This is a genomic window from Methylobacter sp. BBA5.1 (genome assembly GCF_000746145.1).
Classification (GTDB): domain Bacteria; phylum Pseudomonadota; class Gammaproteobacteria; order Methylococcales; family Methylomonadaceae; genus Methylobacter; species Methylobacter marinus.
The window spans coordinates 1-56885 of sequence record NZ_JQKS01000033.1; the positions used below are offsets into that span (position 1 = coordinate 1).

Here is a 56885-nt window from a genome sequence, read left to right on the forward strand (position 1 = left end):
CCATCGTGGCACGCAATATTCAGCGTTTGGGCGCCATGCTCCGCGAGCAAGAACAACAAGAAGCCGCTCGACGACGAGGCCCTTACAAAAAAGCGGCCTAAAGGCACGACTGGTGGCGGAAAAAAGGACGAAACACGGGAAAGGTGCGGCCAAAATTCGCCCGGAATAGCGGATTTGCACCATTGAGCACCACCAAAAGAGGAAATTGACTGACCTGCGCCGAAAAATGGCTGGAGTTAGGCTCAGTGAGTTGGCAGAATCATGAAAAAAAGCGAGTTTTCTTTCAGGCACTAAATAGGATAAATACAGAATGTTTGAAATAGATCATCTTATGATTGAGGTCGGTGACCCTTTGAAAGCTGCTAATAATGTAGCGGAACGGCTAGGTTTGCCTTTTGCATGGCCTTTAATGAAAAAAGATGAGTACACCAGCATTGGTGTGAATTTTGGTGATATAAATATCGAATTCATAAACTTTAGAGTCAGATTTGGAATTGAAGGTACGGCATTCAGAGGTTTCACTGGTATTGCATTTAAGGCCACGGATTCTCTAGAAGAGTCCATGAAGAGACTGAGCGCTTCTGAGATAAATTATCGGACCGGAGAGGAATGTCAGGCCCATACAACCCTTCCTATCGAAGAAAACCAGGTGTTTCCCACATTTTTTCTTGTTAAGTATCACTTTGATACTAGCGGCTGGATTGAACGACTTAAAAATGAATTTGCCGAGTGTTCTGGAGGGAAATTTCATATCGGACGTTTTAAATCCCTCTCCATTAACCAAAGAGCTCCAGCCAATTTGACAGATGAGTTTCAGATTAACGTCGGTGATAAGAACCAAATTTTCTTTGAATCACGCATTGGTGAAAATGCTGTTATTTCTGATTTGATTGAAAATTTGGAGATAGTAATCAATGGTAATCAATGAGGCCAGTGTCGTTGATTTAACCGCAAAGTTGTTGTTTTTGGCCAATGAAGACGAAGACTTGGCTTTATTGGGTATTGCTTTATTTAACAAGTCGATAGAAGGGACGCGCCGCCCATTGATGATTTTGGCGCTTGTTTTTTACCAAGGTTCAGCGGCTTCGTTTAAGCTCACAGAGCGGCGGCGCCCTTACCGTAAACGTTAGCTCAACCGGTCCGCCTGAAGACCGTTACAGGAGAAGTCATGACGCAGTATTTGATTGCTATTCACCACCCCGACGACTACGACCCGTTTGTCGCAGAGGACGAAGCGATGTCCCGCGACATTGACGCACTCAACGACGAAATGAAGGCTGCTGGTGTCAGAATTTTCGTTGGCGGCCTGCGCCCGGCAAGCAGCGCGAGGTCGCTGAGGGCGCAGCCCGATGGTGAGGTGCTCATCACCGACGGACCGTATCTGGAGACCAAGGAGCACGTGGGCGGTTTTTGGGTGCTGGAAGCCGCTGACCTGGACGAGGCGCTGGCATGGGGGCGTAAGGCTGCCGTCGCCTGTCGGGCGCCGGTCGAGGTGCGCCCGTTTCACTGACGGAAGCAACTCGTAAGGCGGATTCGCTTCAGCAATCCGCCATCACCAGTTCGGCAATGGCAGTTTGCTAGCGCGAAACTGCCCTACGTCCTCGGCGATTTTTTAAGCCGCACCACGGGCGCTGGAATCTTTAAGTCTGCGCGACCTCTGCACTATGATGGACAGAGTGTTTACCCCACCCAAACCCTGGCATTCCTGAACATGCGCATCCACGCGCCGTACTCCTGCCAGTCATCCGGATGCCATGAGTTTTGCAGCGTTCTGAAACAACGCTCCGGATGCGGCATCATGATGGTAAACCGGCCGTCGGCTGTGGTCAGGCCGGTAATGCCGAACGGCGAACCGTTGGGGTTGGCCGGGAACTGGGTCGTCACTTCGCCATAGTTGTCGACATAGCACAAAGCCACCGCTTCGGCATCCAGGGCCACGGTGGGGTCCATGGCGAATTCCGCGCGCCCTTCCCCATGGGCAATGGCTACAGGCATTCTGGAGCCTTCCATGCCGGCAAACAGGATGGACGGCGATTTTTTGACTTCCACCATGGCTACCCGCGCCTCGAACTGCTCGGAGGTATTGCGCATGAACCGCGGCCAGTGATCGGCGCCGGGAATGATGTCCTTCAATCCCGACATCATCTGGCAGCCATTGCAGACGCCCAGGCCGAATGTATCCTGGCGCTGGAAAAACGCCGCGAATTCATCGCGCGCGCGCGGATTGAACAGGATCGACTTGGCCCAGCCGCCGCCCGCGCCCAGCACATCGCCGTAGGAAAACCCGCCGCAGGCCACCAGTCCCCTGAATTCAGCCAGGCTGACGCGGCCTTCGATGATATCGCTCATGTGCACGTCGATGCTGGTAAAGCCGGCGCGATCGAACGCTGCCGCCATCTCGACATGGCCGTTGACGCCCTGCTCGCGCAAAATCGCGACCTTGGGCCTTGCAGCGGCAGCAAACGGCGCGCTGACATCGTCGTTAATATCGAAAGTCAACCGGGCATGCAGGCCCGGATCGTTATCGTCGGCAATGCGCTCGAACTGTTGCCTTGCGCAGTCCGGATTATCGCGCAGGGCCTGCATGCGGAAGCTGAGCTCAGACCAGATGGCCTGCAGTTCGGCACGGCCGGCCGAATAAATCAGTTGACCGGCATGACTGATCGTCAATTGCGGCTCTTCAACCACGTTGCCAATGACGTAGGTGCAATCGATCAGGCCGGCATCGCGCAGCAGGCCGATGACTTCCTGGCAATCGTTCTGGCGGATCTGGATCACGGCACCGAGTTCCTCATTGAACAGGGCGGCCAGCGCATCATCGCCCAGGCTGTCCAGCGTCATCGATACGCCCAGCCGTCCGGCGAACATCATTTCAGCGACGGTAGCCAGCAGGCCGCCGTCGGAGCGGTCATGATAAGCCAATATCTTGTCCTGGCTGCTCAACTCCTGAACCGCATCGAAGAAGGCTTTGAACAACGCGGGATCATCGAGATCGGGACAGTCGTTGCCGAGTTGTTTGTATACCTGTGCCAGCACGGAGCCGCCCAGGCGGTTTCTGCCCGCGCCCAGATCGATCAGGATCAACATGCTATGCTCGTCCGGCGCGGCTCTTAACTGCGGCGTCAGGGTTTTGCTGACGTCGGTCACCGGCGCGAATGCGGTGATGATCAACGACAACGGGGAGGTCATGGTTTTCTCGCCAACCTGGTCTTTCCAGACCGTCTTCATCGACAGCGAATCCTTGCCCACCGGTATGGCGATGCCCAATTGCGGGCATAACTCCATGCCGACCGCCTTGACGGTATCGAACAAGGCCGCATCCTCGCCCGGGAAACCCGCCGCCGCCATCCAGTTGGCGGACAGCTTGATTTTCCGCAACGACTCGACGCGCGCCGCCGCCAGATTGGTCAGAGCCTCGCCTATCGCCATGCGCCCGGAGGCCGGCGCGTCAATCACGGCAATCGGCGTGCGCTCGCCCATGGCCATGGCTTCGCCGGTCAAGGCATGGAAACCCGAGGCGGTCACGGCCACATCGGCCACCGGCACCTGCCAGGGGCCGACCATCTGATCGCGCGCTACCAGACCGGTCACGGAACGGTCGCCGATATGGATCAGAAAGCTTTTGTCGGCGACGGCCGGAAACGACAGCACACGCTTGACCGCTTCGTTCAGCTCGATGCCGGTCGTGTCCAGTGCCTTCAATTGAGGCTGCACATGCTCCGCCTGGCGGTGCATTTTCGGCGGCTTGCCGAATAGTACGGACATCGGCAGATCGACCGGCTTGTTGCCGAACCAGGCATCGTTCAGCAGCAAATGTTCTTCGTCCGTGGCTTCGCCTATCACGGCATACAGGCAATGCTCGCGTTCGCAGAAGGATTTGAACAGTTCCAGGGACTCGGGCTTGATGGCAACGACATAGCGTTCCTGCGCTTCGTTGCACCAGATCTGCATCGGCGACATGCCTTTATCGGCATTCTGTACGTCACGCAATTCGAAGCGGCCGCCGCGCTCGCAGTCATGAATGATTTCCGGCACGGCATTGGATAAGCCGCCTGCGCCGATATCGTGGATCGAAACAATCGGCGTGTCGTCGCCCAGAGAGTTGCAGTGGTTGATAACTTCCTGGCAGCGGCGTTCCATTTCCGGATTTTCGCGCTGCACGGAAGCGAAATCGAGCGTTTCGGAGCTCTCGCCGGAGGCCTGCGATGAGGCCGCGCCGCCGCCCAGGCCGATCAGCATGGCCGGGCCGCCCAGAATGATGATCAGCGAACCGGCCGGAATCGGCTGTTTTTTAACCAGCATCGGGCGGATATTGCCCACGCCGCCGGCGATCATGATCGGCTTGTGGTAGCCCCTGAATTCCTTGCCGTTGCCGCCCGGCGCGGGTTGCTCGAAGCTGCGGAAATAACCGGCCAGATTGGGCCGGCCGAATTCATTATTGAAGGCCGCGCCGCCGATCGGGCCTTCCAGCATGATATCGAGCGCCGAGGCGATGCGGTCAGGCTTGCCGTTATCGTCTTCCCAGGGCTGTATATACTCGGGCACTCTCAGATGCGATACGGAAAACCCGGTCAGGCCGGCTTTCGGCGTGGAGCCCCGCCCGGTCGCGCCTTCGTCCCGGATCTCGCCGCCGGAACCGGTTGCCGCGCCCGGATGCGGCGAAATAGCTGTGGGATGATTGTGCGTTTCCACCTTCATCAACACATGCGCCTCTTCTTCGACATAGGCATATTCACGGGTTTTGGCATCGCGAATAAAAACCTGCGCCGTCGAGCCTTCAATCACCGAGGCATTATCGCTGTAGGCCGACAAAATGCCCGCCGGGCTTTTTTCAGCCGTATTGCGTATCATGCGAAACAATGTCTGCGCCTGCGCTACGCCATCGATGGTCCAGTCGGCATTGAAAATCTTGTGGCGGCAATGCTCGGAGTTGGCCTGGGCGAACATCATCAATTCGACATCGGACGGATTGCGACCCAGGGCCTTGAAACTGTCGGTCAGATAGTCGATTTCATCATCCGACAAAGCCAGGCCCAATTCAGCATTGGCCTTGTCCAGCGCCTCACGGCCCTGCTCGATGACCGCCACGTTCACTAGCGGCTGGGGCTCGTGCTGGGCAAACAGATCCGGCTCGGCCTCGCCGTCCACCACGGTCTGCGTCATGCGGTCATGCAGCAGGGCCGCCAGGCGTTCCTTGATGTCGGCCGCCAACGGCGCCCGGGCATCGAGTACATATTCAACGCCTCGCTCAATGCGCTTGATGGTTGATAAACCACAGCGCTGGGCGATCTCGGTCGCTTTGCTGGACCAGGGAGAAATCGTGCCCGACCGCGGAATGACTAACAGGCGCTCAGTCCCGCTGACATTTAACGGTAGAGCAGAACCGTAGGACAGCAAGCGGTCCAATACCGCCGCCTGGCCGTCATCCAGATCATTTTCCAGATCGACGAAGTGCACAAACCGTGCCGAGACCGCATTGATCATTGGGTCTATAGCCTGCAGCTCAGCCAGCAGCTTTTGAACGCGAAAGTCAGAAAGTGCAGAGGTTCCGGGGATTTTTAACATAGAGATAACAATGAAGAATTAGAAAAATAGGTTGTGAAGCGAGTTCGGCCGTTTCGGCTTTGCAAGTGCGCTAAACACTTTAGGCACGGCAATGAAATAAGAACCGCGGAGGCAGGATTTCTGTTCCTGTTCAAGGCGTATAACCAGCTTTGTAACTGGTTGCGCAACGCCGAAGAGGGACGGAAAGACCAGTCAGCTGCGGGAATTATAAAACTCACGTTTCTTAGTAGACACATTGTTTACGCGGCCGCACTCTGCACAACGTTAAACGAAGCTTATTCAGGCTGATCAGTGGACATGGTTTCCTGCAGCAAGGTCAGCAATCTTAAACCGGGACCTTCGGATAACGGTTGCCGATCCGCATCCAGAACAACCACTTCCGAGTGCCGGTTGTTGGCTACCAGCTTGAGGATATATTCCTTCTCCTCGCTCTGAAGGCCTCGAAACAGAAAGACAACCTCATCCCAGATGGAACCGTCCTCCACAGCCTGCTCATCCGGGTCGTAATGAACATGAAACAGCGCGTCTTCCTGATTGCGCTCGGTGACTTCCAGCGAGTTCCGGCTTAGCGCCTTGCCGACCATGCGCCAGGCTCTCGCGACCGGCGCACCGATGCGCAGACGGGTTTCACCCGTTTCGAATTTAACCAGTTCCACCGGAATGACACGCGGCGTTTCGGCCTCTTCTTCCGCTGAAGGTTCAGCAGGCGCCGCAGCCGGCTGGCCGGGCACAGGCTCTGTTGAATCGGCAGCGGGAGCGCTTAATTCGGCATTCTTGTCCAGATCGGGCGGCAGTTTCAGAGGGGGAATTTCAGTGGTGAACTGATAATCTTTTTCCTTGTCCGGAAAATAGCTTTTAATATACGAACAGGCCGTCACGTTACCCAGCACGGCGGCAATAACCACGAGCGATCCTAATCTGGATTTCATCATGTGCCTATATGACTTCAGCCTGGCGCATCGCCTCGCGCACGGCGGGGAAACATTCCTCGGTCAGCCAGGTTAACGGCAGGCGTATGCCTTTGCCCATCAGGCCCATTTCGGCAACAGCCCATTTGACCGGAATCGGATTGGACTGAATAAACAGATTTTTATGCAGGCCAGCCAGTTTGGCGTCAATCGCCGAAGCCGTTTCGCTATCGCCGTTGATCGCCGCCATAATCATTTCATGGACCAGTTTGGGCGCCACATTGCCGGTCACAGTGATTGTGCCGTTACCGCCCAACAGGCAGAATTCCCGGCTGGTCGCATCGTCGCCGGTATAGATCGCGAAATCGTTGCCCGTCAACTCGCGGATTTTTTTAACACGGGACAGGTCGCCGGTCGCTTCCTTAACACCGACGATATTTTTAACACGGGACAGGCGGCCAACCGTTTCCGGCAGCATATCGCAGGCCGTACGGCCGGGCACGTTATATAAAATCTGCGGGATATCGACGGCCTCGGCGATGGCTTTATGATGCAGATACAGGCCTTCCTGGGTCGGCTTGTTGTAATAAGGCGTCACGATCAGGCAGGCATCGGCGCCGACTTCCTTGGCCCGGCGTGTCAGGTTGATCGCTTCAGTGGTCGCGTTTGCGCCGGTTCCGGCAATGACAGGGATTCGGCCATCGACATAATCGACAACCCACTTTATAACTGCACAATGTTCGTCCTCGTCCAGCGTCGCTGACTCGCCTGTCGTGCCTACCGCAACGATCGCGTCCGTGCCCTGCTCAATATGATATTCCACTAATTTTTTCAGACTGTCCCTGTCCACTGCACCGCTTTCATCCATCGGCGTTACTAAAGCTACGATACTACCTTGAATCATGAAATCTCTCGATCAGAATTAATACAGTTACAAAACCGTCGCCATTATAACAAGCAAATAAGCAAAACTCAGCCTGTAAGCACAAATTACGCTATAACCTCAATATTTAGCCAGCAACCTGTCCAGAGCATTGGCAAAATCCTGCTTGTCGCGCGCACCGAGCGGTGCCGGCCCGCCCGATAGCTGCCCGGCGCTGCGCAATTCGTCCATGAGATCGCGCATGGCCAGCCGGTCTTTGATGTTGTCCTTGGTATAAAGCTCGCCCCGCGGATTAAGGGCATGGGCGTTTTTCGCAATCACCTCGGCCGCCAGCGGGATGTCGGCGGTAATCACCAGATCGTTTTCCTGCAGGTGCTGGACGATGTAGTTATCGGCCACATCAAAACCGCCCGACACCTGCACGGCACGAATCAGCCGCGAAGGCGGCGCGGCCAGAAAATGGTTGGCGACGAGGATCAGTTCCAACTGCTTGCGCCCGGCCGCGCGATACAAAATATCCTTGATCACGTTAGGACAAGCGTCCGCATCCACCCAGATTTTCATATTTTCCCTCAAGCTCGATCAATTTATGCAAATGCCAATATAATGCGGTACAATGCCCGGTTATACAAACATTCCTCTGCGCACACGCGCCTTCTATCTTTCTACAGGTAAATTCATGTCCAACGATGTTTCAACATTACCCTCTTTCCGTGACTTAGCACTGAGCGAACCGGTGCTACGCGCATTGGATGATGTCGGTTATGAAACACCCTCGCCGATTCAGGCACAAACAATCCCGCACTTGATGGCAGGCAAAGACGTTCTGGGGCAGGCACAAACAGGCACGGGTAAAACGGCGGCCTTTGCGTTGCCCATCCTTTCACGACTGGACCTCAAACAAAAAGATCCTCAGGTTCTGGTTCTGGCGCCAACGCGCGAACTGGCCATTCAGGTGGCGGAAGCGTTTCAGCGCTATGCCGCTCACTTGAAAGGCTTCCATGTTCTGCCCATATACGGCGGACAGGATTACAGTTCCCAACTACGCCATCTTAAGCGCGGCGCTCATGTCGTGGTCGGCACGCCGGGCCGGGTCATGGACCACATGCGCAAGGGCACATTGAGGCTGGACGGCCTGAATTATCTGGTCCTGGACGAAGCTGACGAAATGCTGCGCATGGGCTTTATCGATGATGTGGAATGGATACTTGAGCAGATTCCGGAACAGCGTCAAATTGCGTTGTTTTCAGCGACCATGCCAACGGCCATCCGTAAAATCGCGCAGAAATATCTGGTTGATCCGGTTCAGGTCACGATCAAAGTCACGACTACCTCGGCCGAAAACATACGGCAACGCTATTGGATGGTCAGCGGCGTGCACAAGCTGGACGCGTTGACACGCATTCTGGAAGTCGAAACCTTCGACGGCATGATTATCTTCGTCAGAACCAAGACCGCCACCGTGGAACTGGCCGAGAAACTGGAAGCGCGCGGTTTTTCCGCCGCCGCGATCAACGGCGATATGTCACAGGCCTTGCGCGAGCGCGCGATTGCCAATCTGAAAAACGGCAAGCTGGACATTCTGATCGCGACCGACGTGGCCGCTCGCGGCCTGGACGTGGACCGTATCACGCATGTCGTCAACTATGACATCCCTTACGATACCGAATCCTATGTTCATCGCATCGGCAGAACCGGCCGCGCGGGACGCACCGGCGACGCCATTCTGTTTATCGCGCCGCGGGAAAAAAAGCTGCTCGCCAATATAGAAAAAGCGACCAAGCAAAAAGTTGAGGAAATGGGCCTGCCTTCGACCGAAATCATCAACAACAAGCGTATCGCCCGCTTCAAACAGAACATTACCGATACCCTGGCGGCCGAGGAACTGAGCTTTTTCAGCCAACTGCTGGACCAATACCAGCAGGAACATAATGTTTCGGCGCTCGAAATAGCCGCCGCCCTGGCTAAGATGGTTCAAGGCGATACACCGCTGCTGATGCAACCGCCCAAAAAGACCAAGGCAAGCCGGGAAGACAGGCCGGACCGGTCGCGAAAGGAAGACAGCGCCCCGAGAGAGCGCAAGTCCAGACGCGGCGGCGCGGGCATCGAAATGGAGCTGTTCCGCATCGAAGTCGGCCATAGCCATGGCGTAAAGCCCGGCAACATTGTCGGCGCCATAGCCAATGAGACAGGACTTGATGGCGAACACATCGCGCGCATTAAAATTGAAGATAATTACAGCATGGTGGAACTGCCTGCCGGCATGCCCAAGACACTGTTTCAGGAGTTGAAGAAAGTCCGGGTCGCCGGCCAACCGCTTAATATATCAAGAATTGAATCGGGTTCCAGAAAAATGGATGACGACAGTAAAAAAGCGGCAAAAAGCAAAAAAAGAATGAGTTCCACGTCCAAGCGAGCAAAGTCAAAATCCGCTGAATGATGAAATTCCGCGGGCGGCCAATCGGTCGCCCGCAACGATTCAAACCAACTGATTCCAGATGCAGGCACCGCTGGCTTTTTCGACAGCTTCCAGACGCTGCTGATGCGCCCGCAGTTCTTCTTCATTACAACGAATGACTTTCAGTGCCGGGCGATCGGCCGGCAAAACGCTGTACACCGTATTCGTGCTGACCGCCTCCTGTTCCGACAACCCTTCGTCAAGCAAGGAGAACTGCCCGCCAGTCATTATCAGGAACACATCGGCCAGAATCTCGGCATCCAGCAACGCGCCGTGCAAATCGCGGTGGCTGTTATCAATACCATAGCGTTTACACAGCGCATCCAGACTGTTTCTCTGCCCGGGATGCTTCTGGCGGGCATACGTCAGCGTATCGAATACCTCGCTGTAATCGACGACACTGCCGGTTCCGTTATTGAGCAAGGCGAATTCATGATTGATAAACCCGACATCGAACGGCGCATTGTGAATGATCAATTCGGCGCCGCGGATAAACGCGATAAAATCTTCGACAATAGCCTCGAAACGCGGCTTATCCTCTAAAAATTCATTGGTAATGCCATGAACCTCGATGGCCCCCTGATCAATAACGCGGTCAGGATTGATATAAACATGAAACCGATTTTGCGTCAGACGGCGGTTCACCAGTTCCACGCAGCCGATTTCAATGATTCTATGCCCTTCCTGAGGATTAAGTCCGGTAGTTTCGGTATCCAAAACCACCTGCCTGACTTTCGGCTTTGTCATATTTTTACTCTAATATTATATAAACGCTTATGGCTCATCATCCCTTAACCTAACTGCCATGACATCACAGCTAGCATTATGCAGGACGCTATTCGCCGTTGAACCCAATAATAATGCCAGGCCATGCCGACCATGCGAACCCAGCACGATCAGATCGACCTGTTCGCGTTCGGCGATCGATACAATCTCCTGATGAGGCACTCCCCAGACCAACCACCGATCGGCAGACTCGATGCCCAGCTTATCCGCTATTTGCACCAACCGGGATTTCTTCTCTTCCAACAGATCATAGCCCGAATCGCGATCCAGCGGAATCACAGTGCCATAAGCCGTATCCGACATGGGGATATCATCCAGCACATGGATAATGCTCAGTCGGGACCGGTATTGTTTCGCCAGCATCCTGGCTTTACGGACCACCGTATCATCATGACCGGAATAATCCACAGCCAGTAAAATATGTTGATAATCACCCATGACCTGATTTTTGATAACTTAAAACGGTTAAGTGTACCGCCATTTGCAGAGGATCATTAATCAGTTTTTTTCGCGATGTGCAAAACAACCTTATTTAATGAGGAAATCGCGCATCATGCCCATATCTTCATGCTCGAGATTATGACAGTGGTACATAAAGATCCCGGTATAATCGTTAAAAGGCTTTAAAATCGTGACCTTCTCTCCCGGCATAACCAGCACCGTATCTTTCCAGCCGCTGTCGACAAAACCCGCCGCTACCGATTCATGCGCCGACCTGAAACCCGGGTTAATTTCGCGCCTCAGCACCTGGAACTGCTCACCGTGAATATGCATGGGATGCGGCATCGCCATCATGCCTCCCATGCCCATGCCCATCCCGCCGCTAAAACCATTATCGAATGTTATAACTTGCAGAGTATTGACCGGAATGATTTCATCGGGCCGAACATCATCCATCGCGTACGAGCGTCCGTTTAGTAAAGCGGACATATGACGCATGGACAAGAGAATGTTTCTGGGATTGTCAGCATTGGCGGCATCCTGCAAGCGCAACGGCTTGATAGTCGTCAGGCGTTCAGGCAATTTATCCTGCGCCTGCGCCTGCCTGGAAACCTTGACCTTCAACACAGCATAATCGCCGCCTAAAGGCAAATCGCCGCCCGACATCATGCCGCGCCCTCCCATCATGCCTCGCCCACCCATCATGCCTCGGCCTCCCATCATGCCGCGCCCACCCATCATGCCACCGCCATGCATGGAGGATTCAAACGGAAGACTGCGCAGGTTCAGCTCAGTCCCTACCGGTTTACCGCTGAAATCCACCCAGATCTCGCGCCGTTCTCCCGGAGCCAGCATCATATAAGCATGTTGCTCCGGATGTTCCAGCAATCCGCCATCCACGCCAATGACCGTCATAGGGGTACCATCATCCCAAGCCAATTTATAAATGCGCGAATTAGAGCCGTTCAGCAACCTTAATCGATAGGCCCGGGTGGCAACCGGCAAGATATAATCGGGCTGGCCATTGATCATAATCTGATCGCCCAGAAACCCCTGCATGCGCTGCATCATATGGTTGTTGTAATGCAGCTGATTCTGATTGTCGAAACTGCGGTCCTGAATTGCAAGCGCGACATCATATTCGCCCTTGGGCAAATCCAGTGCCTGCTCTTCCGCGTCACTGACGATAAAGAGCCCCGCCAGACCTGAATAAACCTGTTTGGCGGTAACACTATGCGTATGGGCATGGTACCAATAGAATCCGGCCCGATTCAGAATGGTAAACTCATAGACGAATGCCTGCCCCTGATCAACGGCATACATGGGATTGCCGTCCATTTTGGAAGGAACATGCAAACCGTGCCAATGCAAAATGGATTGGGCCGGCAAATTGTTTTTCAGAATGATCCTGACCTTCTGCCCTTTTTGCAGGCGTATGGTGGGCGCGATATAGCTCGCCGCATGATTTTCTATCGCGGCTTCAGGCCCTTTCAATACCTTGCCGGAGACTTTCCAGATTCGCGTTTCAGGACCTTTGAAGATAGGAACATGGGCAACTTCCTGCGTTAATTCAATTTCCACATCCGGATCGAAATCTTTTGATGCCTGATTGCCCATCGCCATGCTTTCGGCATAGGACAAAAATGGGTAAGCAGCAGCCATTGCAGCCGTGAGTCCAGCATACTTCAACAGTTTGCGGCGCTGAATGTTAATCGTGTTTGGCATTTGGGTACTCCGGATATTGAGCAAAATTACTTTATAGTGATTTTGTAATACACAAAGTCCGGCATGTAAAGCTGAATTCTTAAATAGATACGGTTACCGCGATATGGTCAATCCGGGCGAATCCCGGCTGGTAACTGAGAAACCCTGACTATCGCGAGCTTAAAAAAGGTCCATTTCCGTATGACATCTCAGTCACTTATTACCGGACAACCATAATGCAACTTGACTGACAATCTGCTGAGCACCTTATGATTGCTTCATAAAAGGAAATAATTTATCTAGTTTTTTCCGCATTGTTAATCCGGAAATATCCGTATAGTCTCAATCGAAGTTACCCAAAGAACTAATTTAAAACTTTAAAGAGGATATTGACATGAATGACTTTCGAAAAGATATTCTGATCGGCCTGATCTTCATCGCCGGTGTTTTTGGTTTTATATCAGGTGAGTTTGTTATTTCGACCATACTGTTTGCATCCGCCGCCATTGCCGGCAACGTGATACATTACCAAGATTAAGACGAGCGTTACCGCCTGAATTACCTTGTTTAAACGCGTAACAAAGAAAAACCGATGCGTTTATCCTATCAGCCTGTTTGGAAACTCCCGACCCTATGGGTCAGGAGTTTTTTTATGATCCTGAAGAATTAATAGCGATTGCCGAGATAAGATCCGGCCGCCGCCCCGAGGCCGGCTGCTATTGGATCGCCATGCCCCATTTCATACCCCAGGGCACTGCCTACGACACCGCCGACAAGCCCTGCCCCCGTGCGCTGATCATAGTAGCCTCTGCCCGGATAGGGCGCCGGATAATAGTTAACCTGGGGCTGCGGGTGATAATGATGCACCACAGGCGGCGCGTAATAATGATGAACCTCTGCGCGCGGATAATAACCTCTGTCATGATGATGGTGATGATGACCGCGGTGGTGATGGTGATGGTGATGACCTCCAGCAGACGCGTAAGATGAATATCCAGCTATTGCCAGGGTCAGTTGCGTTAAGATGAATATTTTTTTCATTTTATCCCTCGCCATTAATGACTCAAGTTAAACCTAACCGGACGATACCGTTAAGTTTCGGTTTTAATTATTTTGGCGAGATTTTATGCCAGATTTCTTAACGCTAACTGAACAGGATTCCTGTTATAAATATATTTTTGAGAATACCGATCTTTACTGAGGTTTTTAGCTGAGGCGAATGCTCCAGCCGGCATATATCCTGCTCCCGGCTGAAACAAAAAAGGCCCCGATAAAAATCGGAGCCTTTGGAATTCATGGTGCCCAGGGGCGGAATCGAACCGTCGACACGAGGATTTTCAGTCCTCTGCTCTACCGACTGAGCTACCTGGGCATTCTTGAGATGTTACCGTTATTCTTGTTGATTTTTTTGTAATGGTGCCCAGGGGCGGAATCGAACCGTCGACACGAGGATTTTCAGTCCTCTGCTCTACCGACTGAGCTACCTGGGCAGTACTACAAAAGAGCGCCATTAAACCCGATTCTCTGATTCCCGTCAATAAAAAATATGATTTTATTCCTGGGACTCCGCGTTCAGCGGTCGCTCGTCCCTTCGAAACAGACTGATAATAAAGCGGAATACCTTTTTTACACCCGCCCAGATCCGCGGCAATAACCAGATCATCAACAGGACAAACAATACCAGGACCGCTAAGAACAGCAGTGGATGATTGATACAAGCCCAAACCCCGCCAATAACGGCAATATCCTCGCCTACGGATGCAACCCAGTTGCTGAAGGGCTCCGGCGAAGTATTGATCAGCACGCGCGTGCCGGCTTTGGTTGCATGCGTGCCTGCCGCCAGACCGCCTCCCAATATTGCCGCCGCCAACTCAACCGCCGGATTTAAATCGCCAACGGCGCCGGCAGCCAGCATCGCGCCGGCAGGGATGCGGATAAACGTATGTATCGTGTCCCAACCGGTATCGACGCCGGGCACCTTATCAGCGAAAAACTCAATAAAATACATAACCCCGGCCGCCCCCATGACCACCGGGTTAGCGACTATCTGCAAATCCGGCGGCAAATTCAAATTGCCGGTATTGGCAAGATAGCCCAGCATAAACAAGGTTGCATAAAGATTGATACCGCTGGCCCAAGCCAGTCCCATTGTCAATGCCAGCGTAGTTGATATTTGATCCAGCGCTTCCATTAAAGAGTCCTTTATTTGAAATTTGTCTCAGCATAGCCTATTTTGCTGAACTTCCAATAAACACAAAAATCTTAATCTCCGTTACACCAAGTAAACGGAGCACTTTATTTTTTACCACATTTGAACCCAGACCATGTAGAATTGGCACCATCATTTTCGTAACTTTGGGATTTTAAAGTGAGTTTTAGAGGTACAACCATACTTTCTGTTCGCCGCGGCGACAAAGTGGTGATTGGCGGTGATGGCCAGGTCACTTTAGGCAATACGGTCATGAAGGGCAACGCCCGCAAAGTACGCCGCCTATACCACGACAAGGTTATTGCCGGTTTTGCCGGCGCTACGGCGGATGCGTTCACCTTGTTCGAGCATTTTGAAGGCAAGCTGGAAAAGCACCGAGGCAACCTGACTCGCGCTGCGGTCGAAATGGCTAAAGACTGGAGGACCGATCGCGCATTGCGCAAACTGGAAGCCCTGCTGACCATTGCCGATGCAAAAACGTCATTGATTCTTTCCGGTACCGGAGATGTCATTGAACCTGAGCATGACTTGATGGCTATCGGTTCCGGCGGCGCTTTCGCGCAGGCAGCCGCGCGCGCTTTACTGGAAAATACCGATTTGAGCGCCCGCGAAATTGTCGAAAGATCGTTAAGAATAGCTGGCGACATCTGTATTTATACCAACCACAACTTGACCATCGAAGAATTGGACGCAGAACCTAACGAGTAAACGAATGACTCAGATGACACCTAAAGAAATTGTAAGCGAGCTGGATAAACATATTATCGGCCAGGCCAGCGCCAAGCGCTCTGTCGCTATCGCGTTGCGCAATCGCTGGCGCCGCCAACAGATTGATGCCGTTTTACGCGAGGAAATCACTCCGAAGAATATTTTAATGATCGGACCTACCGGCGTCGGTAAAACCGAGATCGCTCGTCGTCTGGCGCGTCTGGCCAACGCCCCTTTCATTAAAATTGAAGCCACCAAATTTACCGAAGTTGGTTATGTCGGCCGCGATGTTGAATCGATTATCCGCGACCTGGTCGACACCGCCGTTAAAATGACGCGCATGGCGGAAATGGAAAAAGTTCAGAATCGCGCTTACGATGCGGCCGAGGAAAAGGTGCTGGATATTCTGCTACCAAGAGCCGGCAGCGGCATGCTGTCCGATACCGAGGAAGCGACCCGTCAGAAAATGCGCAAAAAATTGCGCGAGGGCGACCTGGATGACAAGGAAATAGAAGTCGACGTGCATGTAGCCCCGGTAGGCGTCGAAATCATGGCGCCGCCCGGCATGGAGGAAATGACCAGCCAGTTGCAAGGCATGTTCCAAAACCTGAGCACGGGCAAAAGAAAATCCCGCAAGATGAAAGTCAGCAACGCATTAAAGGTGCTTCAGGAAGAAGAAGCCGCCAAGCTGGTTAATGAAGATGACATCAAACTGCGCGCCGTGGAAGCCGTCGAACAGAACGGCATTGTCTTCCTCGATGAAATCGACAAGATCTGCAAACGCTCCGAAATGGGCGGCAGCGGCGGCGAAGTTTCCCGCGAAGGCGTGCAGCGTGACCTGTTGCCGCTGGTTGAAGGCAGCACCGTCAGCACCAAATACGGCACCATCAAAACCGATCACATCCTGTTTATCGCATCCGGTGCCTTCCATTTGACCAAACCCTCGGACCTGATTCCCGAACTGCAAGGCCGGTTTCCCATCCGTGTCGAACTCGATGCGCTGACCGCCGAGGATTTCGTGCGCATCCTGACCGAACCGAATGCTTCATTGACCGAACAGTATCAAGCTTTGCTGGCGACGGAAGGCGTTTCGGTGACGTTTGCTCCCGACGGCATTCAACGCATTGCCGAACTGGGTTTCCAGGTTAATGAAAAAACGGAAAACATCGGTGCCAGGCGACTGCATACGATACTGGAACGGCTGTTGGAAGACATTTCCTATGACGCGCCCGACCTCACTGAAAAATCCATCGTTATCGATGCCGCTTATGTCGACGGACAACTCGCCGAGTTTGTTCAGGATGAAGATCTGAGCCGTTATATTCTGTAATTTTATGCGCCTGACTGTACAACCCTGCAATACCATACCTACTGAAATAAAGCTGCATCAGGTTTCCCGCCTGCTTGAAATCAGTTTTGACGATGGCAGCGTTTTCACGCTGCCCTATGAATATCTGCGCGTCTATACCCCTTCGGCCGAAGCGGTCGGCCACGCACCGGGCCAGGAAGTGCTGCAGGTCGGCAAGGAAGACGTCACGATCGTGGAAATCAAGCCGATGGGCAACTATGGCATCGCGCCTGCGTTCAGCGACGGCCATGGCAGCGGCATTTATACCTGGGATCTGTTGTACAAACTGGGCGCGGAATACCCCGCTTTATGGGCCGTCTACCTGCAGCGCCTGGAGGCAGCCGGCCATCAACGCAACGCATCGACACCATCTACAGAGCAATAACATACCAAGCATGACAATGACAAATGACAACACCACCCATTTCGGTTTCAGACAGGTAGCCAAGGAAGAAAAAGTCAACCTGGTGCGCGGCGTGTTTGATTCCGTGGCAGGACAGTACGACATCATGAACGATTTGATGTCGATGGGCATCCATCGCATCTGGAAGCGCATTGCCGTCCAACTGAGCAATGTGCGCAAGGACGAACGGGTGCTCGATCTGGCCGGCGGCACCGGCGACCTGACCATGCTGTTCGAAAAACGCGTCGGCAAGGACGGCCAGGTGGTTTTGGCCGATATCAACTCAGAAATGCTGCGCACAGGCCGCGATCGCCTGATTGACAAAGGACTGATCGGCAACATCCGCTATGCGCAAGTCAATGCCGAATGCCTGCCCTTTGAGGACAATACCTTTGATTGCGTCTGCATCGGCTTTGGCCTGCGCAACGTAACCGACAAGGACGCCGCTTTGCGTTCCATGTACAGGGTATTGAAACCCGGCGGCCGCGTCATCGTGCTGGAATTCTCACACCCGACCGACAAGGTCACGGAGAAAGTCTACGATTTTTATTCGTTTAATCTGCTGCCCAAAATCGGCAAGATCGTGGCCAAGGATGAAGACAGCTACCGCTACCTGGCCGAATCCATACGCATGCATCCGAAACAGGATGAACTGAAAAAAATGATGGAAAACGCCGGTTTCGAGCGTTGCGAATATTTCAACTTGACGCAGGGCATCGTGGCCGTGCACAGAGGTTATAAAATCTAGCATGGCCATCAAACCGTTACTGGCCGGCGTGCTGGAAACCGCGCTTAACCAGTACCTGGCACTGGATCAGGACAGCCGCTATTTTCTGGAACCGTTGGCCGGCAAGGTCATTGCCGTCACGATCCTGCCGTTCAATGAAACCATTTACCTGTGTCCGACGACAGAATCCATTCAGTGCCTGGATCATTTTCCCGGCCAGCCCGACACCCGCCTGACCGGTTCGGTCTGGGCATTGGGCCTGATGGGGCTCAGTGCCAAACCGATGCGCTCAGTGTTTTCCGGCGAGGTGAAAATTGAGGGTGATGTCCATACCGGCCGTAAATTTCAAGAACTGTTCGACAAACTGGACATCGATCTGGAAGAAAAACTGTCGCACTTCACCGGCGATATTATCGCACATCAGGTCAGCCGCTTTTTCCGCGCCGGACAGCGCTGGGGGAAGGATTCCATCGAATCCTTCAGGCTGAATACCGCGGAATTCCTGCAGGAAGAAACCCGCGATTTGCCGGCCGGACCGGAAATGGAAATTTTTTATCACCAGGTCGATGAATTGCGCACTGATTTTGACCGCCTGTTAAGTAGAGTTGAACGTCTGGACCATGCGTTAGCCAATTTAAAGCAGAAATAATCCAGCCTTGCCTTATTGACACCCTCTTTGGCGAGCGCGAGAAGCCGTGCCCGCCTACAAACCAAAGGTAAATACGTGATCCGCCCTAAATTATTATTGCGCCTGATCCATATTAACTGGGTCCTGGTCTTTCACGGCCTGGACGAAATTGTTTTAAAAACCCATTTATTCCGCCCCATTCGTTTTCTGGCCGTTTTCTCGCCCAACTACTGGCTCAAACATCAAACCGCCCCGCGTGGCGTGCGCATACGGCGCGCATTGGAAGACCTGGGTCCTATTTATGTCAAATTCGGCCAGGCGCTGTCGACCCGGAAAGACCTTTTGCCTGACGACATTGCCGATGAACTGGTCAAGCTGCAGGACAGGGTTCCGCCGTTTCCCAATGAAACCGCGCGCGGCATCATTGAACAGGAACTCGGCATGCCCATCTCGGAGGCTTTCGCCGAATTCAGTCCCGAACCCTTGGCCTCGGCCTCGGTCGCGCAGGTGCATACGGCCGTGTTGCACAGCGGTGAGCGGGTCGTCGTCAAGGTCTTGCGTCCCGATATTGAAGAACGCATTCACTCCGACGTAGGCCTGCTTTATGAACTGGCCCGCTTCGCCGAAAAATTCTGGCCTGAAGCGAGACGACTGCGGGCGCTGGAAGTTGTTGCCGAGTTTGAAAAAACCACACTGGATGAACTTAACCTGGTCAGGGAGGCGGCCAATGCGACCAAACTGCGCCGCAACTTCGAGGGCTCGGATATTATTTACATCCCGGAAATCCACTGGCCGCTGACGCGCGAGAAAGTCATGGTCATGGAACGCATTCAAGGCATTCCGGTTGGCGAAATCGCCGCGCTGCGGGAAGGCGGCGCCGATTTCAAGCTGCTGGCCGAACGCGGCGTGGAAATCTTTTTCACGCAGGTCTTCCGCGACAACTTTTTTCACGCCGACATGCATCCCGGCAATATTTTCGTCGATCTGCCGGCCAAATACATCGCCGTCGATTTCGGCATCGTCGGTTCCCTGTCCCTGTCCGATCAGCGCTACCTGGCCGAGAATTTCCTGGCTTTTTTCAATCGCGATTACCGCCGGGTCGCGCAAATGCATGTCGAGTCCGGCTGGGTCCCCGGCACAACCCGCATAGAAGAGTTCGAATCGGCCATACGCAGCGTGTGCGAGCCGATCTTCGAAAAGCCGCTCAAAGATATTTCTTTCGGACAGTTGCTGCTGCGCCTGTTCCAGACCGCGCGGCGTTTCGACATGCACGTGCAGCCGCAACTGGTCTTGTTGCAGAAAACCCTGCTCAACATCGAAGGACTGGGGCGCGAGCTCTATCCCGATCTCGACTTGTGGCAAACCGCCAAGCCTTTCCTGGAAAGATGGTTTCATGAGCGCCTGGGGCCTAAAGCCAAAATCGACAGAATCGTCAAACAGTTTCCGGAACTGGCCGAGCAATTTCCGGAAATTCCATCACTGATCTATAAAGCGCTGGACAATGCCGCTCACGCCAGGCCCAATGCCGAAGCGCACAACCGCGAACTGGTACTGCTGCGTCAACAGATGGAACATAATCATCGCCGGACGGTATGGGCTATTCTGGTCAGCGCGGTTATGATCAGCATGGCGGTTTTGTTTCGGTAACTGATTCGGCGTACGGATAGTTTTATCCGGTCGCCGGTCAAGTACCCGCGAGAAGAGCAAGAAGCGGTCGGCTTTTCTTTGAGGCACTGCTAATATAGGACCCATATTTGTACGAATTCACTTGTGCCTCAGGCAATATTCGCGCTAAACGAGCGGCACGGCATTAAAGACAGCAGATGTCCCCGGTCGAATGCGCAGGTTTAATGCATAAATCAGTTGTAAAAAAATACCAATAAATAACACAAACAGGAGAGTCTACTATGTCGATTAAGAGAATGGTCGATCTGGGTTTATCAGGCAAACGCGTACTGATTCGCCAGGATTTGAATGTGCCCGTGAAAAACGGCAAGGTCACCAGCGACATCCGCATTCAGGCCAGCGTGCCGACAATTAAACAAGCCCTGGAGGCAGGCGCCGCCGTCATGTTGCTGTCACATCTGGGCCGGCCCGTTGAAGGCCAGTATTCGGAAGACGCGTCATTGAAACCGGTGGCCGAGCGTTTGTCGGAATTGCTCGGCCAGCCTGTCAGACTGGAAAAAGACTGGCTGGACGGCATTGACATCAAGCCCGGCGAAGTCGTACTGTGCGAAAACGTGCGCTTTAACGCCGGCGAAGGTAAAAACAGCGATGAATTGGGCCGCAAAATGGCCGCGCTCTGCGATGTTTTTGTCATGGATGCCTTCGGCACCGCGCACCGGGCGCAGGCCTCGACGCACAGCGTCGCCAAGTACGCGCCTGTCGCCTGTGCCGGCCCTTTATTGGCCAGCGAACTGGACGCGCTGGGCAAGGCGCTGGAAACGCCGGTCAAACCGTTGGTCGCCATTGTCGGCGGCTCCAAAGTATCGACCAAACTGACGGTCCTGAAATCGTTGTCTGAAAAAGTCGATCAACTGATCGTCGGCGGCGGTATTGCCAATACCTTTATTGCAGCCGCGGGTTTTCCGGTCGGCAAATCGCTGTACGAAGAAGACCTGGTTGAAGAGGCCAAACAGCTGATTGAACAGGCCAGGCGCAACAGCTCGGACATTCCCATACCGGTCGATGTCGTTTGCGCGAAGGAATTCTCGGAAACCGCCATCGCTTCAGTTAAGAAAGTCGAGGACGTTGAAGCCGATGACTTGATTATGGACATCGGCCCCGAAACGGCAAAACACTATGCGCAATTGCTGAAATCGGCCGGCACTATCGTCTGGAACGGCCCGGTCGGCGTGTTCGAGTTCGACCAGTTCGGCAACGGTACAAAGTCGCTGGCCAAGGCTATTGCCGAAAGCAGCGCCTTCTCGATCGCCGGCGGCGGCGATACGCTCGCGGCCATCGACAAATACGGCATTAATGATGATATCTCTTATACTTCCACGGGCGGCGGCGCCTTCCTTGAATTTCTTGAAGGCAAGGAACTTCCGGCCGTTTCTATTTTAAAATCACGAGCATAGAGGTTTAAGTCCGGCGGTGTTTTTTATATAATGCACCGCTCCTCCCTTTCAGTCAGCTTAAGATGGCAGAAATGAAACGGTTCTCCATCAGTCCGGTCAAATGGATTGATTTTCTTAATTTATTAGGTTTAAAAAATGGCCAGAGTCACGATCGAAGATTGTTTAGAAAACGTAGAAAACCGCTTTAAGCTGGTTTTATTAGCCAGCACCCGGGCGCGTCAGCTCAGCAAAGGCGCGGATGAATTCGTTACGCGCAATAAAGACAAAGATACGGTTGTCGCATTACGTGAAATCGCGGCGGGCCATGTCACCCCTGAAAATGTCAACCTGCTGCATCGCGCTGGCGAGAGTCACGATACCGGCACCATGTTTTAAGCCCTGACCGTATTGAATTGACCATGTTGAATATAGCCGACACAATTGAGCTTGAACGCCCTCAGGACAAACTGATCCGGCGTTTGTGCGAAACTTTGAGCGGCTATCTGGATCAGTCCCAGATCGATGAAATTGTCCGTGCCTATGAATTCAGCGCCTCCGCTCATGCCGGCCAATTTCGCAAAAGTGGCGAAGCCTATATCTGCCACCCTATTTCCGTTGCCATCAGCCTGGCTGAAATGCGCATGGATGCGCATGGCATCATGGCGGCGATTCTGCACGATGTCATTGAAGACACCCCGATCAGCAAAAAAGAATTAGCCAACCAGTTCGGCCCGGAAGTGGCGGAACTGGTCGACGGCGTCACCAAGCTCACCAAAATCGACAGCAAATCGCATGCCGAAGCGCAGGCCGAGAATGTCCGCAAAATGTTTATGGCCATGGCCAAGGATTTGCGCGTCATCATGGTTAAACTGGCGGACCGGCTGCACAACATGCAGACTCTCGGCGCCATGAAGGTGGAAAAAAAGCGCCGCATCGCCCGCGAAACGCTGGATATTTATGCGCCCATTGCCAACCGCCTGGGCATGAACAATATCCGGCACAAGCTCGAGTCGCTGGGCTTTGAGGCGCTGTATCCCTTGCGCCATGCCATTTTAAAGAACGCGGTCAAAAAAGCCCGCGGCAATCGCCGCAAGATTGTCGATACCATTGAAAGCGCGATAAAAAACCGCCTGGAACAGGCCGGACTGCACTGTGAAGTGGCTGGACGGGAAAAAAATCTTTACAGCATTTACCAGAAAATGCTGAACAAAAAAATTTCTTTTTCCGATGTTTTCGATGTCTATGCCTTCAGGATTTATTGCGACAATGTCGACAATTGTTACCGCGTATTAGGCATCGCACACAACCTGTACAAGCCGATTCCGGGCCGGTTCAAGGATTACATCGCCCTGCCCAAGGCCAATGGTTATCAATCCCTACACACCATCCTGATCGGTCCTTACGGCGTGCCCATTGAAATCCAGATCAGAACGCACGAAATGCACCGCATGTCGGAATCGGGCATTGCCGCGCACTGGCTGTACAAATCCGATGACGACAAATCCGAAAAATTTCAGGCTGGCGCCAACGAATGGCTCAGGGAGTTGCTGGAAATTCAGAAATCGGCCGGCGATTCGCTGGAGTTCATCGATAACCTGAAAGTCGATCTTTTCCCGCAGGAAGTGTTCGTGTTTACACCGCAGGGCGGCATTATCAAATTGCCGCGCGGCGCGACCATTATTGATTTCGCCTATGCCGTCCATACCGATATCGGCAATGCCTGCGTTTCCGCACGCATCGACAAGCAACTGGTGCCGCTGCAATCGACGCTGGAAAACGGCGTCACGGTGGAGGTCATTACCGCCTCCTGGGCCCGGCCCAACCCGCTGTGGCTCAACTATGTCATTACCGCCAAGGCCCGTTCCAGCATACGTACCTATCTAAAGCATTTCAAGCAACAGGAAGCCATCAATCTCGGCCGCCGTTTGCTGGAAAAAGAGCTGCAAGCCATGCATTTGCATCTTGAAAACATCGAGCAGGACCGGATACTGGGGCTGCTCGATGCGATGTCCATTCAGAGCCTGGATGAACTGCTCGAAGACATCGGGCTGGGCAACAAAATGCCGTTCCTGATTGCCAAGCGCCTCACGCAGGACGACGTGCACGCGGCAGTCAAACTCGATAACAGCGATAGCGGGGTAAGAAACCCGCTGATCATCAAGGGCACCGAAGGCATGGTCATCACGCTGGCAAAATGCTGCCGGCCGATTCCGGGCGATTCGATCATCGGCTTTTTCAATCCCGGCCGCGGCATTGTTGTGCATCACCATGAATGCCGCAACCGCATTGATGCCAGAAAAAAACAGACCAGCTGGCTGGATGTGGAATGGAGTCCGGATGCCATCGGCGACTTCCCGGCCGAAATTCGCATAGAAATACTGAATCAGCGCGGCTCCCTGGCGACAATCGCATCGACGATCTCCGAATTGAATTCAAACATCGAAAATGTCACCGTGGTCGACCAGGATGACCGCGTTTCCGTCGACTTGATCACCTTGACGGTCAAGGACCGCGTGCATCTGGCCCGGATTATGCGCAGGCTGAAGGAATTATCGATCGTACTGAAAATCACGCGGGTCAAAGCTTAGGGCCAATACTGTTGAGTTAAGTACTATCAGAATCCATGAAACAAAAAATCCAGTGCCGCGGTAATTTCAAACTGCTTGTCAGCAAGCGATACAACCGGTGATTTCAATAATTGACGTGGCACCGCCGCCAGCTTTGGAATTTCTAATAAACACTCAATCCCTTCCACCTCAATAATTGGAATAAGATTACCGGGAATTGCGACTGAAGAGAAACGGTCACGCCTTCGTAGAGGCACTACGATACGCGTGTCCAGACCGTGTAACAGATCACTTTGCACATCCACCAGATACGGAGTCTCAGCAGATTGCTTACCCGCGTTGCGATAAACATCAAAACGCGCCATTTTAAAATGAGCGCCACTGATCCAGAGGCAAACCCTCACTGTTTATGGTCTGATTATAAGCCTCAATAAAATCGCTGTTATCTTGCAGCCAACGTCGTTCGCGCTCCTTGGCAACCAGTTCACGCAAAAATTGGTCACAAACTTGAGAAATATTAATATTTAAAGCCTTCGCCTCGGTTAGAACATCCAATGAAAGCGTAATATTAGTAGGCTTCTTGGATGATTTGAGTATTTTCTGCATGATATGCACTCCTTCTGTAGAGAGTTGATGCGCATAATATAACAACATGTTTAGTATTTAACACGCGTATTTTTAAGCTAAGGACTTGGCTAACCTGCATTAACAACTGACAAACCGCCCCATCACCTTCCATGCCGCCGGCAATCGGCAGAAATGGCCACCATGAGCTTGTTGGCCGTGGCTGATAAGACTTCAGAGCCACTGTGTCGTTAATCTTGACGGTATTCTGATCGGCTCCCGTATTAAAACTGGCGCCCAATTTAAACTTACTGCGTAACATCAGTGATTAAATTTGAAAGCTCAGGCGCTTCCAAGCATATTCGCTATGTTTTTTGAATAGACCACATTCGGAATGACCTGAACCCTTGACAACAAAGGACACAAGAAAATTTCCGCCGGATTCCTTATAATGCGAGGGTGAATTAATTCTCGTCCAGTGATTTAACTACTTTGCCAACTGATACACAGGAATAACAATGACAAAAGAAATTATCCAGACCGATAAAGCACCCCAGGCCATCGGAACCTATTCGCAAGCAGTTAAGGTCGACAATACCGTTTATCTCTCGGGGCAGATTCCCCTGGTTCCGGCCACCATGACCCTGATCGAGGGCGATATCTCGGCCCAGATCACGCAGGTGTTCGAAAACCTGAAAGCGGTAGCCGAAGCGGCCGGCGGCGATCTGTCCGATATCGTCAAACTGAACGTGTTTCTGACCGATCTGTCGCACTTTCCCATCGTCAACGAAATCATGGGCCATTATTTTCAGGCCCCTTACCCGGCGCGTGCCGCGATTGGCGTAGCCGCGCTGCCTAAGGACGCCGGCGTGGAAATGGATGCGATCATACAACTGAATGCACAAACCTATCCTATCTAAACTCAAGCTTGACCAGCCCGTCGATGCTGCATCCGAATACGCTTAATCAGTCGGTCGCATCCTTGGCGGGCATAGGCGGCCAAACCGCACAGCGCCTGGAAAAACTCGGTATCCGCACGGTCCAGGATCTGATTTTTCACCTGCCGCACCGCTATGAAGACCGCACGCGCGTCTACCCTATCGGTTCCTTGACGCCGGGCATGACCGTATTGGTCTGCGGTAAAGTCGAATTCACCGATATTCTGCCCCGAGGCCGGAAAAGCCTGGTCTGCCGCATCAGTGACGGAACCGGTTTTATCAGCCTGAAATTCTTTCATTTCAGCGCCAGCCAGCATAATGCGCTGCAGCCGGGCACTCTGCTCAGCTGTTTTGCCGAAGTGCGCAATGGCTTTGCCGGCCTGGAAATGGTTCATCCTGAATACAAAATCATATCAGGGCCGGACAGCTGCGTGACGGAAACCTGCCTGACGCCCGTTTATCCACTGACCGAAGGCCTCAGGCAGGCGACGTTAAGAAAAGCCATAAAACAGGCCCTGGCCATCTGCCTCCATGAAAGCCAGCTGTTACCGGACTGGATTCCCGAGACGGTCTTAAAGCGCTACCGTTACCCTTCCTTGCTGGAGGCCATACAGACCCTGCATGCGCCGGACGAATCGATCTCGACGGCGGCGTTGCAAGACGGCAATGTGCCGGCGCTGAAACGGCTGGCGTTTGAGGAATTGCTGGCTCATCACCTGAGTCTCAGGAAATCGAGAAACAAGATCAAGACCTGGCATGCTCCGTGTTTTCCCATCAACCGGGTCATCAGCGAGCACTTTATCCGTGCCCTGCCCTTCGGCCTGACCCGCGCGCAACAGCGCGTCATCGCCGAAATCGAGGCGGATTGCAGCCGCAACCATCCAATGATGCGTCTGGTTCAGGGCGATGTCGGCTCCGGCAAAACCGTCGTGGCCGCCTACGCGGCCTTGCTGGCCTTATCGGCAGGCTTTCAGGTTGCGATCATGGCGCCGACCGAATTGCTGGCCGAGCAGCACTTCCGCAACTTCAGCAGCTGGTTCGAGCATTTCCAGACACAGGTGGTGTTTCTGACCGGACAACTGAAAGGCAACCCGAGAAAAGACGCCCTGCAAGCGCTAGCCGACGGCAGCGCCGGCATCATCATCGGCACGCATGCTTTGTTTCAGGACAGCGTCAACTTTCACAAGCTGGGCCTGGTGATTATCGACGAACAGCACCGCTTCGGCGTGCACCAGCGGCTGGCGCTCAGGGAGAAAGGCCAGCAGACCGGGCTGCGTCCGCATCAGCTGGTGATGACAGCGACCCCGATTCCACGCACGCTGGCCATGCTGCAATATTCCGATCTCGATATCTCGATTATCGACGAGCTGCCGCCGGGCAGGCAACCGGTGGTCACCAGCGTCATTCCCGCCGAGCGCCGCGACGATGTTATCGCACGCATCGACACGTGGGTCGCCCGAAAAAGGCAGGCCTACTGGGTGTGCACGTTGATCGAGGAGTCGGAAGTGTTACAGTGCGAAGCCGCCGAGAAAACCGCCGAACGTCTGAACCAGGCCTTGCCGAATGTGCGCATCGGCCTGGTCCACGGACGCATGAAAGCGGCCGAGAAAGAGGCCGTCATGCAGGACTTCAAGCAGCATCATCTCGATCTGCTGGTCGCCACGACCGTCATCGAGGTCGGCGTCGATGTGCCCAATGCCGGCCTGATGATTATCGAAAATCCGGAACGGCTGGGCCTGTCCCAGCTGCACCAGCTGCGCGGCCGGGTCGGCCGCGGCGAAGGCGACAGTTACTGTCTGCTGATGTACCAGCCGCCGCTGACCGATACGGCCCGCCAGCGCCTGGGTATTTTAAGAGACAGCAACGACGGCTTCGTGATCGCCGAGAAGGATCTGCAATTGCGCGGCCCGGGCGAGGTCATGGGCACACGGCAAACCGGCGCCATGCATTTTAAAATTGCCGATTTGTCCCGCGATTCGGATTTACTGGATAATATCCAGCAGATAGCCGACACTTTTTTTAACGAATCGCCCGAAGCTGTACAGCCGTTGATCGATCGCTGGCTGGGCGATGCGACAGACTATGCAGAGGTTTAGACTCGTTGACCACTAAAAGCTTTTTATTCACGCAGGAACCTGACTGGTTCGAGAACCGCCAGGGCACTCGTCATTGTCTACCGGAGGCCGTTCAGTCCTGGACCTATGAAGCCGGCTCCTTGACGCAGCGCCTGCGCAATTATTACGGCGATGCCGTTACCGTTAAAGTACTGCGGCAGCAATGGCACACGCCGTTTCTGAGTGAGCGCCGGCTGCTCAAGTTACGCGAAAACCGTTACAGTCTGATTCGTGAAGTGCTCATGCATGCGGACGGCAAGCCGCTGATCCTGGCCCGCACCATCATACCGGTCCGCACCCTCAACGCCGCCAAGCGCAGCCTGTCGCACCTGGGCAACCGCCCGCTGGGCGAAGTGATTTTTTCCTACCCCCGGCTCGAACGCAAGGAAATGGATGTCGCTATGATCAATCCAGTTATATGGACGCCGGCAGCGATTGCTGAAGCCGGCATAAATGGGCCGCTATGGGGCAGAAGAACCGTCTATGTCATTCGGCGCCGGCAGATGCTGGTCAGTGAGTTTTTTCTGCCGGGAGCATTGGAAATTTCATAAACTTACCTCGGCTTGATCGCACTGGGATGGCGGATCAGCATCGAAAAGCCGTTCCTGTTTTTATTGAGCCAGCCGCGAACTTCGATACTCCGCCCCAGATAGCTGTTCATGTCCGGAAACAAGGACAGCCATTTGCGCTCAATGCGTGCTTCGAACTGACTGGAAAATTCCAGATAGCTGTATTTGCGGCTGTTGCGGATCTTCATCACCCTGCCCACCAACCGAGTCCAGCCCGCATGCCCCTGGCCGGCAAGACGGCTGACCGGCATGACGGCATATTCGGCGCGCCGCCAAATGCCCAGCCCGGCCTGCTCGACCTGATCCTGGGCGTTCACCAGTTCCTCGGCATATTGCAGATTGGGCGGATAAATATTGACGGTTGCCAACCCTGCCGCGACCAGTTGCAGATTAATATGTTCATTGTCCTCGGTAAACAGATGCGCCAGCGTTCTTTTGTATTTATCGGTTTTCTCGGCATCGGTTTCCAGACGGACCTTGCCGTTCCGCAGCTTATCGGTCAGCCAGCGCTTCGCCTCATCGCCGCCGGCCTGGGCGTCCTCGTTTTTATGCTGGACTTCCGGCGTATTGATGCCCAACAGCCGAACCCGGCGACCATCCTCCAGCAGCACTGTATCGCCGTCAAAAACTTTTTTTACCCGGTAGAATGAATAACCTGGCTGGATATCGACGATTTTCGCACCGGGCGATGGCCGATCGGAGAAATGCCGGTTGCCGCCGTCATCCCGCCATTGGTAAATTTCGGCGCCAGTCCAGGATGACCACGCCAATAATAAAATCAGTAAAAACCTCATGCACCTGCCTGTATTATAATGATTAAAATTTTTATCCATGCCAACCTGACAACCTGTGCCAATACTCATGCTCACGATCATTCAACGCGTCACCACCGCTAACGTCACCGTCAATAATGAAGTCATAGGCCAGATCGGCAAAGGCATCATGGCGCTGGTCGCCGTTGAAAGAGAAGACAGCGAAAAAGACGCTCAGCGCCTGCTTGAGCGCATGCTCAACTATCGCATTTTTGCCGACGACAATGATCGCATGAATTTGAGCTTGCGTGATATCGGCGGCGGCCTGTTGCTGGTCCCGCAATTTACCCTGGCCGCCGACACCAACAGTGGCAATCGCCCGAGCTTTACCCCGGCCGCGTCGCCGGAAAAAGGGCAACAGTTGTTCGGCTATCTGCGGCAGCTGGCAAGCGCCACTTATCCGCACGTCGAATTCGGCCAATTCGGTGCCGACATGCAGATTGCACTGGTCAATGACGGACCGGTTACTTTTACGTTAAGGACGACAACCAACCGCAATAACTGAGCCTGGGCACTAGCAAGATAAAAAAATTCGACTAAAATGACTTTTTTAATAAAAAAAATTAAATGAGGTCATCATGCTTAAGGGAACTAAAGAAACACCGGTCGAATTTACCGGCAAGGCAGGCGAATATTTTGGCATCTGGATCGTCAATCTATTGTTGAGCATTATCACGCTGGGTATTTATTCCGCCTGGGCCAAGGTGCGGCGCAAAAAGTATTTTTATCAGAATACATTAATCGATGGCGTCGGCTTTGATTATCATGCCTCGCCTATCGCCATACTCAAAGGCCGCATCATTGCCTTCGTTTTCTTCATGGCTTATATCTTCAGCCAGCACATTTCACCTTTCCTGCCGACGGTGTTTGCCCTCATCATTCTATTTTTAATGCCCTGGCTGGTCATACGGACGATGACTTTCAACGCGCGCAACTCCAGCTATCGCGGATTGCGCTTTGATTTTAACGGCGATATGCGCGAAGCGGCGATCGTCTTTATCGGCTTGCCGATACTGATCATTTTTACCCTGGGCTTGATTGTCCCTTACATGGTCATGCGCCAATCCCGCTATCTGATCCAGAATCACAAGTTTGGCCTCACCGCCTTCAGCATGGATGCGCAGGCAAAAGATTTTTACCAGATCTACGGAAAAGCCCTGTTGCTCTTGTTGGGCATAGGTGCAGCCCTCTCGGTTGCAGTGACATTGACGGTCGACCAGAATTTTTTATTGAACGCTGTCAATGACATGCGGACGGTAGAGACGTTCGCCAACTTCGGAATCATCATCGCGGTGTTCTTCCTGTTTTACTTCTTGGTCATACTAGGAATAGGCGCTTATATACAATCAAGAATCTCAAACCTGGTCTGGAATTCCACCACGCTCGGCAATCTGTCTTTCCACAGCCACTTGCGCGCCCGCGATATGCTCTGGCTGTATCTGAGCAATCTGCTGATCATCATCTGCTCGTTCGGCCTGCTGACGCCATTGGCACATATTCGCATGATGCGCTATCGGGCATCGCGCCTTAACCTGACAGGCGAAACCGATTTTGAGCGTTTCATTGGCGACAAGAAAGCCGATGTTAAAGCCACGGGTGCGGAAATGGCGGAAATGTTCGACCTTGATATTTCATTTGGATGATTAATTTTCAAGCGGATTACTTCGACGGCATCAGCGCGCGTGCCGTCAAGGTAGACATCGAAGCGGACAGCGACGGGCTTGCCTTTATCGCGCAAGGTGTCCGGCACCTCTTTCAGTTGGTGGATATACAGGTACAACCGAAACTTGGCCGCGCGCGGCGCGTGATCGAACTGCCGGACGGCGGTCGGCTGGAAGCTGAGGATATCGCCCTGCTGGAGGCGCTGAAACCTGATAAAAAGGCGTTCTTCTGGCATTGGCTGCACCGGCTTGAAAATCATCTGAGCTGGGCGCTGCTCGCTTTAATACTGACCATCCTGACAGGCTGGGCCAGCGTGCGCTTCGGTATTCCGGCACTGGCCGAACAGGTCGCGCATGCCATGCCGCCCGCCATGGAACGCCAGCTTGGCGAGCAGGTATTAGCCATAATGGACCACGAACAGTTGGGGTACTTTAAGCCCAGCCTTCTGGAACCGGCGCGTCAAACCGCTTTGAGCGCAAGGCTCAAGGCTTTGTGCGAGCAACAACTTGATTGCCCCGCGTACAACCTGGAATTCCGGGGCGGCGGCCATATCGGCGCCAATGCCCTGGCTTTGCCTGGCGGCTACGTGGTCGTCACGGATGAACTGGTCGCCCTGGCAACAACCGATCAGGAAGTCATCGCGATACTGATGCATGAACTGGGCCATGTAAAACTGCGCCATGCCCTGCGGCAAACGCTGCAAGGCGCCTTGTCCGGTCTGTTGCTGGCGGCGGTGACCGGCGATGTCGACTCCCTCGCCTCCGGCCTTCCGGCCGTGCTGCTGCAACTTCGTTACTCGCGCCAGATGGAAACGGAAGCCGATAGCTATGCCCTGGCATCGCTGCAGCGCGCCTGTGTGCCGCCGCATCTGTTCGCCGATCTGTTAAGCCGACTGGAACAGGAAGCGGGCGCCTTAATTCCCGAGATCGTGTCTTCTCATCCTGACAATCAAGCGCGAGTACAGCCTTTTCTCGAGGCAAAACTCGATTGCCTGCCAGCCCCTTCCCCTGCTCACTCAGTGCCTTAGCTTCTGTTACCAATCATCGGAACTGTCCTCATCATATGGCTGGGGGTTAATGTTTTTTGGAATCTTCGGCATGTTCGCCGTTCTGAGTAAAATCAAGGCACTGCCTAAAACAAAAAGCAGGGCGATGATCAATAATATTATCCACATACAATACTCCTGAATTGACAGGCTCTATGTTCGATTGCCCGGCGGCCCGGACCCTCTACCTGAGCGACAGTCTTGGCCGGCCGGCCGCTAAGCTATCTCACTTAATCGCCGCAAATTACGATAGAATATATGGCAATCGATTCCATTGACACACATACCATGAAACAAGTTGAACTGCTTTCCCCCGCCGGCACCCTGAAAAACATGCGCTATGCCTTTGCATTCGGCGCCGACGCTGTCTATGCCGGACAGCCGCGTTACAGTCTCAGAGTGCGCAACAATGATTTTCTTGAAGACAATCTGGCCAAGGGTATTAGTGAGGCGCATGCGCTGGGTAAAAAATTTTTCCTGGCCACTAATGTGATTCCCCATAATGCCAAAATCAAAACCTTTCTGGCCGATATCGAACCGATTATCGCCATGAAACCGGACGCTCTGATCATGGCCGATCCGGGGCTGATCATGATGGTGCGCGAAACCTGGCCGGACATGCCTGTCCATCTGTCCGTGCAGGCCAATACGGTCAATTATGCCACGGTAAAATTCTGGCAAAGCATGGGCGTCGAGCGCGTGATCCTGTCGCGTGAACTGTCGCTGGATGAAATCGAGGAGATCCGCCAGCGCTGCCCCGACATGGAACTGGAAGTGTTCGTGCACGGCGCGCTGTGCATCGCCTATTCCGGCCGCTGCCTGCTGTCGGGCTATTTCAATCACCGCGATCCGAACCAGGGCACCTGCACGAATTCCTGCCGCTGGAAATACGACACGCTGCCCGCGCATGAAAACGCCGAAGGCGATTACGTGCTCGATGGCGGTGCCCTGTCCATGGCTGATATCAGCACGGCCAGCTGCGGCGGCGCGGACCGGCACCCCCTGGCGGACAAAGTCTATTTCCTCGAAGAGGAAGGCCGCAAGGGCGAACTGTTGCCGGTCATGGAGGATGAGAACGGCACCTACATCATGAATTCGAAAGACCTGCGCGCCATCGAGCACGTGCAGCGGCTGGTGGAGATCGGCGTGGACAGCCTTAAAATCGAAGGCCGCACCAAGTCGCATTATTACGTCGCGCGCACGGCGCAGACCTACCGCCAGGCTATTGACGATGCGCAGGCAGGACGCCCCTTCCGGCCCGAACTGCTCGGCGTGCTGGAAAACCTGGCCAATCGCGGCTATACCGACGGCTTTTATCAGCGCCATCATACGCACGAATACCAGAACTATATCACTGGTTATTCGAAAAGCCATCAGCAACAATTTTGCGGCGAAATCAGAACTTATGACAAGGACAGCAGCCTGGCCGTGATCGATGTTAAAAACAAGTTTGCGGTCGGTGACAGAATCGAGCTGATTCTGCCGGAAGGGAACCGGGACATTACCGTGGAACGCATGCTGGACATGTACGGCCGCGATATGCAGGAAGCTCCGGGCGGCGGTTATGAAGTAAAAATACCGATGCCTGAAACCGCCAATAACCACGGCCTGATCGCGCGTTACTTCGCTTGATTCGTTAACCAATGGGCCGCCGGACCGGCAGCCCCACAGCCTGGATTTAGACTATGAATTTCACGACAGCTGACCTTTGCGATGCACATTCCGAGGAAGAACACTTCCAGATTGCCGAACCCCTGTTCAGATCCTATGGGGCGAATCCTGCCTTTTGCGGCCAAATAACCACGCTGAAAGTATTCGAAGATAATGTATTGGTCCGGCAAACGCTGGAAGAAAAAGTGGACAACCGGGTATTGGTCGTCGACGGCGGCGGCTCGCATCGCTGCGCCTTGCTGGGCAGCAATCTGGCCAGGCTTGCCGTTGACAACGGCTGGCAAGGCATTATTATCTATGGCTGCGTGCGCGATTCCGCAATAATTGACCAACTGCCTATCGGCATACGCGCATTGCATACGCATCCGTTGAAAAGCCACAAGCGAGGCCATGGCGAACGCGACCAGCCGGTCTTTTTCGCCGGCGTCACTTTCAAAAAAGATCATTTTCTGTATGCCGATACCGATGGAATTATCGTATCGGATACGATGTTGAGTTAGAATAATCCCAAATTAACCAAGTAAAGAAGTCAAGATATGCAAATTGTACTCGCTAACCCTCGCGGATTCTGTGCCGGTGTCGACCGGGCTATCGAAATTGTTGATCAGGCCCTGGAAACCTTCGGGGCGCCGATTTATGTCCGCCACGAGGTGGTCCACAACCGAACAGTGGTTGAAGGGCTGAAAGAAAAAGGCGCTATTTTTATCGAGGATTTAACCGATGTACCGGTCGGCTCGTATCTGATCTTCAGCGCGCACGGCGTATCCAAACAAGTACAACAAGAAGCCGAAGAACGCAATTTGACCGTTTTCGACGCTACCTGCCCGCTGGTTACCAAAGTGCATCTGCAAGTCGCCAAGCACGCCAAATCCGACCGGGAAGTGATTCTGATAGGTCATGCCGGCCACCCGGAAGTCGAAGGTACGATGGGACAATACGAAAAATGTACCGAAAACGGCGGCATCTACCTGGTGGAAACGCCGGAAGACGTTGAAAACCTGGAAGTCAACAATCCCGACAACCTGGCCTACGTCACGCAAACGACATTATCCATGACTGACACCAAAATCATGGTCGACGCCTTAAGAACACGGTTCAGCGGCATTCAGGAACAGAAAAAAGACGATATCTGTTACGCGACCCAGAATCGTCAGGATGCGGTCCATGAACTGGCCAAGACCTCCGATATCATCCTCGTCGTCGGCTCGCCCAACAGCTCCAATTCCAACCGCCTGCGCGAGATCGCCGAACAGCTCGGCAAACCTGCTTACCTGATCGATACGGCGCAGGACATGCGCCAGGAATGGTTTGACGGAATTAATGTAGTCGGCGTGACGGCCGGCGCCTCGGCGCCGGAGGTCCTGGTTCAGGAGGTCATCAATCAGCTCAAGCAATGGGGCGGCACATCGACTACCGAGATTCAGGGCATAGAAGAAAAAGTCGTGTTCTCCTTACCCAAGGAATTGAAAAAGCACATGAACTGACGGTGCGCCGGATGACTGCCACGGCAGTCATCCAATCCGGACTTTTCGCCGCCAATTGCTTCAAGTCATTGTTTTCATAAGAGCAATAATCAACCCGCAAAAAAGACTGGCCGCACAATATTATTTATTGCTAATATGTTTCTTATTTTTTTCAGGAGACGACCATGACCTTAACCCCAATGGATCTTGTTGCCCAGGCCAAACAACAGATTACTGAAATAAATATTGATGAAGCCAAAAACGAACTCGGAACGAGCCTGATCCTGGACGTCAGGGAACCGGCTGAATACGCGGCGGGCCATTTGCCCGGCGCCGTCAATATCCCGCGCGGGGTATTGGAATTCAAAATAGGCGCGCACCCCGATTTTCAGGATAAACAGGGCGAAAAAATCATTGTTTATTGCCAGACCGGCGGCCGTTCCGCCTTGGCTGCCGAAGCATTGAACAAAATCGGATACGGCAATGCCGTCAGTATGGCGGGCGGTTTCAAAGCCTGGACGGACAGCGGTAATAAAGTAAGCGCGTGACAGAACTCGAATCCGTACGTTTGGATAAGTGGCTATGGGCTGCGCGTTTTTTTAAAACGCGCAAGCTGGCCGCTGACGCCGTTTCCGGCGGCAAGGTTCATCTTAACGGCCAACGCACGAAACCTAGCAAGGAAGTCAAACCCGGCGCCACACTCTCGATCAGTAAAGATCAGTATACCTGGGACATCACCGTTATCGCGGTCAGTGAGCAACGCCGCCCGGCCAAAGAGGCGGTCCTGCTCTATGAAGAATCCGCCGAAAGCCAGGCGAAACGCCAGCAGCAAATTATTCAGCAACGTGAACAGCGGGAATTATTCGGCCTGAGCTACAGGGAACACAAACCGAACAAGAAAGAGAGACGCCTGATTCACCGCTTCAAACAAGGGTGATTATAGACAGGTTGGCGGTTTGGGCAGCCCGGCCAGTTTGCAGGCATATTTTAAAGGGCCCTCGGGAAACAGTTTATGCAAATACCGGCTGTTGCCTTTTTCCTCGCCCAATGCCTTGGCAACGGCCTTGGTAAACACCCGCGCATTCGGCAAGTGCTTGAACTGCTGATAATAATCGCGGATAAACACGATGATTTCCCAATGCCGCTCATCCAGCTCGATATCGTCCAATTCGGCCAGCCGCCTTGCGACCTCTTCATCCCAATCACCGGCATTGACCAGAAAACCCTGATCGGTTAAGTCCAGCTCCCGACCATGAACACTCAAGACCATGATTGAATCACGTGATTGTTGACGGTCAACGCGACCAGCTCGGCATAATCGATAATATCGATGCCTTCGACCAGTTCATCCACGGCGATGCCGCGCACGGCCATGTCTTCCGACAAGACGCACAGGCGGTTCGTGCTGAGCAACTGCGTCAATGACGCGCTCAGCAGACCATTTTTCAGCAGCCTTAGCACGGCGTTTTCAAGAAACACGGCCACATCGCCGGTCTCAATGCGCTCCAGAACGGCCGCCTCTATCGGTGACTGAAAAACAAGATGCAGCATTATCAGGCGCTATCCGTTAATTTAAGCCCTACAATGCCGGAAATGACCAGCATAATCGACAGCAACCGGTAAAGATCCGCCGATTCCTTGAACAGAAAGATGCCCACTATGGCCACGCCTACCGCTCCCATGCCTGTCCAGACCGCATAAGCGGTACCGAGCGGCAAGGATTTGATTGCCAGCATCAGCAGATAAAAACTGCTGCCGCCTGAAATCATGGTCAGAATACTGGGCCACAATCGGGTAAAACCCTCGTTAAATTTAAGACTTAAGGCAAACACTATTTCCGCCAAACCTGCAGAGAACAACAGCAACCACGCCAACGCACACCTCTACTTCATACATAAAAAAATATCGCCTATTTTACAACAGGCAAGTCAATAGCATGCGAAATTTTAGTGCACACTGAGGATTGGGCCGTCAATAATTCCCTGTTTAATATAGGATGTGCCGACGGCAGGAGGCGCACTTGTGCCCTTTAGGGTATCATTCGCGATGCGATGCGATTTACTGCACGACCTTGAGCGCCTGCTTTTGGTCGGCACATCCCATGCAAGGTGTTAATTTCAGAAAGGCATTTTCAGCCAAATACTGAGAAAATCAAGTGATCCTGTTGAATTACAAGACTGAAAAGATAACGCCGATTTTTGAACCGGCGTTATTTGAACGAAAAAGACAAACACCCTGCCCTGGTTTAATAGCGCCGTCCATATCTGTCGTATTGATCATTCCGACTCAGAGCCGAGATCCGGCCGGAAACCTGATTCAGTTTCCTCTTTAAAATAGTGCGTTCGGGGCGGGTCAACACGCCGTCGCGTTTAAACCGGCTCTCGAGTCTGGCGATTTTCTGCTGCTGTTTCCTGAGGTTTTTTACTTCTCTCGGGGAAAGCTGTCCGCGACGAATGCCTTTCTCGATCTGCCGCTGATGCTGCTGCTGATGCCCATCAATCCAATCACCATGCCTGCCGTAATGGCGATAATCAGAAGCGTAATGCCCCCTGAAATCGGCCTGTGCAAATGATGCAAACAATAAACCCGCAAATAAACCGATAACTCTTAAACTTTTCATGGCAAACCTCCATCATTAGGGTTGACTGCAGATTAAAAGGCAAGGCATGAATGCAAACTGAACAGTACAGGAAGTGATAAAATTATTGCATGACGATTATCCTTCCCTCCGCACAACGCAAAATATACACGGTTACTCAACTCAACCGTGAAACCAGCCTGCTGCTCGGCGAGCATTTCCTGGCTATCCTGGTCGAAGGTGAAATATCCAACTTAAGCACACCGGCTTCCGGACATATTTATTTTTCCTTGAAAGATGCCAATGCCCAGATCCGTTGCGCCATGTTTAAGAACATGCGGCGCAGATTCGGGTTCAGACCAGAAAACGGCAAGCAAGTCATCGTCAAGGCGCAAGTCAGCCTTTATGAGCCCAGAGGCGATTATCAACTGATCGTCGAACAGATCGAGGAAGCCGGCGACGGTGCCTTGCGCAGAGCTTTTGATGCCTTGAAGCTCAAGTTGTCGATGGAAGGCCTGTTCGATGCCGCCAATAAGCTGAGCCTGCCGACCCTGCCGAATACCATCGGCGTAATCACCTCCCCGACAGGAGCCGCCATCCGGGACATACTGACTGTCCTGCGCAGGCGTTTCGCGGCAGTACCGGTCATCGTTTATCCGGTGGCCGTGCAGGGAGACAATGCCAGACATGAAATTGCCAGAGCCATAGACACCGCCAACAAACAAGCCCTGTGCGATGTGCTTATTCTTAGCCGGGGCGGCGGATCGCTGGAAGACTTGTGGGCTTTCAACGAGGAAATCGTGGCGCGCGCCATTTTTGCCAGCGACATCCCGATCATCACGGGCGTAGGCCATGAAACCGATTTTACCATTGCCGATTTCGTCGCCGACCTGCGCGCACCAACGCCATCGGCCGCCGCCGAGCACGCCGTTCCCGATCAACAAACCTGGCTGACGCAATTCGTTTATTTGGAATCCCGGCTGCACCAGCTGCTGCAACGCAAACTAAACCAGTCCCGACAGTCACTGGATTGGCTGCTCAAGCGGCTGCAACAACAACACCCGGGGCAGAAACTGACAAGAAACATGCAGCGCATGGATGAACTCGAATCGCGGCTTCATCAAGCCATGCACGTCAGACTGCGCCAGCATGCCCAGCTGCTGGAAGCCAAAACGGCCAAACTATGGCAACACATCCCCAGCGTTGCGATCAACAGCCATAAGCAGCGCCAACGTTACCTGAGCGAACGCCTGAACAGTGCCATCCGCCACCGCCTGGAGCAACTGAACCAGCGCCTGTTAAACGCCGGCCAGACGCTCAATGCCGTCAGTCCACTGGCAACACTGAACCGCGGTTATTCAATAACCAGTCATTTGCCGTCCGGAAAAATCATCACATCCACCGAGCAACTGAAAGCCGGCGATATCGTTCAGACCCGCCTTGCGCAAGGCCAAATCACGAGCCAAATCAAGACCATTGAATAGAATGGAGTGGAAATATCCTGACTATACCTGATGCGAATCATTTTATTTTTGTTGCGATAAACCCAAAACAACTATAAAGTTGCGCGATTTTATCGCGTGTCGGGTCACACAAGACACATAACCTGAATTGGGTTGTTGATACTATTATGCGAATACTGATTCTTGGCGCCGGCATGACCGGCGCCTCAGTCGCCGAGGCATTGGCGAGTGAAGAAAACGATATTGTTGTCATTGATTATAAAGCGCATCTGCTGGATGCTTTAAAAGAACGTTTCGATATTGCCACGGTTGTGGGCAATGCCGCGCATCCCAGCGTTCTGGAGCAGGCCGGGGTACACAATACCGACATGGTTATTGCCGTAACCGATCGCGATGAGACCAATATGCTGGCTTGTACGATCATCAACAAGCTCTATAGCCGCCCGAAAACGATCGCCCGCATCCGCGCCATCGATTATCTGCAAAATCCCAAACTGTTCGCTCCCGGCGGCATTCCTGTCGATATCGTGATCAGCCCCGAACAAATCGTCATGGAATCGATACGCAACCTGATTGAACTGCCGGGTGTTCTACAAATTACCGATTTCGCCGATGGCCTGGTGCGGCTGTTTTCAGTGAAAGTGGGCGCGGACGGCTTTTTAACCGGTAAAAAAATCAAGGAATTAAAAAAACGCCTGTCCGGCGGCAAAATTCGTATAGCGGCCATTTTCCGGCAAGGGCGGCCTTTGGTTGCCAACGGCGAAGCCTTTATCGCCACAGGCGATGAGGTGTTTATCGTGGCTCCGCGCAAGGAAGTGCAGCAGGTATTGAAAGAGCTTCGTAAACTGGAAGCGCCATTAAAGCGCATTATCATCGCCGGCGGCGGTCATATCGGCAAGCGCCTGGCGCTAGCGCTGGAAAAAGACCATCAAGTCAAAATAATCGAGCGGAATCCGGATCGTGCCCAGAAAATCGCCAATGATCTTGATCATACCGTAGTGCTGCAGGGCGATTGCACCGATGAATCCTTGCTGCTTGATGAGTCCGTCGATAAAACCGATCTATTCTGCGCGGTGACCGATCATGACGGCGAAAACATCATCTCGGCTTCCCTGGCCAAGCAATTAGGCGTACGCAAAGCAATATGCCTGCTTAACAATCGGTCTTACACAAAGTTATTGCCCGGCACGGGCATCGATGTGTCTGTCCTGCCCAACTTTGAAACGCTGGGCAGCATTTTAAAATACGTCAGGCGCGGCGACGTGGCGCGCGTCAGTTCCTTATGCGGAGGCACGGCCGAAGCGATCGAGGCCATTGCCCACATGGGTAATGGCCAGAATTCGGTGGTAGGACTGCAAGTAGACGCGATTCAATGGCCGGAAGGCATCGTGCTAGGGGCTTTGATTCGCAACCGCCAGGTTATTTCAATACACCACGATACGATCTTCGAGGAAGGCGATCATGTCGTCATGTTTGCACTGGATAAAAAACTGGTCACCTATATCGAGCAGAAATTCCAACCGCTCAACAAGTAGTTTTCCCAACAATGCCCTCTCTCATCATTGTGCAGGATTCTTGTTTCACCGCCGCTATACGACTTGTTATATTTCGAGTGCTATGGCATTCATCGCGGCCGCTACTTTAAACATATACACAATTTAAGCGTTTCCATGAATGTCATTTTCACTACCATCCATATTTTTGGCCTGATCACGATTGGCTTCAGCGCCTTGATGGCTACCTGCCTGATGACATCTTTTATCAGCCATGACGGCGCCATTATCGCTTTCTTTGAAGGCACAGGAATTACTTTACTGCTGGGCGCTTTAATGTTTTTTCCAACATTGCGCACACCTAAAAAAGTATCGCGGCAAACGAGTTTTCTGCTGGTGTCCATGACGTGGTCGCTGATTCCGGTATTTTGCACGTTGCCGCTGATAATCTATATGCCGGAAATCAGCTATATCGATGCGTATTTCGAGGCTGTCTCAGGCCTGACCACGACCGGAGCGACCACATTGACCGGACTGGATGATTTACCGATGTCGATTAATCTCTGGCGCCACGAATTGAATTGGGTCGGCGGCATGGGCATCATCATTCTGGCGGTAGCCATATTACCGATCCTCGGTATCGGCGGCATGCAGCTATACAAGGCCGAAGCGCCCGGCGCGGTCAAGGAGTCCGAGCTGCCGCCACGCATCGCGCAGACGGCTAAAGCGCTGTGGCTGGTATACGCAGGCTTCACATTAACCTGCATCATCGCCTTGAAATTGGCCGGCATGACCTGGTTTGATTCTGTCTGCCATGCGTTTTCCGCTATGAGTTTGGGTGGATTTTCAACGCACGATGCCAGTATCGGTTTTTTCGATTCGCCCGCCATTGAAATGGTGCTGACCAGCTTCCAGTTACTGGCGGCCATTAATTTCGCGACCCATTATATCGCCATCCGAAAACAGACCTTGAAACCTTATGCCAAGGATATGGAAGCGAGAAGCTTTCTGGCGCTGGTACTGGGAAGTTGTCTCGTAGCAGCTACGGTATTGTGGCACGCCGATACTTATCCTGACTTTCTCACGGCGTTACGCCATGCCGCTTTCAACATGGTCACCATCGCTACCTCTAGCGGATATTCCAGCCAGGATTTCAATCAGTGGCCAATTTTCGTGTCAATGTCGATGTTATTCCTGAGCTGTATTTCCGCTTCTTCCGGTTCCACCGGCGGCGGCATTCGCATGATCCGCACGATTATTCTAGTGAAACAATCACGTCTTGAGCTCTATAAATTCATCCATCCTTTTTCAATTAAACCGTTGAAAATAGGCACCAATATCATCAGTCATAATATTGTCGCGTCCGTGACAGGCTTTATTTTTCTGTATTTTATTATTATCGTTATTATGGTGTTCATGATGCTACTGAGCGGCATGGACTTCCTTACCGCGTTCACGGCCGTCATCGCCAGCTTTAACAACACGGGCCCCGGTCTCAATCAAGTCGGCCCCGCCGCCAATTATGCCGGCCTGAACGATTTCCAGACTGGCGTTTGCATCATTGCCATGCTGCTGGGCCGCGTGCAGATTTTCTCGATGATCATCCTGTTTGTGCCTGAATTCTGGAAAAAATAAGGCGGTCACTGCCTCTATCGTTCTAGCCGACGGTTTTGATCAAGGGCCATTTCCGCAGCACTTTATAGATCACACCCTCCGACGTGCCGCAGGATTCCATCAGGCAAAAGGAATCAGCGCGCCAAATGATGGGAGCGAACTCCTGCACGATAGCACGCGCCTGTCTGGCCAAGGTTATATGCGGCGTGTAAGGCCTCGTATCGGTTTCCACGCCGCAGTCCGCCGCCGCTTGATCCAGCGCGTCCGCCAGGTCCACCACCTCATACCCAAATTGCCGGCAGGTCAGGCATAAAATCCTGGGCCTGCTCCAATAGCTCAGCTGGTCAAAGGTCAACACGAAAGGCTCGGCCGAAATATCGGCGACGCGCTCCTTGATCATGGCTTCAGTCGCCTCATCGACATTGCCTAGAAATACCAGCGTGACGTGCAGATTTTGCCCAGATACCCATTTCATCCTTTTAGCTTCCATGGATGTCTGCAAGCGCATGAGGCCCTGCCTGGTTTCATCGTCCGGCCATAAAGCAAAAAACAATTTTTTCATTATTCATCTCTCTTAAATCATGCCGAGGTTCTTTGTATAAATATTCACCCCTCCCGTCAAGCAAAGTACACTGCCATTGGTTTACAACACTCTAAAACGAAAAAAGCCGCATCCCACTGTCGCAGGATGCGGCTTTTTGTTTCAGTAAGTAAATGCCTGAACTTACAGTTTAGCCAATACGGAGGCCACCGTTTCGCCCATCGCGGACGGAGTCGGACAAATCGTCACGCCCAGTTCCTTCAACATCGCGACTTTTTCGGCCGCGCTTTCGCCTATGGATGAAATGATCGCGCCGGCATGCCCCATGCGACGGCCTTCCGGCGCGGTTAAACCGGCGATATAAGCCACGACCGGCTTGCTCATGTGTTCTTTGGCGAACAGACCAGCCTCCACTTCCTGCGGACCGCCGATCTCGCCAATCATGACCACGACTTTGGTTTCCGGATCCTGTTCAAATCTCTCCAGAATATCGCGGTGTGAGCTGCCGTTGATCGGATCGCCGCCGATACCGGCCGAGGTGGAAACGCCTATGCCCAAGCGTTTCATCTGGTCGGCGGCTTCATAACCCAGAGTGCCCGAACGGCCGACGATACCGACGTTGCCCTTCATATAGATGTGTCCAGGCATAATACCGAGCATGGCGCGCCCCGGGCTGATCGTGCCGGCGCAGTTAGGGCCGGTCAGCACCATTCTTTCTTCTTTCGGGAAGCGGCGCAGAAAGTTTTTCACTTTCATCATGTCCTGTGTAGGAATGCCGTCGGTAATGGCCACGCAATATTTAATGCCGGCATCGGCCGCTTCCATGATTGAATCAGCCGCGAAAGCGGGCGGAACGAAGATAATACTGGCCTCGGCACCGGCTTTCTGCACGGACTCCTTGACCGTATTGAAGACAGGCAGCCCCAGATGCGTCTGCCCGCCCTTGCCCGGCGTGATGCCGCCGACGACATTGGACCCGTAATTAATCATATCCTGGGCATGGAAGGAACCGATTTTGCCGGTAAAGCCCTGAACAATAATGCGTGTGTTTTCGTTAATTAAAATAGCCATTTATAGTTTCCCCTAGCCTGCTTTTGCGACAGCTTCATTACGCGCCTGAACCGCTTTTTCAGCAGCTTCTGCCAATGTTTCTGCCGTAATGATAGGCAAACCACTCTCAGCAATAATTCTACGGCCCTCTTCCACGTTCGTACCGGATAAACGCACGATCAACGGAATTTTCATGTCGATTTTCTTGACCGCCTCGACCACGCCTTCGGCGATCCAGTCGCAACGGTTGATACCGGCGAAAATGTTGACCAGCATCGCTTTGACGTTTTCATCGGCCAGCACCAGACGGAAGGCTTTCTCAGTACGCTCGGCCGAGGCGCCGCCGCCGACATCCAGGAAATTGGCAGGCTCGCCGCCGGCCAGTTTGATCATGTCCATCGTCGCCATGGCCAGACCGGCGCCGTTGATCATGCAGCCGATATCGCCGTCCAGGCCGACATAGCTCAAGCCACGGTCCGCCGCAGCCATCTCGCGCGCATCTTCCTGCGTCTTGTCGCGCAACTCGGCCACCTTGGGCTGACGGAACAGGGCGTTGTCGTCAAAGCCCATTTTCGCATCCAGCGCCAGCAGCTCGCCGCTGCCGGTAATAACCAGCGGGTTGATTTCCAGCATGTTGGCATCCAGGTCACGCAAGGCACGGTAGCAGCCTTTAATGGTCTTGACGGCATGACTCAGCATGGCCGCATCCATGCCTAAGGCAAACGCCATTTCACGCGCCTGATAATCCTGCAGCCCTACCGCGGGCTCAATATAGATTTTGGTAATGGCTTCAGGATTGGTTTCGGCCAGTTCCTCGATCTCCATACCGCCCTGCGCGGAGCCGACCATGACGATACGTTCCGAGCCGCGGTCAACCAAAAAACAGAAATACAGTTCTTTGGCGATATCGGTTCCGGCTTCGACATACAGCCTCGAGCAGACTTTACCGGCCGGTCCCGTCTGGTGCGTGACCAGTCTTTTGCCTAACAGCGCTTCCGCAGCCGCCTCAACTTCTCTATCGCTTTTACAGATTTTAATGCCGCCGGCTTTACCACGAGCTCCCGAATGAATCTGTGCCTTGACAGCCCAAACATTGCCCCCGATTTCCCTGGAACGTTGCACGGCATCCTCAGGACTGTAAGCCATCCCACCTTCAGCGATTTTAACCCCGTAACCGCTTAAAATTTCTTTCGCTTGATACTCATGAATATCCACAGCATCTCTCTCTTTAATATTTGAAAATTACCAGCACAGGCCGTAAATCAAGTACGGCTTGTCTCTGTTGTTAGTTATTTTTGCTTTTCGCGGCGATGGCTTCGGCCGCCCTGACCACATTGTTCGCCATTCTTTCCGAAGCGGCGTCGATCAGGCGACCGTCCAGTGCCGCCGCGCCTTTGCCCTGTGCGGCCGCTTCTTTTAGCGCGGCTAATATGCGTTGCGCTTTCTCGACTTCAGCCGCGGGCGGTGTAAATACATCATTGGCCAATTCCACCTGAGACGGATGAATCGCCCATTTGCCCTCGCAGCCTAGCGCGGCCGCCCGTCTTGCAGCCTGCTTATAGCCGTCGGGATCCTTGATATCGCCGAACGGCCCGTCAATAGGCCGCAGGCCGAATGCGCGGCAGGCGACGGTCATGCGGCTGATCGCGGCATGCCATTGATCGCCCGGATAATCAGGATTCAGCCCGCCGATGTTGGTGGTTCTGGCGCGGTTACTGGCCGCATAGTCGGCCACGCCGAAATGCAGGGCCTCCAGACGGCCGGTCGCGCCGTTGCGCGCGATATCTTCGACATTGGCCATGCCCAGCGCCGTTTCAATCAGCGCTTCGATGCCGATTTTATTTTTCAGCCCCTGCTGCATTTCCAACTGATTGAGCATTGCCTCAACCATATAAACATCGGCATAAACGCCGACTTTCGGAATCAGGATGGTGTCAATTTTGCTGCCGGCCTGTTCGACCAGATCAACCACGTCGCGAACCATGTACTGAGTATCGAGGCCATTGATACGTACTGAAACGGTAACCCCATGCCCTTTCCAATCCAGATCATTGATCGCTTCGATGACATTTTTGCGCGCCTGCAGCTTGTCATCGGGAGCAACCGCATCCTCAAGGTCAAGAAAGATGAAATCCACGCCGCTCTTCATCGCTTTTTCGAACATGCCGGGGTTTGAGCCCGGAACCGCTAATTCACAGCGCTGAACTCGTTGAACTGACGCTTCATATAATGTGTGACTCATTGATACCTTCCAACTTTATTATTAAACTAGGGCCCTGATTTCAGTGCTTAAATGGCCTTCCCCGGCCTAAACCGGACATAAATCAACCCAACATTTTACTTTCAGAGTCGTCAAAGTCAATTTTTAAAGCGCATTTTACCAATCAGATCTTGCTGATTTATAGCGGCTATGTCATGATTGGCCATTTTTCGAGCCTTAAAAGGCTCAACCTTGTTTTATTCAACATCCAACTATTAAATTATAAAGAGGCGATACAATGGCTGGTCGTAACCACCTATATATTCCTGGCCCGACTAACGTGCCAAGTGAAGTTCTGAATGCTATGCATGTCAACATGGAAGATCATCGCTCACCCATCTTCCCCAAGCTGCTGAAGCCTCTTTTACAGGACCTGAAAAAAGTATTTAAAACAGAAACCGGGCAAGCATTTGTTTTTCCGGCCACAGGCACAGCGGGCTGGGAAATTGCCTTAACCAATACCTTAAATCCAGGCGATAAAGTATTGATCTATCGTTTCGGCCAATTCAGCCATTTATGGGCCGAAATGGCAAAACGCCTGGGCTTTGATGTCGAAATCCATCAGGAAACCTGGGGCAAAGGCATTCCTCTGGATAAACTGGAAGCCCGTTTAAAAGAAGACAGCCAGCACGAAATCAAAGCCGTTCTGGCGACCCACAATGAAACCGCAACCGGCGTTACCAGCGACATCGGTGGCGTCCGCAAAGCCATGAACGCCGCCAACCACCCGGCACTGCTATTCGTTGACGGCGTCAGCTCGATTGCCAGCCTGGATTTCCGCATGGATGAATGGGGCGTTGACGGCGCCATCAGCGGCTCGCAAAAAGGCTTTATGCTGCCGGCCGGCGGTGCTTTCGTGGCTTTCAGCCAAAAAGCCCTGCAAGCCTGTGAAACATCCACTTATCCACGCTGCTTCCTGGACCTGAAAGACCAGATGTCGGCGAATAAAGACGGCTATACTCCCTACACCCCTTCACTGCCGATTTTATACGGTTTGCGCAAAGCGCTGGACCTGTTATTCGAGGAAGGACTGGAAAATGTGTATGAGCGCCACCACCGCCTGGCTGAAGGCACACGTAAAGCCGTTGAGGCATGGGGGTTGAAATTATGCGCGCAACCCGGTTTCGAATCCGACACCGTTTCCGCGATCGTCGTGCCGGAAGGCAAGGATGCCCGCGATGTGATCAGCACGGCATTCAACAAGTACAATATCTCACTGGGCGCGGGCCTGTCTGAAGTAGCCGGCAAAGTCTTCCGTATCGGCCATGTCGGCGATATGAATGATGTCTCCATGCTGGGCGCGATCGCCGGCGTTGAAATGGCGATGCTCGATAACGGCTTCGATATCAAGCCCGGCTCAGGCGTTGCCGCGGCGATTGAATATTACCGGTCCACGGCAAAATAACGCGACGGCCTAATCAGCAGGAAACCCAAACAAAGGCATCCCGTTAATAACGGCGATGCCTTTGTGCTTTATAGCGTTATATTTTCAAATCGAAAACAATCCCTATAAGTTGCTTACCTGGAGGATATTAATGAGCAAACCCAAAGTCTTCATCACGCGCAAGTGGCCTGAGTCCGTTGAAGCCAAGCTGAAAGAGCTTTATGACGTTACCTTAAACGAATACGACCGTCCGCTGTCCGCCGCTCACTTCAGAGACGCGCTGCAACACTACGATGCCGTATGCCCGACCGTTTGCGATTCATTCCCCGCGGAGGTCATCAACGCCCCGAACAAGCGCTGCAAAATCCTGGGCAATTTCGGCGTCGGCTTCAACCATATCGATATCAATGCCGCAAAAGAACAGGGACTGGTCGTTACCAACACCCCGGGCGTATTAACCGAAAGCACCGCCGATATCGCCATGACCCTGTTATTGATGTCGGCGCGGCGCGGCGCCGAAGGCGACCGCCTGGTCCGGGCCCGGCAATGGACCGGCTGGTGCCCGACGCATATGATGAGTTCCGATGTCACGGGCGCCGCATTAGGCCTGATCGGATTTGGCCGCATTGCCCAGGCCATGGCGCGAAAAGCTCATCATGGCTTCAACATGAAAATCTATTACTTCAGTCCCCGAGCCGCGGATCAGCATGTCGTTGACGATCTGGACGCGACACGCTGTGAAACACTTGAAGAGCTTATGCAGGTTTCCGACTACGTTTCACTGCACTGTCCAGGCGGTGCAGAAACGCATCATTTAATCAATGAACAGCGACTCAGCCAGATGAAGCCGACAGCGCATTTGATCAATACCGCGCGCGGCGACGTCGTCGACAGCAAGGCCTTGATCAAGGCATTGAAAGAAAAAAGAATAGCCGGCGCTGGCCTCGATGTCTACGAAGGCGAACCTGACATTGACGAAGGCTTTCTGTCGCTGGAGAATGTTTCGCTGTTACCGCATTTAGGCAGTGCTACGATTGCCACGCGTACGGCGATGGGTGAAAAAGTACTGGAAAATCTGGCGGCCTTTTTCGCCGGCCAGGAACCGCCCGACCGGATGGCTTGATTAAAAAAGGGCGGTATAGCCGCCCTTTTTTATTGTCGACGGAAAGAGGTTCAGAACAAATGCCTGACCGAATCCCTCTCTTCTTTTAATTCGGCTTCGGTTGCCCGCATTCTCTGCATGCTGAACTCGTTGATCTCGAGCCCCTTGACGATATTGATCTGCCCATCGACGACGGTCACGGGATAAGAATAAACCAGACCCTGCTCAATGCCGTAACTGCCATCCGACGGTATCGCCATGCTGACCCAGTCCCCTTCCTTGGTACCCAGCGCCCAGTTGTTCATCTGATTGATCGCGGCATTGGCCGCCGATGCCGCGCTGGATTGCCCTCTTGCCTTAATAATGGCGGCGCCGCGCTGCTGCACGGTCGGTATAAATTCTTTTACAAACCAGTCATGCTCAACCAGTGACAAGGCATCCTGCCCCTTGACCTTGGCATGATGCAGGTCGGGATACTGCGTGATGGAATGATTACCCCAGATAATCATGTTTTTCACATCGGACGGCAGCACGCCGCATTTTTCGGCTAATTGGCTAAGTGCCCGATTGTGATCCAACCGGGTCATGGCGGAAAAATTCTCCGGCTTCAAATCCGGCGCGTTCTTTAGAGCAATCAAGGCATTGGTATTGGCCGGATTGCCTGTCACCAGTATTTTTATATTCCGGTTGGCCACTTCATTCAAGGCCTTGCCTTGCACCGCAAAAATTTCCGCGTTAACCTCCAGCAAGTCCTTGCGCTCCATACCCGGCCCACGCGGACGCGCGCCAACCAAAAAAGCATAATCGACATCCCGGAACGCTACTTTGGGGTCGGCGGTGATTTCTATACGATGCAGCAGCGGATAGGCGCAATCCTTCAATTCCATCACCACACCCTGTAAAGCTTCCATGGCTTGGGGAATTTCCAGTAAATGCAAGACGATCGGCTGTTCGGGACCGAGCAACGAACCCGCCGCCAAGCGAAATAGCAATGAATAACTGATTTGTCCTGCCGCACCAGTAACCGCGATATGAACGGGTGTTTTCATCTGTTTTTTCCTAATTTCTATAATGTTTTCGGAACCCATGCACAAGTTCCAAACGATCGGAAATCATATAGCATCCAACTTTACTTATATTCCCGACACCACACATCTGTGTAATACCCATATCATCCATACTACATGACTACAGCATAATATTGATTAAATGATAACGAAAAGCCCACGCTCCACGCAACCTTATAAGCCCTTGCCCGGCAAATCATCCCCAACGACGAGCACAGCCTCCCTACACCGCATAAAGTAATGCTTAAATGGAGCACTTAAGACTTTATCGAGTATAATGCCGCGGTTTACGAATCGTATTAACGGGTAATTTTCCAAACCACTCTTAGGTAAGTTAATGAAAAAACTGCTATTCCAATTCGATACAGACGCTCACCCCTCCGTTTTCGATACTGTTGTAGGCTATGATGGCGGCGCGGATCATGTGATCGGGTACGGAGGACTGACACCTGACAACATCACTTCCCTGGTGGAAGGCACTATTTTCACACGCGCACCTAAGGAAAAGAAAAACACCGCCATTTTCATCGGCGGCAGCGACATGGTCGCCGGCCAGGAATTATTTGCCGCCGTACAAAAACATTTCTTCCCCGGCTTTCAGGTCTCCATCATGCTGGACAGCAACGGCAGCAACACGACCGCCGCGGCAGGCGTGGCCAAACTGGCAACCAGCGGCACCATCGCCGGCAAAAAAGCCGTGGTATTGGCCGGCACAGGCCCGGTGGGCCAGCGCGCGGCTGTCATGCTGGCGCAGGAAGGCGCCGAAGTCTCGCTGACTTCCCGCTCGCTGGAGCGGGCCGTCCAGGCCTGCAATGCCATGAAAGCGCGCTTCGGCGTTGACTTGACGCCCGTTGAAGCAGCCGATAACGAGGCCAGGGCCAAAGCCATCGAATACGCGAACATTGTTTTTGCGACCGGTGCCGCTGGCGTCGAACTGCTCACAGTGGACCAGTGGCAGGACAACCCCCATATCGAAATGATGGCCGATGCCAATGCGACGCCACCGATCGGCATCGGCGGCACCGACATGATGGATAAAGGCATCGAACGCCACGGCAAGGTCATCTGGGGAGCTATCGGTTTCGGCACGTTGAAACTGGCTTTACACCGCGCCTGCATTACTAAACTGTTCGAAGATAACAGACAGGTTTTTGATGCCGAAAACATCTTTGCTCTCGCGATGGAAATGGCCTGATCGCCTTATCGAAAAATATGAGCAATTTTGTCAATCCCGCTTCAATCGATGCCATGAGAAAAGATGCGCTCAGCATTTTTCAAGCCGGCATTGAGGCTGCCGACCCTTACCTGGCCGTCAAGCGCTGTCTTACTGTTGCCGATCATCATATCGAAATCCGGTTAAATTTAAATGACAGCAATCAGAAACGCCTGGGCAGATGGACAAAAGTCCATTTGATCGCCTTCGGCAAGGCCGCCTGCGCCATGGCCCGGGCCGCGCAGGAAATTATTCCGGCGCCGCTGCTGGCGGGCCGAGGCATTGCCGTGACCAACCACGAAAACGAAGCGACCGTCGATCATTTTAAAGTAATCGGCGCATCGCATCCGCTGCCCGATGCGGCCGGTCTCGAAGGCGCGCGCCTGATTGCCGATCAGGCAGGCAACGCGCAAAAGGATGAACTGGTACTGGTACTGGTCAGCGGCGGCGGTTCGGCGCTGATCCCCTACCCGGCCTCCTCGATTACACTGGAGGATAAAATTGCCACGACGGACCTGTTACTGGCCTGCGGTGCCAACATCAACCAGATCAACTGCGTGCGCAAGCATTTATCCCTGATCAAGGGCGGCGGCCTGGCTAAAATGGCGGCGCCGGCCGATCTGCACGCGCTGGTTTTATCCGACGTTCTGGGAGATGATCTGAGCGCCATCGCCAGCGGGCCTACCGTGCCCGACGCGACGACATTCGCCGATGCCATCGATGTCTTCAAATCCAAAGGCGTCTGGGACAAGGTACCCGCCAACGTTCAACGGTATCTGGAACAGGGCCGGCGGGGCCTTGTGCCCGAGACGCCGAAACCGGGCGACAAAATATTTAACAATACCGGCCACACGCTGATCGGCAGCAATGCCATCAGCGTCGGCGCCATTATGAAAGCATCCGAAGCCCTCGGTTATCAACCAACACTGTACAGCGATCATCTCTGCGGCGAGGCCAGGGACGAAGCTGAAAAATGGGTCATCCATGCCAAACGGCTCATCGCTAACGGCATCGACAAACCGGTTGCCCTATTAGCGGGCGGTGAAACCACGGTCACCTTGAAAGGCAACGGACGCGGCGGCCGTAATCAGGAGATGGCGCTGGCCTTCGCCTGTGCCGCCGAACAACACGGCTTAACCGGCAACTGGGTCTTCCTGAGCGGCGGAACCGACGGCCGTGACGGTCCGACCGACGCAGCCGGCGGCCTGGTCGACCCGGGCTCGATCCGGCGCATGAAGGACAGCAGTATCGACCCTGCCGCGCTGCTGGATAATAATGATGCCTATAACGCCTTAAATACCGCCGGCGACTTACTTGATACGGGCGCAACCGGGACCAATGTAGCCGACTTGCAGGTACTGCTGATCCATCCATAATTTTGCATACAATAGAACTCTATATCGGGAGACATAAATGTTTAAAAAATCCATGACAATCGCCGGCTTTGATGATGAATTATTCCAGGCGATGGAAGAAGAGCGTCGCCGTCAGGAAGATCACATCGAACTGATTGCCTCCGAAAACTACACCAGTCCGCGTGTGATGGAAGCGCAAGGTTCCCAGTTGACCAACAAGTATGCCGAAGGCTATCCCGGCAAGCGTTATTACGGCGGCTGTGAATTTGTCGACAAGGCCGAGCAACTGGCGATTGACCGTGCCAAGGAACTGTTCGGCGCCGATTACGCCAACGTCCAGCCCCACTCCGGCTCGCAAGCCAACATGGCCGTGTTCATGGCCCTGGTTCAGCCCGGCGATACGATTCTCGGCCTGGCGCTGTCCGACGGCGGCCATTTGACGCACGGCGCCAAACCGAACTTTTCCGGCAAAATCTACAATGCCGTACAGTACCATCTGGATCCGGCCACCGGCCTGATCGATTACGACGAAGTCAGACGTCTGGCGCAGGAACACCGCCCTAAAATGATCGTGGCCGGTTTTTCCGCCTATTCGCGCGTCATGGACTGGGCGCGCTTTCGGGCAATCGCCGATGAAGTCGGGGCTTATCTGTTTGTCGATATCGCGCATGTAGCCGGCCTTATTGCCGCCGACCTGTACCCCAACCCGATGCCTTATGCCGATGTCGTCACCAGCACCACGCATAAAAGCCTGCGTGGCCCCCGCGGCGGCCTCATCCTGTGCAAAAGCAACCCGGACCTGGAAAAAAAGCTCAATTCCAATATCTTCCCCGGTATTCAGGGCGGTCCTTTAATGCATGTCATCGCGGCAAAAGCCGTGGCTTTCAAGGAAGCCATGCAGCCTGAATTCCGCGCTTATCAGCAACAAGTGATCAAAAACGCCAAAGCCATGGCCGAAGTGTTCATGAATCGCGGCTTCGATGTCGTGTCGGGCGGTACCGACAACCACCTGATGCTGGTTTCGCTGATTCCCAAAGGCATTACCGGCAAAGCCGCCGACGCCGCCTTGGGCAGAGCGCATATTACCGTCAATAAAAATGCCGTGCCTAACGATCCTGAATCGCCGTTTGTCACCAGCGGCATTCGCGTCGGCACACCGGCGCCGACATCGCGAGGCTTCAAGGAGCCGCAAATGATCGAAATCGCCAATTTGATGTGCGACGTCATGGAAAACATGGACGACGAAAACGTCATCGCCGCGGTACGCGAAAAAGTCAGCATTCTGTGCTCTCGTTTTCCTGTTTACAGTGAATAAACCATAAACAGTTCAGGTTTTTACCCGGCCTGCTTCATTGCCAATGAAGCAGGCTTTTTGCGTTTATCGAATTTAAAAAAATTACATCAGATCGGGAGGTAGTATGTCTGATATTGAAATCGCCCAGAAAGCAAACATGAAGCCCATCATCGGGTTGGTTAAAGAACAATACGGTATCGATGCCGAGCATCTGGATCCTATCGGTCATTACAAAGCGAAAATGTCGCTGGAATACGTCAACAGTCTGAGCGATAAAAAAGATGGCAAGCTGATTCTGGTGACCGCGATCAGCCCGACACCGGCCGGCGAAGGCAAAACCACCACCACGGTGGGCCTCGGCGATGCCCTGAACCGTATCGGCAAAAAAGCCATGATGTGCCTGCGCGAACCTTCTTTGGGTCCCTGCTTCGGCGTCAAAGGGGGGGCTGCCGGCGGCGGATATTCCCAAGTCGTGCCGATGGAAGACATCAACCTGCATTTTACCGGCGATTTCCATGCCATCGGCGTGGCGCACAATCTGCTGTCTGCCCTGATAGACAACCACATCAACCACGGCAACGAACTGGACATAGATCCCCGGCGCATCCAGTGGAAACGCGTCGTCGACATGAATGACCGCGCCCTGCGCAATATCGTCGTCGGCATGGGCGGCCCGGCCAACGGTTATCTGCGCGAAGACGGCTATGACATCGTCGTCGCTTCCGAAATCATGGCGATTTTATGCCTGGCGACCAGCCGCGCCGACCTGAAAGAGCGCCTCGGCCGCATCGTGATCGGCTATAAATCCGACAAAGTGACGCCGGTCTATGCCCGCGACCTGAAAGCGCACGGCGCGATGGCGGCCCTGCTGAAGGATGCGATCAAGCCGAACCTCGTGCAGACGCTGGAAAACAATATCGCGATCATTCACGGCGGCCCGTTCGCCAATATCGCGCACGGCTGCAACACGGTCACGGCCACCAAAACCGCCCTGAAACTGGCCGACTATGTAGTCACCGAAGCCGGCTTCGGCGCCGACCTGGGCGCTGAAAAATTCATCGACATCAAATGCCGCATGTCCGGCCTGAGGCCGTCGGCCGTCGTATTGGTCGCGACCGTCAGGGCGCTGAAATTCCATGGCGGCGTCGCCAGGGAAGAGCTGAATGTCGAAAACCTGGCGGCCCTGGAAAAAGGCTTTGAAAATCTGGAACGCCACCTGAGCAATATCAACAACCATTACGGCCTGCCCTGCGTGGTCTGCATCAATCATTTCACCTTCGATACCGATGCCGAAATCGCGTTGCTGAAAGCCAAATGCGAAGCCCTGGGCGCCAAATGCGTGGTTTCCAGACACTGGGCCGAAGGCGGCGCCGGCGCCGAGGAACTGGCCCGGGAAGTCATCAACATCGTGGACAGCCGCGAACCCGGATTCAGCTATGTTTATGACGAAAACCTGAGCCTGTGGGAAAAAATCGAAACCATCGCCACCAAGCTGTACGGCGCGGCCGGCATTACGGCCAATGCCAAAGTCAAGGCGCAATTGGCGGCCTGGGAAGCCGACTACGGCAAATTCCCGATCTGCATGGCGAAGACGCAGATGTCGTTCTCGACCAATCCGAATGCCAAAGGCGCGCCTGTCGGCCATACGGTGGAAATCCGCGACGTCAGACTGGCCAACGGCGCCGGTTTCATCGTCGCCATCGCCGGCGACATGATGACCATGCCTGGCCTGCCTAAAGTGCCGGCCGCGGAACGCATCGACATTGACGATGACGGCAGAATCACCGGCTTGTTTTAACCTTAGCCGGTCCGATTAGCCTGAAAAAAAGCCTCTGACGGTTAACCGTCAGAGGCTTTTTTATTTGTACCAGAGCCTGTAGGGCGGGTTAGACGCGCTAATCACCGAATCTTCCGCCAGCAGCCACCCTCCGCGCGTCGTAACCCGCCTTTCGGTAACCGCGCCTATTCCATGCCTGAACGTCCACCGGAGCCGCCCATTCTCGAAGACAGCTTCCTAAACGAACGTGAATCCTCAAAAAAGGCGGGTTACGGCGCGCGGGAAATTCAGTGGCAAATTCAACATGGAGGGCTTGCGCGTCTAACCCGCCCTACGCTATAGAATTAACCGGCATAATAGGCGTTGAGTCCTTGCATAACCGCCTCTTTATCGATATCCGCACCCATGTTGATCATGGCATCGGCAAAGCGGCCGACGATGTCGCCAATCGCCTCAACGGTCAATTGATTCAGGATGCCGATGCGTATTTGCACAGGCTCCGACAAGGTAGTCCAGATGGCAAAGCCTTCGGCACGACACTTAGCAACCAGCTCTTTTTCCTTACCCGCCAGGCTACCGGGCAAGTTCAAGACGACCAGGCTGGTCATATTAGACGTGACTTCGCAGCCCATGGCCTGAACGGCTTGTTTCAGCGCGGCCTCATGGTAGGCATAATCGAGTGCCTTTTGCTTCACCGTGTGTGTCAGCAGGATGCGCAAGGCTTCATGGAAAGCCGCCACGGCATAAGACGAATGCGTGCGATGATAGGCCGCCGCTGCATCCTGACCATCAATGATGCCCCAGTGGCGCGCTTCCAGAATAGGATGGTGCACATAGGTATAGCAGCCGCGTCTGGCTAAAAGATTGATCGCTTCATCGCGGAAACTGACCGGCGCATAAGTCAACGGCAGGCTCAACACGCCTTTCTGCGGACAAGATGCCCAGGCGACGATAGCCGGATAGTCATCGATGCTGAAATCGGCGACACCCAGGCTGGATACCGCATCCACAATGCCCATGACGCCGTGTCTGGCGCAGGCATCGTTAAAACCTTTCAGGTCATTGACGCGGCCGCTGCCGGTTTCCCAGTGCGCCATAAAGGCCCACATCGGTTTGTGTTTGGCCAATTCCGCCTCGACCGTTTCGCCGCTCACGGATTGCCCATGCGGCACATTGACAATCGTCACATTGGCCGGTTTCGGATTCAGGGGATCAGCCGCCAAATCCTGGACGCTGGAGGCCTTCATGCGAATCGCCTGCCCGTCGATGCCGCTGAAAGTACCGTTAATGAATGCAACGACTTTATCACCGGGAAGAATCAGGCTGAATACACAATCCAGACCGCTGAAACCGGTACCGGCAACACCGTAGGTATAGGTATTTTTTGTGCCCCATGCTTCGCGCAGCATTTGCTTGGCTTCAATCATGCCTCTCACCACATCGGCCTGCATGTGATCGGCAA

Annotated in this window: 57 protein-coding genes and 2 tRNA genes (1 of these 59 running past the window's edge); 34 read left to right on the forward strand and 25 right to left on the reverse strand. The window is 53.5% G+C overall.

Annotation, left to right across the window (positions count from 1 at the left end; all coding sequences use genetic code 11):
• The first annotated feature begins 310 nt into the window (after positions 1–310).
• The 3 genes from EK22_RS17425 to EK22_RS17435 are packed head-to-tail and all read left to right on the forward strand — an operon-like array spanning position 311 to position 1510.
• Positions 311–928, forward strand: a complete 618-nt coding sequence (locus EK22_RS17425; RefSeq protein ID WP_036253045.1) for a hypothetical protein — start codon at positions 311–313, stop codon at positions 926–928.
• A complete protein-coding gene (locus EK22_RS17430; RefSeq protein WP_036253047.1) occupies positions 915–1130 on the forward strand; it encodes a hypothetical protein in 216 nt (71 codons plus the stop codon). The genes EK22_RS17425 and EK22_RS17430 overlap by 14 nt, the downstream gene beginning before the upstream one ends.
• A 38-nt stretch (positions 1131–1168) precedes the next feature.
• Positions 1169–1510 carry a YciI family protein gene (locus EK22_RS17435; protein WP_020159660.1) on the forward strand — a complete coding sequence of 114 codons (342 nt, stop codon included), beginning with the start codon at positions 1169–1171 and terminating at the stop codon, positions 1508–1510.
• A gap of 170 nt (positions 1511–1680) precedes the next feature.
• On the opposite strand, the gene purL is transcribed toward EK22_RS17435, so the two are convergent.
• From purL to EK22_RS17455, 4 genes are all read right to left on the reverse strand, one after another.
• Positions 1681–5565: a phosphoribosylformylglycinamidine synthase gene (gene purL / locus EK22_RS17440; RefSeq protein WP_036253049.1), complete on the reverse strand. Its 3885-nt coding sequence runs from the start codon at positions 5563–5565 to the stop codon at positions 1681–1683.
• A gap of 275 nt (positions 5566–5840) precedes the next feature.
• Positions 5841–6497, reverse strand: coding sequence for an outer membrane protein assembly factor BamC (gene bamC / locus EK22_RS17445; protein WP_235209441.1), 657 nt, complete (start codon positions 6495–6497; stop codon positions 5841–5843).
• Positions 6498–6501: 4 nt separating this feature from the next.
• Positions 6502–7377 carry a 4-hydroxy-tetrahydrodipicolinate synthase gene (dapA, locus tag EK22_RS17450; protein ID WP_027147325.1) on the reverse strand — a complete coding sequence of 292 codons (876 nt, stop codon included), beginning with the start codon at positions 7375–7377 and terminating at the stop codon, positions 6502–6504.
• Positions 7378–7476: 99 nt separating this feature from the next.
• A complete protein-coding gene (locus tag EK22_RS17455) occupies positions 7477–7920 on the reverse strand; it encodes a YaiI/YqxD family protein (protein WP_020159656.1) in 444 nt (147 codons plus the stop codon).
• Between the two features lie 115 nt (positions 7921–8035).
• Here EK22_RS17455 and EK22_RS17460 point away from each other — a divergent pair, with 115 nt between their 5' ends.
• Positions 8036–9796, forward strand: coding sequence for a DEAD/DEAH box helicase (locus tag EK22_RS17460; RefSeq protein ID WP_020159655.1), 1761 nt, complete (start codon positions 8036–8038; stop codon positions 9794–9796).
• A 39-nt stretch (positions 9797–9835) separates the two neighbouring features.
• Here EK22_RS17460 and dnaQ read toward each other — a convergent pair whose 3' ends face one another.
• The 3 genes from dnaQ to EK22_RS17475 form a co-directional block, all read right to left on the reverse strand.
• Entirely contained in the window at positions 9836–10561 is a 726-nt protein-coding gene (gene dnaQ, locus EK22_RS17465) for a DNA polymerase III subunit epsilon (RefSeq protein WP_036253053.1), read from the reverse strand.
• A gap of 27 nt (positions 10562–10588) precedes the next feature.
• Complete coding sequence (locus EK22_RS17470; protein ID WP_036253054.1) at positions 10589–11038, reverse strand: universal stress protein; 450 nt, start codon at positions 11036–11038, stop codon at positions 10589–10591.
• A 90-nt stretch (positions 11039–11128) separates the two neighbouring features.
• The gene (locus EK22_RS17475; protein ID WP_036253056.1) at positions 11129–12766 is read right to left on the reverse strand and encodes a multicopper oxidase family protein; all 1638 of its coding nucleotides are present in this window, start codon (positions 12764–12766) and stop codon (positions 11129–11131) included.
• Positions 12767–13139: 373 nt separating this feature from the next.
• On the opposite strand from EK22_RS17475, the gene EK22_RS24975 reads away from it, so the two are divergent.
• Positions 13140–13283, forward strand: a complete 144-nt coding sequence (locus tag EK22_RS24975) for a hypothetical protein (protein WP_020159651.1) — start codon at positions 13140–13142, stop codon at positions 13281–13283.
• Between the two features lie 128 nt (positions 13284–13411).
• On the opposite strand, the gene EK22_RS23800 is transcribed toward EK22_RS24975, so the two are convergent.
• The 4 genes from EK22_RS23800 to EK22_RS17495 all read right to left on the reverse strand — a co-directional run bounded on the left by EK22_RS23800 (position 13412) and on the right by EK22_RS17495 (position 14936).
• Positions 13412–13786, reverse strand: coding sequence for a glycine zipper 2TM domain-containing protein (locus EK22_RS23800; protein ID WP_036299481.1), 375 nt, complete (start codon positions 13784–13786; stop codon positions 13412–13414).
• A 255-nt stretch (positions 13787–14041) separates the two neighbouring features.
• A tRNA-Phe gene (locus tag EK22_RS17485) sits at positions 14042–14117 on the reverse strand.
• A 42-nt stretch (positions 14118–14159) separates the two neighbouring features.
• Positions 14160–14235, reverse strand: a tRNA-Phe gene (locus EK22_RS17490).
• A 62-nt stretch (positions 14236–14297) separates the two neighbouring features.
• Positions 14298–14936 (reverse strand): DUF4126 domain-containing protein, encoded by a 639-nt coding sequence (locus tag EK22_RS17495; RefSeq protein WP_036253060.1) that lies wholly within the window; start codon positions 14934–14936, stop codon positions 14298–14300.
• Between the two features lie 177 nt (positions 14937–15113).
• On the opposite strand from EK22_RS17495, the gene hslV reads away from it, so the two are divergent.
• The 9 genes from hslV (at position 15114) to EK22_RS17540 (ending at position 24415) form a co-directional block, all read left to right on the forward strand.
• Positions 15114–15662: an ATP-dependent protease subunit HslV gene (gene hslV, locus EK22_RS17500; RefSeq protein WP_027147324.1), complete on the forward strand. Its 549-nt coding sequence runs from the start codon at positions 15114–15116 to the stop codon at positions 15660–15662.
• A gap of 4 nt (positions 15663–15666) precedes the next feature.
• On the forward strand, positions 15667–16992 hold the full coding sequence (gene hslU, locus EK22_RS17505; protein WP_027147323.1) for an ATP-dependent protease ATPase subunit HslU: 1326 nt from the start codon (positions 15667–15669) through the stop codon (positions 16990–16992).
• A gap of 4 nt (positions 16993–16996) precedes the next feature.
• Positions 16997–17395, forward strand: coding sequence for a gamma-butyrobetaine hydroxylase family protein (locus tag EK22_RS17510; protein WP_020159646.1), 399 nt, complete (start codon positions 16997–16999; stop codon positions 17393–17395).
• A 16-nt stretch (positions 17396–17411) separates the two neighbouring features.
• On the forward strand, positions 17412–18161 hold the full coding sequence (ubiE, locus tag EK22_RS17515) for a bifunctional demethylmenaquinone methyltransferase/2-methoxy-6-polyprenyl-1,4-benzoquinol methylase UbiE (RefSeq protein WP_020159645.1): 750 nt from the start codon (positions 17412–17414) through the stop codon (positions 18159–18161).
• A 1-nt stretch (position 18162) separates the two neighbouring features.
• Positions 18163–18789: a ubiquinone biosynthesis accessory factor UbiJ gene (locus EK22_RS17520; protein WP_020159644.1), complete on the forward strand. Its 627-nt coding sequence runs from the start codon at positions 18163–18165 to the stop codon at positions 18787–18789.
• A 75-nt stretch (positions 18790–18864) separates the two neighbouring features.
• Entirely contained in the window at positions 18865–20415 is a 1551-nt protein-coding gene (gene ubiB / locus EK22_RS17525; RefSeq protein ID WP_020159643.1) for a ubiquinone biosynthesis regulatory protein kinase UbiB, read from the forward strand.
• Between the two features lie 260 nt (positions 20416–20675).
• Positions 20676–21848: a phosphoglycerate kinase gene (locus EK22_RS17530; RefSeq protein WP_027147322.1), complete on the forward strand. Its 1173-nt coding sequence runs from the start codon at positions 20676–20678 to the stop codon at positions 21846–21848.
• 135 nt (positions 21849–21983) lie between these two features.
• Positions 21984–22223 carry a DNA-directed RNA polymerase subunit omega gene (rpoZ, locus tag EK22_RS17535; RefSeq protein ID WP_036253062.1) on the forward strand — a complete coding sequence of 80 codons (240 nt, stop codon included), beginning with the start codon at positions 21984–21986 and terminating at the stop codon, positions 22221–22223.
• A gap of 23 nt (positions 22224–22246) precedes the next feature.
• Complete coding sequence (locus EK22_RS17540) at positions 22247–24415, forward strand: RelA/SpoT family protein (RefSeq protein ID WP_036253064.1); 2169 nt, start codon at positions 22247–22249, stop codon at positions 24413–24415.
• A 26-nt stretch (positions 24416–24441) separates the two neighbouring features.
• Here EK22_RS17540 and EK22_RS17545 read toward each other — a convergent pair whose 3' ends face one another.
• Both EK22_RS17545 and EK22_RS17550 read right to left on the reverse strand, forming a co-directional pair.
• Positions 24442–24759 (reverse strand): CcdB family protein, encoded by a 318-nt coding sequence (locus tag EK22_RS17545; protein ID WP_020159639.1) that lies wholly within the window; start codon positions 24757–24759, stop codon positions 24442–24444.
• Position 24760: 1 nt separating this feature from the next.
• Complete coding sequence (locus tag EK22_RS17550) at positions 24761–25000, reverse strand: type II toxin-antitoxin system CcdA family antitoxin (RefSeq protein ID WP_020159638.1); 240 nt, start codon at positions 24998–25000, stop codon at positions 24761–24763.
• Between the two features lie 476 nt (positions 25001–25476).
• Between EK22_RS17550 and EK22_RS17555 the strand changes: the two genes are divergently transcribed.
• From EK22_RS17555 to EK22_RS17565, 3 genes are read left to right on the forward strand one after another with little or no spacing between them, the layout of a single operon-like run.
• Positions 25477–25878, forward strand: coding sequence for a RidA family protein (locus EK22_RS17555; protein ID WP_036253066.1), 402 nt, complete (start codon positions 25477–25479; stop codon positions 25876–25878).
• A gap of 23 nt (positions 25879–25901) precedes the next feature.
• Positions 25902–27992, forward strand: coding sequence for an ATP-dependent DNA helicase RecG (gene recG, locus EK22_RS17560; RefSeq protein ID WP_020159636.1), 2091 nt, complete (start codon positions 25902–25904; stop codon positions 27990–27992).
• 5 nt (positions 27993–27997) lie between these two features.
• Positions 27998–28561 carry a chorismate--pyruvate lyase family protein gene (locus EK22_RS17565; RefSeq protein ID WP_020159635.1) on the forward strand — a complete coding sequence of 188 codons (564 nt, stop codon included), beginning with the start codon at positions 27998–28000 and terminating at the stop codon, positions 28559–28561.
• A 2-nt stretch (positions 28562–28563) separates the two neighbouring features.
• Here EK22_RS17565 and EK22_RS17570 read toward each other — a convergent pair whose 3' ends face one another.
• Entirely contained in the window at positions 28564–29373 is an 810-nt protein-coding gene (locus EK22_RS17570) for a thermonuclease family protein (RefSeq protein WP_036253068.1), read from the reverse strand.
• A gap of 67 nt (positions 29374–29440) precedes the next feature.
• Here EK22_RS17570 and dtd point away from each other — a divergent pair, with 67 nt between their 5' ends.
• From dtd to EK22_RS17585, 3 genes are all read left to right on the forward strand, one after another.
• A complete protein-coding gene (dtd, locus tag EK22_RS17575; RefSeq protein WP_036253071.1) occupies positions 29441–29896 on the forward strand; it encodes a D-aminoacyl-tRNA deacylase in 456 nt (151 codons plus the stop codon).
• A 73-nt stretch (positions 29897–29969) separates the two neighbouring features.
• Entirely contained in the window at positions 29970–31034 is a 1065-nt protein-coding gene (locus EK22_RS17580) for a YjgN family protein (RefSeq protein WP_036253073.1), read from the forward strand.
• Complete coding sequence (locus tag EK22_RS17585) at positions 31031–32080, forward strand: M48 family metallopeptidase (protein ID WP_051961958.1); 1050 nt, start codon at positions 31031–31033, stop codon at positions 32078–32080. Before EK22_RS17580 ends, EK22_RS17585 begins: the two co-directional genes overlap by 4 nt.
• Positions 32081–32086: 6 nt before the next feature.
• Here EK22_RS17585 and EK22_RS24980 read toward each other — a convergent pair whose 3' ends face one another.
• Complete coding sequence (locus tag EK22_RS24980) at positions 32087–32227, reverse strand: hypothetical protein (protein ID WP_200882620.1); 141 nt, start codon at positions 32225–32227, stop codon at positions 32087–32089.
• A 159-nt stretch (positions 32228–32386) separates the two neighbouring features.
• Between EK22_RS24980 and yegQ the strand changes: the two genes are divergently transcribed.
• From yegQ to EK22_RS17610, 5 genes are all read left to right on the forward strand, one after another.
• Complete coding sequence (yegQ, locus tag EK22_RS17590; RefSeq protein ID WP_036253101.1) at positions 32387–33730, forward strand: prephenate-dependent tRNA uridine(34) hydroxylase TrhP; 1344 nt, start codon at positions 32387–32389, stop codon at positions 33728–33730.
• 53 nt (positions 33731–33783) lie between these two features.
• Positions 33784–34269, forward strand: coding sequence for a ribonuclease E activity regulator RraA (rraA, locus tag EK22_RS17595; protein WP_020159628.1), 486 nt, complete (start codon positions 33784–33786; stop codon positions 34267–34269).
• 36 nt (positions 34270–34305) lie between these two features.
• On the forward strand, positions 34306–35253 hold the full coding sequence (ispH, locus tag EK22_RS17600) for a 4-hydroxy-3-methylbut-2-enyl diphosphate reductase (RefSeq protein ID WP_020159627.1): 948 nt from the start codon (positions 34306–34308) through the stop codon (positions 35251–35253).
• Between the two features lie 164 nt (positions 35254–35417).
• Complete coding sequence (locus tag EK22_RS17605) at positions 35418–35780, forward strand: rhodanese-like domain-containing protein (RefSeq protein WP_027147320.1); 363 nt, start codon at positions 35418–35420, stop codon at positions 35778–35780.
• The gene (locus tag EK22_RS17610) at positions 35777–36169 is read left to right on the forward strand and encodes an RNA-binding S4 domain-containing protein (RefSeq protein ID WP_036253075.1); all 393 of its coding nucleotides are present in this window, start codon (positions 35777–35779) and stop codon (positions 36167–36169) included. Before EK22_RS17605 ends, EK22_RS17610 begins: the two co-directional genes overlap by 4 nt.
• Here the strand turns inward: EK22_RS17610 and EK22_RS17615 are convergent, their stop codons facing one another.
• From EK22_RS17615 to EK22_RS17630, 4 genes are all read right to left on the reverse strand, one after another.
• Positions 36170–36502 (reverse strand): TusE/DsrC/DsvC family sulfur relay protein, encoded by a 333-nt coding sequence (locus tag EK22_RS17615; protein ID WP_081917951.1) that lies wholly within the window; start codon positions 36500–36502, stop codon positions 36170–36172. It lies immediately after the preceding gene.
• The gene (gene tusB / locus EK22_RS17620; RefSeq protein ID WP_036253077.1) at positions 36493–36783 is read right to left on the reverse strand and encodes a sulfurtransferase complex subunit TusB; all 291 of its coding nucleotides are present in this window, start codon (positions 36781–36783) and stop codon (positions 36493–36495) included. The genes EK22_RS17615 and tusB overlap by 10 nt, the downstream gene beginning before the upstream one ends.
• Positions 36784–36785: 2 nt before the next feature.
• The gene (locus EK22_RS17625) at positions 36786–37106 is read right to left on the reverse strand and encodes a DMT family transporter (protein ID WP_036253079.1); all 321 of its coding nucleotides are present in this window, start codon (positions 37104–37106) and stop codon (positions 36786–36788) included.
• Between the two features lie 371 nt (positions 37107–37477).
• Positions 37478–37852 carry a hypothetical protein gene (locus tag EK22_RS17630; protein ID WP_020159621.1) on the reverse strand — a complete coding sequence of 125 codons (375 nt, stop codon included), beginning with the start codon at positions 37850–37852 and terminating at the stop codon, positions 37478–37480.
• A gap of 89 nt (positions 37853–37941) precedes the next feature.
• Here EK22_RS17630 and xseA point away from each other — a divergent pair, with 89 nt between their 5' ends.
• The 3 genes from xseA (at position 37942) to EK22_RS17645 (ending at position 42401) form a co-directional block, all read left to right on the forward strand.
• Positions 37942–39294, forward strand: coding sequence for an exodeoxyribonuclease VII large subunit (gene xseA / locus EK22_RS17635; RefSeq protein ID WP_036253081.1), 1353 nt, complete (start codon positions 37942–37944; stop codon positions 39292–39294).
• A gap of 146 nt (positions 39295–39440) precedes the next feature.
• Positions 39441–40808 carry a Trk system potassium transporter TrkA gene (trkA, locus tag EK22_RS17640; RefSeq protein ID WP_027147319.1) on the forward strand — a complete coding sequence of 456 codons (1368 nt, stop codon included), beginning with the start codon at positions 39441–39443 and terminating at the stop codon, positions 40806–40808.
• A 135-nt stretch (positions 40809–40943) separates the two neighbouring features.
• Positions 40944–42401, forward strand: a complete 1458-nt coding sequence (locus tag EK22_RS17645; RefSeq protein ID WP_027147318.1) for a TrkH family potassium uptake protein — start codon at positions 40944–40946, stop codon at positions 42399–42401.
• A gap of 22 nt (positions 42402–42423) precedes the next feature.
• On the opposite strand, the gene thpR is transcribed toward EK22_RS17645, so the two are convergent.
• The 4 genes from thpR to EK22_RS17665 all read right to left on the reverse strand — a co-directional run bounded on the left by thpR (position 42424) and on the right by EK22_RS17665 (position 46213).
• The gene (gene thpR / locus EK22_RS17650) at positions 42424–42942 is read right to left on the reverse strand and encodes an RNA 2',3'-cyclic phosphodiesterase (protein WP_036253082.1); all 519 of its coding nucleotides are present in this window, start codon (positions 42940–42942) and stop codon (positions 42424–42426) included.
• Between the two features lie 162 nt (positions 42943–43104).
• Positions 43105–43992 carry a succinate--CoA ligase subunit alpha gene (gene sucD / locus EK22_RS17655; protein WP_036253084.1) on the reverse strand — a complete coding sequence of 296 codons (888 nt, stop codon included), beginning with the start codon at positions 43990–43992 and terminating at the stop codon, positions 43105–43107.
• Between the two features lie 12 nt (positions 43993–44004).
• Positions 44005–45186, reverse strand: coding sequence for a malate--CoA ligase subunit beta (locus EK22_RS17660; RefSeq protein WP_020159615.1), 1182 nt, complete (start codon positions 45184–45186; stop codon positions 44005–44007).
• 70 nt (positions 45187–45256) lie between these two features.
• Positions 45257–46213: an HpcH/HpaI aldolase/citrate lyase family protein gene (locus tag EK22_RS17665; protein ID WP_027147317.1), complete on the reverse strand. Its 957-nt coding sequence runs from the start codon at positions 46211–46213 to the stop codon at positions 45257–45259.
• Positions 46214–46469: 256 nt separating this feature from the next.
• Between EK22_RS17665 and EK22_RS17670 the strand changes: the two genes are divergently transcribed.
• Complete coding sequence (locus EK22_RS17670; RefSeq protein WP_036253086.1) at positions 46470–47636, forward strand: aminotransferase class V-fold PLP-dependent enzyme; 1167 nt, start codon at positions 46470–46472, stop codon at positions 47634–47636.
• A 130-nt stretch (positions 47637–47766) separates the two neighbouring features.
• On the forward strand, positions 47767–48738 hold the full coding sequence (locus EK22_RS17675; RefSeq protein ID WP_036253088.1) for a 2-hydroxyacid dehydrogenase: 972 nt from the start codon (positions 47767–47769) through the stop codon (positions 48736–48738).
• A 50-nt stretch (positions 48739–48788) separates the two neighbouring features.
• Here EK22_RS17675 and EK22_RS17680 read toward each other — a convergent pair whose 3' ends face one another.
• A complete protein-coding gene (locus tag EK22_RS17680) occupies positions 48789–49766 on the reverse strand; it encodes a malate dehydrogenase (RefSeq protein WP_027147314.1) in 978 nt (325 codons plus the stop codon).
• A 355-nt stretch (positions 49767–50121) separates the two neighbouring features.
• Between EK22_RS17680 and EK22_RS17685 the strand changes: the two genes are divergently transcribed.
• The 4 genes from EK22_RS17685 (at position 50122) to EK22_RS17700 (ending at position 55444) form a co-directional block, all read left to right on the forward strand.
• On the forward strand, positions 50122–50979 hold the full coding sequence (locus EK22_RS17685; RefSeq protein ID WP_036253090.1) for an NADP-dependent methylenetetrahydromethanopterin/methylenetetrahydrofolate dehydrogenase: 858 nt from the start codon (positions 50122–50124) through the stop codon (positions 50977–50979).
• Between the two features lie 17 nt (positions 50980–50996).
• On the forward strand, positions 50997–52373 hold the full coding sequence (locus EK22_RS17690) for a glycerate kinase type-2 family protein (protein ID WP_020159608.1): 1377 nt from the start codon (positions 50997–50999) through the stop codon (positions 52371–52373).
• A 37-nt stretch (positions 52374–52410) separates the two neighbouring features.
• Positions 52411–53667, forward strand: coding sequence for a serine hydroxymethyltransferase (glyA, locus tag EK22_RS17695; protein ID WP_020159607.1), 1257 nt, complete (start codon positions 52411–52413; stop codon positions 53665–53667).
• 103 nt (positions 53668–53770) lie between these two features.
• On the forward strand, positions 53771–55444 hold the full coding sequence (locus tag EK22_RS17700) for a formate--tetrahydrofolate ligase (RefSeq protein WP_036253092.1): 1674 nt from the start codon (positions 53771–53773) through the stop codon (positions 55442–55444).
• 323 nt (positions 55445–55767) lie between these two features.
• On the opposite strand, the gene EK22_RS17705 is transcribed toward EK22_RS17700, so the two are convergent.
• Positions 55768–56885, reverse strand: partial view of a pyridoxal-phosphate-dependent aminotransferase family protein gene (locus EK22_RS17705; RefSeq protein WP_036253094.1) — the 3' portion only. The gene runs 103 nt beyond the window's last position; only the last 1118 of its 1221 coding nucleotides appear in the window; its start codon lies off the right edge, out of view — the gene reads right to left on this strand; the stop codon is at positions 55768–55770.

Excerpts from the sequence above, each read along its gene's own strand:
- EK22_RS17425 (WP_036253045.1), top strand. The coding sequence starts at position 311 with ATGTTTGAAATAGATCATCTTATGATTGAGGTCGGTGACCCTTTGAAA.
- EK22_RS17430 (WP_036253047.1), top strand. The coding sequence starts at position 915 with ATGGTAATCAATGAGGCCAGTGTCGTTGATTTAACCGCAAAGTTGTTG.
- EK22_RS17435 (WP_020159660.1), top strand. The coding sequence starts at position 1,169 with ATGACGCAGTATTTGATTGCTATTCACCACCCCGACGACTACGACCCG.
- purL (WP_036253049.1), bottom strand. The coding sequence starts at position 5,565 with ATGTTAAAAATCCCCGGAACCTCTGCACTTTCTGACTTTCGCGTTCAA.
- bamC (WP_235209441.1), bottom strand. The coding sequence starts at position 6,497 with ATGATGAAATCCAGATTAGGATCGCTCGTGGTTATTGCCGCCGTGCTG.
- dapA (WP_027147325.1), bottom strand. The coding sequence starts at position 7,377 with ATGATTCAAGGTAGTATCGTAGCTTTAGTAACGCCGATGGATGAAAGC.
- EK22_RS17455 (WP_020159656.1), bottom strand. The coding sequence starts at position 7,920 with ATGAAAATCTGGGTGGATGCGGACGCTTGTCCTAACGTGATCAAGGAT.
- EK22_RS17460 (WP_020159655.1), top strand. The coding sequence starts at position 8,036 with ATGTCCAACGATGTTTCAACATTACCCTCTTTCCGTGACTTAGCACTG.
- dnaQ (WP_036253053.1), bottom strand. The coding sequence starts at position 10,561 with ATGACAAAGCCGAAAGTCAGGCAGGTGGTTTTGGATACCGAAACTACC.
- EK22_RS17470 (WP_036253054.1), bottom strand. The coding sequence starts at position 11,038 with ATGGGTGATTATCAACATATTTTACTGGCTGTGGATTATTCCGGTCAT.
- EK22_RS17475 (WP_036253056.1), bottom strand. The coding sequence starts at position 12,766 with ATGCCAAACACGATTAACATTCAGCGCCGCAAACTGTTGAAGTATGCT.
- EK22_RS24975 (WP_020159651.1), top strand. The coding sequence starts at position 13,140 with ATGAATGACTTTCGAAAAGATATTCTGATCGGCCTGATCTTCATCGCC.
- EK22_RS23800 (WP_036299481.1), bottom strand. The coding sequence starts at position 13,786 with ATGAAAAAAATATTCATCTTAACGCAACTGACCCTGGCAATAGCTGGA.
- EK22_RS17495 (WP_036253060.1), bottom strand. The coding sequence starts at position 14,936 with ATGGAAGCGCTGGATCAAATATCAACTACGCTGGCATTGACAATGGGA.
- hslU (WP_027147323.1), top strand. The coding sequence starts at position 15,667 with ATGACTCAGATGACACCTAAAGAAATTGTAAGCGAGCTGGATAAACAT.
- EK22_RS17510 (WP_020159646.1), top strand. The coding sequence starts at position 16,997 with ATGCGCCTGACTGTACAACCCTGCAATACCATACCTACTGAAATAAAG.
- ubiE (WP_020159645.1), top strand. The coding sequence starts at position 17,412 with ATGACAAATGACAACACCACCCATTTCGGTTTCAGACAGGTAGCCAAG.
- EK22_RS17520 (WP_020159644.1), top strand. The coding sequence starts at position 18,163 with ATGGCCATCAAACCGTTACTGGCCGGCGTGCTGGAAACCGCGCTTAAC.
- EK22_RS17530 (WP_027147322.1), top strand. The coding sequence starts at position 20,676 with ATGTCGATTAAGAGAATGGTCGATCTGGGTTTATCAGGCAAACGCGTA.
- rpoZ (WP_036253062.1), top strand. The coding sequence starts at position 21,984 with ATGGCCAGAGTCACGATCGAAGATTGTTTAGAAAACGTAGAAAACCGC.
- EK22_RS17540 (WP_036253064.1), top strand. The coding sequence starts at position 22,247 with ATGTTGAATATAGCCGACACAATTGAGCTTGAACGCCCTCAGGACAAA.
- EK22_RS17545 (WP_020159639.1), bottom strand. The coding sequence starts at position 24,759 with ATGGCGCGTTTTGATGTTTATCGCAACGCGGGTAAGCAATCTGCTGAG.
- EK22_RS17550 (WP_020159638.1), bottom strand. The coding sequence starts at position 25,000 with ATGCAGAAAATACTCAAATCATCCAAGAAGCCTACTAATATTACGCTT.
- EK22_RS17555 (WP_036253066.1), top strand. The coding sequence starts at position 25,477 with ATGACAAAAGAAATTATCCAGACCGATAAAGCACCCCAGGCCATCGGA.
- recG (WP_020159636.1), top strand. The coding sequence starts at position 25,902 with ATGCTGCATCCGAATACGCTTAATCAGTCGGTCGCATCCTTGGCGGGC.
- EK22_RS17570 (WP_036253068.1), bottom strand. The coding sequence starts at position 29,373 with ATGAGGTTTTTACTGATTTTATTATTGGCGTGGTCATCCTGGACTGGC.
- dtd (WP_036253071.1), top strand. The coding sequence starts at position 29,441 with ATGCTCACGATCATTCAACGCGTCACCACCGCTAACGTCACCGTCAAT.
- EK22_RS17580 (WP_036253073.1), top strand. The coding sequence starts at position 29,970 with ATGCTTAAGGGAACTAAAGAAACACCGGTCGAATTTACCGGCAAGGCA.
- EK22_RS17585 (WP_051961958.1), top strand. The coding sequence starts at position 31,031 with ATGATTAATTTTCAAGCGGATTACTTCGACGGCATCAGCGCGCGTGCC.
- EK22_RS24980 (WP_200882620.1), bottom strand. The coding sequence starts at position 32,227 with ATGTGGATAATATTATTGATCATCGCCCTGCTTTTTGTTTTAGGCAGT.
- yegQ (WP_036253101.1), top strand. The coding sequence starts at position 32,387 with ATGAAACAAGTTGAACTGCTTTCCCCCGCCGGCACCCTGAAAAACATG.
- rraA (WP_020159628.1), top strand. The coding sequence starts at position 33,784 with ATGAATTTCACGACAGCTGACCTTTGCGATGCACATTCCGAGGAAGAA.
- ispH (WP_020159627.1), top strand. The coding sequence starts at position 34,306 with ATGCAAATTGTACTCGCTAACCCTCGCGGATTCTGTGCCGGTGTCGAC.
- EK22_RS17605 (WP_027147320.1), top strand. The coding sequence starts at position 35,418 with ATGACCTTAACCCCAATGGATCTTGTTGCCCAGGCCAAACAACAGATT.
- EK22_RS17615 (WP_081917951.1), bottom strand. The coding sequence starts at position 36,502 with ATGGTCTTGAGTGTTCATGGTCGGGAGCTGGACTTAACCGATCAGGGT.
- tusB (WP_036253077.1), bottom strand. The coding sequence starts at position 36,783 with ATGCTGCATCTTGTTTTTCAGTCACCGATAGAGGCGGCCGTTCTGGAG.
- EK22_RS17630 (WP_020159621.1), bottom strand. The coding sequence starts at position 37,852 with ATGAAAAGTTTAAGAGTTATCGGTTTATTTGCGGGTTTATTGTTTGCA.
- xseA (WP_036253081.1), top strand. The coding sequence starts at position 37,942 with ATGACGATTATCCTTCCCTCCGCACAACGCAAAATATACACGGTTACT.
- trkA (WP_027147319.1), top strand. The coding sequence starts at position 39,441 with ATGCGAATACTGATTCTTGGCGCCGGCATGACCGGCGCCTCAGTCGCC.
- EK22_RS17645 (WP_027147318.1), top strand. The coding sequence starts at position 40,944 with ATGAATGTCATTTTCACTACCATCCATATTTTTGGCCTGATCACGATT.
- thpR (WP_036253082.1), bottom strand. The coding sequence starts at position 42,942 with ATGAAAAAATTGTTTTTTGCTTTATGGCCGGACGATGAAACCAGGCAG.
- sucD (WP_036253084.1), bottom strand. The coding sequence starts at position 43,992 with ATGGCTATTTTAATTAACGAAAACACACGCATTATTGTTCAGGGCTTT.
- EK22_RS17665 (WP_027147317.1), bottom strand. The coding sequence starts at position 46,213 with ATGAGTCACACATTATATGAAGCGTCAGTTCAACGAGTTCAGCGCTGT.
- EK22_RS17670 (WP_036253086.1), top strand. The coding sequence starts at position 46,470 with ATGGCTGGTCGTAACCACCTATATATTCCTGGCCCGACTAACGTGCCA.
- EK22_RS17675 (WP_036253088.1), top strand. The coding sequence starts at position 47,767 with ATGAGCAAACCCAAAGTCTTCATCACGCGCAAGTGGCCTGAGTCCGTT.
- EK22_RS17680 (WP_027147314.1), bottom strand. The coding sequence starts at position 49,766 with ATGAAAACACCCGTTCATATCGCGGTTACTGGTGCGGCAGGACAAATC.
- EK22_RS17685 (WP_036253090.1), top strand. The coding sequence starts at position 50,122 with ATGAAAAAACTGCTATTCCAATTCGATACAGACGCTCACCCCTCCGTT.
- EK22_RS17690 (WP_020159608.1), top strand. The coding sequence starts at position 50,997 with ATGAGCAATTTTGTCAATCCCGCTTCAATCGATGCCATGAGAAAAGAT.
- glyA (WP_020159607.1), top strand. The coding sequence starts at position 52,411 with ATGTTTAAAAAATCCATGACAATCGCCGGCTTTGATGATGAATTATTC.
- EK22_RS17700 (WP_036253092.1), top strand. The coding sequence starts at position 53,771 with ATGTCTGATATTGAAATCGCCCAGAAAGCAAACATGAAGCCCATCATC.